The organism is Bradyrhizobium sp. WSM2254 (genome assembly GCF_000472645.1).
In the GTDB taxonomy this organism is placed as follows: Bacteria; Pseudomonadota; Alphaproteobacteria; order Rhizobiales; family Xanthobacteraceae; genus Bradyrhizobium; species Bradyrhizobium niftali.
The window spans coordinates 1-56,834 of the sequence record NZ_AXAB01000052.1 but is presented as its reverse complement, the minus strand read 5'-3'; the positions used below and the strand labels follow the sequence as shown (position 1 = coordinate 56,834).

Sequence of the window (56,834 nt, the reverse complement as noted above, 5' to 3'; positions counted from 1 at the left end):
CGGATCGCCTGCGCGCCCGCCAAAATACCGCGCTGAAGTGCGCGCGGCCGGCGAGAGATCGCACCCGATGCTGACGAGCAGTTCCATGGCGTGAAGACGATTCATCGATCTTTTCATATTCTGCAAAAGAGATGCTCGGACTGCGCCAATGGTTGGAGAAGACTCAAAGCTGTAACTTTCGGTCAACATGGCCGTAAACGGCCACACTGCAGCGAGGGAGGACTTCATCCATGGGATTTGGCGCGCGCAGGGGCCTGAGCGGTCGCCCCGTCGGGACGGTGAGGAGGGCGCTCCTGTGTCTCGTCGCAGCGACGACGCTGGCGCTCCCGGCGGGTGCCGCGGGGGCCCAGACGGCCGCGGAATCCTGGCCGAACCGCGCCATCACCTGGGTGGTGCCGTTCGGGGCCGGCGGCGTCACCGACCTCGTCTCGCGCAAGATCGCGGAGTTGCTGCGGACGCGGCTTGGGCAGCCGGTGGTGGTGGAGAACCGACCCGGCGCTGGCGGGACCATCGGGACAGAGTTCGTTGCCCGGACCCAGCCTGACGGCTACACCGTGCTCTACGCCTCCGGCGGGCCTATGACGATCCAGCCGAACCTGGGGCTGGCGAAGCTCAACTACGACCCGCTCAAGAGCTACATCCACGTCCGCGGCGTGAGCTCGGCAAACCAGATCCTCGTCGCGACCGCGGCAGCGCCCTACAGCACGCTGGCTGAGTTCGTCGCCTACGCGAAGGCCAACCCGGGCAAGATCAACTTCGGCTCCCCCGGCCCCGGCACCGCCCAGCACCTCGCCGGCGAGATGTTCCAGGCGGCCGCCGGCATCAAGCTGACCCATGTGCCCTACAAGTCGGGCTCGAGCCAGATGACCGACATGATGTCGGGCATCCTGGACGTCTCCTTCGACTACCTCACCGTGCTCAGGCCGCTGATCGACACCGGCAAGGTCAAGGTGCTCGGCACCACCGGCACGGCGCGGCTGCCCGCGTTGCCCGACGCGCCGACGGTGCTTGAGGCCGGCTACCCGGACGCCGTCAGTGTCGGCTCGACCTGGGTCTCGGTCCCGGCCGGGACCGACCCGAGAATCGTGGGCAAGCTCTCTGAGGCGCTGGCCGCGGTGCTCGCCGACCCCGGCATCGTCGCGGACCTCGCCACCAACGGCCAGGTGTCGATTGCCAACAAGGGGCCGGCCGAGATGGGACCGTTCATCGTCGAGGAGACCGCACGCTACAAGCGGGTGATCGAGAGCGCGGGCATCGCCGCGCATTAGCTCAGGCGCACGGTTGTGGGCATCGCACACGCGAGGGAGCGGCCGTCGGCGTGGCGCCGACCGATCGTGATGCCAGTTCTAGTTCGCCTTGATGCCGGCTTCGCTGATGAGCTTGCCCCATTTCGCGCTTTCGCTCTGGATGAAGCGGCCGAACTGCTCCGGCGACATCGGCGCGGGCTCTGCGCCGAGGGTCCTGATCTTCTCGGCCACCGACGGGTCCTTCAGGGCTTTCGTGAAAGCCTCGTTCAGCCTGGCGACGATGTCGGCGGGCGTGCCGGCCGGCGCAACCAGCCCGAACCAGCCGACGGATTCGAAACCCGCAATGCCGCTCTCGGCCAGCGTCGGCACATCCGGCAGGGATGAAAGGCGGCGCGCCGAGGAGACGCCGATCGCGTTGAGCTTGCCTTCGAGGATCAGTTGCCTCGATGCGGGAATATCCAGCACCGCAAAGGGGACGTGTCCGGCGAGGACGTCGACCGTCGCGGGCGCGGTCCCGCGATACGGGACCAGCTCCATGGCGATGCCGGTCCTCTGCGTGAACAGCGCCGCCGTCAGATGCATGGCCGTCGAATTGCCGCCATGTCCGATCGACAGCGCACCCGGCTTTGCCTTGGCGAGCGCGACCGTCTCCGCCGTCGTGTGCGCCGGTATGTTCGCGGAGGCGACGAGCACAAAGGGAATTTCCGCAAGCAGTGTGATCGGCGCGAGATCCTTCAGCTCGAACGGCATCGACGAATTGAGATGCGGGTTCACCGTCAAGCTGCCCGCCGGCGCGACGCCGAGCGTGTAGCCGTCCGGCCTTGCCTGCGCGACCGCGGCCATGCCGATATTGCCTCCAGCGCCTGCGCGGTTCTCGATCACCAGGCTCTGCTTGAGCTCGGCGGTGACCAGCGGCTCGAGCGCACGGATCACGGTATCGGCGCTGCCGCCGGGCGGAAAGGTCACGACGATCTTGATCAATTGCTCCGGATAGGCGGCTTTGCCCGCCGTCAGCGGCAGCACGGCGAAAGTCGCGGCCGTCAGCACGGCCAGAATGCGGCGCCTTGCAACGTGAAACACGTTCCCCTCCTCGGTACGTTCTTGTTTGTGAACCACGACCGGGCGGCCTGCGCCGCCGGGCCGTCCGCTTCAAGCCGCCTTACGCTGCGGCGCCGGTGATGCGCGCCAGCAAGCCTTGTGGGTCCGCCGGCGCGACCTGCCCGCGCCAGGCGATGTGCTGGTCGGGCCGCGCCAGCACCAGCTTCTCGGCATAGGCGCCGTTCGCCTCGTCTGGCGCGATGTCGACCAGCGCGAGTGGGATGCCGCGCTCCTTTGCGGCGGATTGCAGCCGCGCCACATCGATCGCCGGGTCGAACCGCAACAATGTGTAGCCGGCTCCGAATGCGTCGTAGAGCGATCGTCCGTCGCGCAGGAACAGATGCGGCGCGCGCGCGCCGGGCACGGTGGAGGGCGTGAAGCTGCCCATCGCGTAAGCCGGCGGCGTTTCGCCGTCATAGGCAATGATCGGCGAGACATCGTAGTAGTAGCCGAAATTGAGACCCGCGCAGCAATATTGCTGCACGTTGAGATCGTAGGCCGCCCTGGCCAGCGCTGCGCGCGCCGCCTGGCCGCGCGGCGTGTCGTCCTCGATCTCCGCCGACACGCCGCCGCGCTGCGCCATCATCTTCATCGCATGGTCCATCGCGAAGCGCGACACCTGCTCGGTGATGGGCTGACGCTCCGCTTCGTAAGCGTCGAGGATCGCAGCCGGCGCCCATCCGTTCAGATGCGCCGCCAATTGCCAGCAGAGATCGACCGCGTCCGCAATGCCGGCATTCATGCCGTAGCCGGCATAGGGCATCCACAGATGCGCGGCGTCGCCGCAGATGAAGACCCTGCGGTCGCGGAAACGATCGGCCACCAGCCGGCGCCCGACCCAGTCCTCCTTGCTGAGGACCCGGTATTCGAAGCGCTCGTCGACGCCGAGAATGGCGCGGATCGCCCAATCCCGATCGACCGAATCGAACTCGGGCTCGTCGGGCTTGAGGTGGTTGTGGATCAGCCAGCGGTCGTGACCGTCGATCGCAACCGTGGTGCCCGAGCGTCGCGGGTTGAGCGAGAGCACCATCCAGGCCGGCTTGTGCGCGCCCATCAACTCCTTGAGCTGCGGCGCTTCGATGAAAGTCGACTGCACGCGCTGGATCACCGGCGTGCCGGACAGGCTGGCACCGATCGATTTGCGAACCAGGGAACGGCTGCCGTCGCAGCCGATCACGAAGGACGCTTCGATACGAAGCGAGCTGCCGCTGTCGAGGTCGCGCGCCAGTGCGACCACATGGCCGTCGCCCTGTTCGATGTCGGTGATTTCCGTGCGCGCCAGAATGGTGATGCGTGCTTGAGCGGCGGCATGGCTGAACAGGATCGGCTCGAGATAGACCTGGTTGATCCGGTGCGGCGGCTCCGGCGTCGGCCACCAGGTGTCCGGGCCGCCGGTTGCGCTGTAACGGCGCGCCCGCGAGGGAATGTCGATGCGGCACAGCTCGATGCCGGTCGCCGTGGTCCGGTAGGAGCAATCGTTCGGGAAGTCCGCGGGAAGGCCTGCGTCGCGCAGCTTTGCAGCGACGCCGAGCCGGCGGAAGATTTCCATCGAGCGCGCCGAGACGTGATTGCACTTGACGCTGGGCGGATCGCCGGCATGGCGGATCTCCGCGACGACGACGTCGATCCCGCGCGAGGCCAGATCCATGGCCGCGGTCAATCCCACGGGCCCGGCGCCCACGACCAGCACCTGTGTCCTCATGCTCGTCTCCACTGCTCGTCCACTGCTCGCCTCGCCGCGGATTCTCCGTCCGCGCAGCATGCATTTTATTGCAGGCTCGCTTATGAGATAAGCCAGAAAGAACTCATCAATTCATGAGTATTGCCTATGAATATCACCTTGCGCCAATTGCGAGCCTTCACCGGCGTCTATCGCACCCGCAGCATCACGCGGGCCGCGCGCGAGCTCGGGATCACGCAGTCGGCAGCGAGCCTGTTGATCCAGCAGCTCGAAGCCCAGCTCGGCGTCAAACTGTTCGATCGCTCCACGCGCTCGGTGCAGCCGACCTTGGCCGCCAATGAGGCTTTCCTCGCGGCCGAACGGATGCTCGGCGATGCGCTGGGCCTGTCGCGGCGCATGCGCGACCTCGCGCAAGCGCGAGCCGGCCGCGTCGCGTTTCTCGCCTCGGCCGGCGCCGCCTCGGCGCTGCTGCCTCTGGTGCTGGCAAAATTCCGTGCGGCCCATCCCGACATCGAGATCGACATGCGGGATGTTGCCGCCGACGATCTCGTTCCGCGCCTGGTCGCAACCGACGCGGAGTTCGCGATCGGCAGCGTGGAAGGTGAATTCGCGGACATGACGATCGAGACGCTGACCCGCGGGCGCCTGAGCGCGATCGGCCGGCGCACAGCCGACTTCGCCGCGCGGCGCGCGCTGACATGGGACGAGCTGACGCAATTCCCGACGATCGCGATGCGGCGCGAGACGCGGATCCGCATGCAGATCGATCAGGCACTCGGCGCACAGGGCAAGCACCTGACGCCAACTTATGAAGTGACGCTGATCAACACGGCGCTCGCCATGACCGCGCAGGGCCTCGGCCTCGCCATCCTCCCCGCGACGATGCTGCCGGCCGATCAGTTTCCGACGCTGGTCGCAAAGCCGCTGATCCGCCCGGCCATCACCCGACCGGTGTCGTTGCTGCAGCGCCAGGGACGGACATTGTCGCCGGCGGCGCAGGCGTTTGTGGTGACGGCGCGGACGGTGCTGGCGCAGCAATCCGCGCGGACGTCGACGACATCAGGCTGATTTTGCGGGGCTTTCTCGAAGCCGTTTTATTATGGCTTATTATGGCGGAGAGGGAGGGATTCGAACCCCCGATAGGCTTGCACCTATGCCGCATTTCGAGTGCGGTGCATTCAACCACTCTGCCACCTCTCCTGAAGGCGCCAAGTAAGGAGCAGGGCCCCTGTGGTTGGGGGCGTTAATAGGCGAGGATGGCGGGCCAGACAAGGCGCGAAAGGGGAAAATCCGCTGCCTCTTTCACCCCCATCCTTCAGCCCGGGAGGAACCGCCGTGGAGCATCTGACGATCAAGGCCAATGGCGCCGATTTCCACCTGGTCCGCGCTGGAAAGGGCAAACCGCTGCTTTTGCTGCATGGTTGGCCGGAATTCTGGCTGACCTGGGAGCCGGTGATGGCCCGGCTGGCCGATCGCTTCACGCTGATCGCGCCCGATCTGCGCGGCTTCGGCGACAGCGACAAGCCTGACGGGCCTTACGGGCCGGACGGCCATGCCGCCGACATGCTGGCGCTGATGGACGGGCTCGGCCTCGAGCGATTCGGGGTCGTCGGCCACGATGTCGGCGGCGCCGTCATGCAGCCTTTGGCGCGGCAGGCACCGGGGCGGCTCGCGGGGCTGTTTTTCTTCGATTTCGTCTATCCCGGCATCGGGGCGCGCATGGCGGCGCCTGATCGGCTCAACCACATCTGGTACCAGTCCTTCCACCAGATGGAGATGGCGCCGGCGCTCGTCGGCGCGAGCCGCGAGAGCTGCCGGCTCTATATCGGTCACTTTCTGAAGGGCTGGGCGCATCGAAAAGACGCCTTCGACGACGTCCTCGACGCCTTCGCCGACAATTTCTTCCAGGACGGCAATCTCACCGGCGGCTTTGCGCATTATCGCGCCTCGCATGCCGGGCGCGTCGCGATGATGAAGGGCGAGGCTCCACAGCTTCCTCAGATCGATGTGCCGACCTGCGTGCGCTGGGCCGAGCACGATCCGCTGTTTCCCTATGCATGGACCGACCGGCTCGGCGAGACGTTCAGCGCGCTCGATCTCGCGATGTTTCCCGGCGCCGGTCACTTCCCGCATCGGGAAGATCCGGATCGCGCGGCCGCGGAGATCGCAGCGTTCTTTCAGCGCGTCGGCTGGGGCTGAAGCTCGATGACTCGAATAAAGGGGGTCGGGACCGCCAGACGCGGTAAACACTGGCGGTCCCGGTGCCGCTCATTGAAATGCTGGCCAGGAAGGGCGGCTTCGCCGGCCAGGTGAGGCGACGATTCGACCGTAGCGGGTGCCCCATGCACCGCAACGCAATCCGTCCCTTAACCTAACCAGTCAAGGTTACTCCTTGTCAGACTTGGCCTTTTTCTTCCCGTTCTCGGTAGAATCACGGTCTTTTCCATTGTCCTTGCGGCGGTTGGTGAAGCGCGCATTGCCGAGGCCGGTGCCGATGGTGAGCACGCCCCAGCGCTCGACGTCCTGCATGAACGGCACCTCCGACAGGCCCTGAACCACGCCGTCATTGTGCATCAGGATCGCGGTGTCGTGCTCGCCGATCTCGGGGATGCCCTCGCTCAGGCTCGCCGGCAGGTTGAACTTGCTGCTCTCCCAATTGCCCGGCAGGTTCTGCGCGCCCTTCTCGATCGAGCCATCTGCGTTGATCACGCCGGGACAGGCGATGCCGATGAAGGGCGCGAGCTTGAAGCCTTCGGTCTCGGCCTCGGTGATCAGCCCCTTCAGCATCTTGGTGAGCCGCTTGACCGCGCCTTCGCGCGTCGGCTCGTCATCGGCATGACGCCACAGCTCGGATGTCACGACCTTGGCCTTCGACAGGTCTTTTGCCTTTTTCCAGCTCGTTTCCACGAGGCCACAGCGGATATTCGTGCCGCCGATATCGACGGCGAGGATGCTGTCATGAGCCTCGAAGATCCATGACGGCGCCAGATGCAGCGCGCCGATCAGGCCGGCTTCATCGGGATGATGGCGGATCGGCTGCATGTCGATCTTGAAGTCCTCGGATTTGAGGATGATCTCGGTGCGCGCGATCGCGAGCTCGCCAAGCCTGGAATCACGAAATCCGCCGCCGACGATGATGCGCTCGGTCTTGGCCCAGGCCTTGGTCTTGAGGAAGCGGCGCGTGACATAAGCGAGCTCCTGGGCGAAATCCTCGATCGCGCTGTGGACCAGCGCCGAGGCTTCGGTGTCGTCGCCGATCAGGATCGCATCCAGTGTCTTCTTGCTGATCTGGTCCGAGGGCTCCTTGCCGAACGGATCCTCGCCGGTCTTGCGCAGCGGCTTGCGCCAGCGGTCGAGGATGTCGCGGAACGCGCCCTTGCTGGCGCGGTCGCCGAGAAAACCGTCCTCGTCCTTGATCTCGAGGTTGAAACTGTCGACATCCACCGACGGCAGGCGGCTCGCGCCGTGCTGCGCAATGCCCGTCGTCGCGACCAGTTCGTCCGTTGCCATGGGTGCCCTTGCCCGCTTGCGAAATCTTGGGACAACGGCGCGGGAACCCGTTGGTTGCAAAGCCGGCGGAGAATCGGCTGACGGGCGGGCGGGTGGCCAAATCCTTCAAAACCGGGCCTTTTTCGGCGGTTTTCCTTGACTTGCGGCGTCCGGCGGCTATAAGTCCCACACCCGGCGCGGGGCGTTTCTCGCGCCGCTTGTTTTTGCGTGGGTTTTCAAAGAGATAACTCCCGCCCGCACAAAACTCGCATAAACCCATAGCGACTGACAAAAAGCCGGCCCCGACAGACTGTCGCGAGGCCGGGATTGAACACGAAGGAAAACAACGATGTTCGCAGTCATCAAAACCGGCGGCCGGCAGTACCGCGTCGCTCCGGATGATGTTCTGGAAGTAGGCAAGATCGAAGGCGAAGTCGGCACGATCGTGCAGCTGAATGAAGTTCTGGTGGTCGGCGGCGACACGCCGATCCTGGGCCTGCCGACGGTGGCCGGTGCGTCCGTGGCGGTCGAGGTGCTCGACCACAAGCGCGGCCCCAAGGTCATCGCGTTCAAGAAGCGCCGCCGCAAGAATTCGCGCCGCAAGCGTGGCTACCGCGACGAGATCACGGTGCTGCGCGTCAGCGAGATCCTGACGGACAACGCCAAGCCCACCAAGGGGCCGCGTCCGAAGCGGGAGAAGGTCGCCAAGGAAGCGACCAAGGAAGACGCCGCCGCATAAATTGATCACGCCAATTCACGAATTGATGCGTGAGAAATTGTGAAATGATTCCGTCAAGGAATTGATCTAGAACTACTCAGGATTTCGGAGACGAGCCATGGCTCACAAAAAAGCAGGCGGTTCATCGCGCAACGGTCGCGATTCCAAGGGCAAGCGCCTCGGTATCAAGGCGTTCGGCGGGGAAGTTGTGATTCCCGGCAACATCATTGCGCGTCAGCGCGGCACCACCTGGCACCCCGGCCTTAATGTCGGCATGGGCACGGACCACACTTTGTTCGCCAAGATCGAGGGTCGCGTCACGTTCCAAGCCAAAGCCAACGGCCGCACATTCGTATCGGTGCTCCCGATCGCAGAGGCAGCTGAATAGACGGTGGATCAAATTTGGAGTCCGCCGGGTCCTGACCAAACCGGCGGAGTCCACAAGTAGGCTCCAGGGGAGGCGGGAAACCGGCCTCCCCTTTCGTTTTGTCTTAGTGACTTCGACGGAGCCGGACATGTTGCAGGATTTTTCGAGCACCACCTTGCGGGAGGCGAGACCGAGCGTCGTCGCCACCGAACGGCTGACCTTGCGGCGCCCGACACTTGCCGATGTCAGGACCATCGCCCACCTCGCCAACGACCGCCGTGTCGCGGAAAATACCCGCCGCCTGCCGCATCCCTATTCGCAGGACGACGCCGTCGAATTCGTCCGCGCCACCGCCGAGATCGGCAGCGAGACCGTGTTCCTGATCGAGCACGACAGCGGACCGGTCGGCATGGTCGGGATCGACTGTTCGAAGCCCGACAATGCCGAGCTCGGCTACTGGCTCGGCGTCGAGCATTGGGGCCAGGGCTTCGCCACCGAGGCCGCGCGCGGCGCGATCGACTTCTTCTTCGAGGAGTTCGAGGACGACCACCTCTATGCCGGCGCGCGCGTCACCAACCCCGCCTCGCGCAAGGTGCTGGAAAAGTGCGGCTTCCAGTGGAGCGGCGTCCAGCTGCATCGCTTCCTGGCGCTGGGCTCCTCCACGCCCGTCGACTGCTTCCGCCTGTCGCGCGGCGTGTGGGCGTCGCTGAAGAGCTGGAGCAGCGCGAGGCGGATGAGGTAGGCAGAAGCGCCGCTACATTCTCCACTGTCGTCCCGGGGCGCGACGAAGTCGCGAGCCCGGGACCCATAATCCCTGGGAGAAGTGTGAGGCAAAGCGCCCACTCCGAGTCTTCGCAAAACGACCTCTTGTGGGTATGGATCCCGGGCTCGCGCTTTGCGCGCCCCGGGATGACGTTGTGGGTGTGGCTACGCCGGCGGATTAACGTCCACATTGCCGCGCCCCAGATCGCGCTCTCGCAGATAAATATAGAACCCGGCGCCGATGATGATGGCGGCGCCGACGATGGTTGCGATCGACGGCACGTCGCCGAACACGACGAAGCCGAAGATCACGGCCCAGACGATCATCGAATATTGATAGGGCACGACGACGCTGGCCGGCGCGAGTTTGAGCGACCGGTTGACGCAGAACAGCGCCGTCACCGAGATGCATCCGGCCAGCGCGAAGATGACGAGGCTGCCTGATGTCGGCGGCACCCAGTGGAATGCCGACAGCACCGCGCCCAGCGAAAACGTGCCGACGAATTGCGAGGACGCCATCACGATGTCGGGCGTCTTGCGCAGGCTGCGCGTGATCAGCATCAGCGTCGCAAACGACAGGCTGCCGCCGAGCGCGATCAGCGCCGGCAGGCTGACGGTCTGCGCCGACGGCCGCAGCGCGATCACGACGCCGCAGAAACCGATCAGAATCGCCGTCCAGCGCCGCCAGCCGACCTTCTCTCCCAGGAAGATCGCCGACATCGCAGTGACGAAGATGGGGCCGGCGAGATAGTACGTGATGACGTCGGCGAGCGGCAGATAGACCGTCGCAAGGAAGAAGGCCGCTACTTCCAGCGTCGACAGCACGACGCGAAACAGCTGCAGGCGCGGCCGCTCCAGATGCAGGAACTGGTGACGCTGCCGCCAGATCAGCGGCGACAGCAGCAACAGCGCCGCGCAGGCGCGCAGGAACAGCAGCTGCCCCACCGAATAAGTCCCGACCAGGAACTTGCCCATGGCATCGCCGAACGAGAACATGAAGATCGACAGCACCATGAGTGCAATGCCGGCGAGGCGCGCGGATCGGTCGTCATAGGCGGAGAGGTTCTTGAAGAAGGACATTGAACGAGTCGGAGTGTGAGAGGTCGTCATTGCGAGCGAAGCAATCCAGACTGTCTCCACCGCGGCAGTCTGGATTGCTTCGTCGCTTCGCTCCTCGCAATGACGGGCGGAGAGAGCACGGAAAGCCGGCGATTAGCGTCGCTTGCGGTCGTTTTAATGGCGTGGGCGATCAGGACAAGCCCACCACCGCCGAATTGAACGGATTGTCGCACTCTTCGCATCGCGGTAGCGATAGGCGCCTCATCGACAAAGAGAGCTTTGACATGACCGACTTCGATCCAGCCCGGCACCGCATGATCCCCACGCAACGCTGGTTTGAGGATTTCGTCGTCGGCGAACGCTTCGTGGTGCCCAGCCGGACCCAGACGTCGGCGGTGTTCGCGGCGTTTCAGACCGCGAGCGGCGACACCCACCCCGTGCATTACGACGTGGAATATTGCCGCAGCCGCGGCATGCCGCATCTGCTCGCCCACGGCTTCCAGACCCTGATCCACACCGCGCCGGGCGCCGGCCTGTTTCCGTTCATGGTCGAGGACTCCCTGGTCGGCTTCCTCGAGCAATCGAGCCGGTTCCTCAAACCCGTGTTCGCCGACGACACCATCTATCCCGCGCTCGAGGTCACCGAGCTCGCGCCGGGACGCTCGACTGGCGTGGTGACGCTCACGAGCACCGTGTTCAACCAGCGCAAGGAGCTGGTGCTGGAGGGCACGCAGAAATTCCTGATCCGGCGCCGCCCCTGAAGTCGTGTTGGAAGTCGCTTGGGGTTAAGCAAGGGGCGAAATTCGCGGAATTTCGGCCGATTTGCGGGTAAGTCCGGGTTGCCGCGGGGGACCGGCTGGCCTACCTATGGCCCATGAAATTCCTCGACGAAGCAAAGGTCTATATCCGCTCCGGTGACGGTGGGAACGGCTGCGTGGCGTTCCGCCGCGAGAAGTTCATCGAATTCGGCGGCCCCTCCGGCGGCAATGGCGGTCGCGGCGGCAATGTCATCATCGAGGTCGCGGACGGGCTGAACACGCTGATCGACTACCGCTACCAGCAGCACTTCAAGGCCCAGAAGGGCGAGAATGGCGCGGGCTCTGACCGCCACGGCGCCAACGGCAAGCACATCGTGCTGAAGGTGCCGATGGGCACGCAGATCTTCGATGAGGACCGCGAGACGCTGATCCACGACTTCACCAATGTCGGCGAAAAATTCGTGCTCGCCGAGGGCGGCAATGGCGGCTTCGGCAACGCGCATTTCAAATCCTCGACCAACCGCGCGCCGCGCAACGCCAATCCCGGCCAGCCCGGCGAGGAGCGCTGGATCTGGCTGCGGCTGAAACTCATTGCCGACGCTGGCCTCGTCGGCCTGCCCAATGCCGGCAAGTCGACCTTCCTCTCCAAGGTCAGCGCGGCCAAGCCGAAGATCGCCGACTATCCCTTCACCACGCTGCACCCGCAGCTCGGCGTCGTGAATGCCGACGGCCGCGAATTCGTGCTGGCCGACATTCCAGGTCTCATCGAGGGCGCGCATGAAGGCGCGGGCCTCGGCGACCGCTTCCTCGGCCATGTCGAACGCTGCCGCGTGCTCTTGCATCTCGTCGATGCAACCTGCGAACACGCCGGCAAGGCCTACAAGACCGTGCGCACGGAGCTCAACGCCTATGGCGGGCTGCTCACCGACAAGATCGAGATCGTGGCGCTGAACAAGATCGACGCGGTCGAGCCGGACGAGCTCAAGAAGCAGAAGGACCGGCTCAAGCGCGCCGCCAAGAAGACACCGCTGCTGCTCTCCGGCATCACCGGCGACGGCGTCAAGGAAGCGCTGCGCGCGCTTGTCGACGTGATCGGCGAGGCCCCGGTGTCGGCCAAGGCGAAGAGCGCGGCCGAAGCCGAGCCCTGGTCGGCCTAAAACTATCTCCCCAGCGTCGTCCCGGCGAAAGCCGGGACCCATTACCACCGAATGCGATTTGGCGAAGATTGGTCATTGCCATCTCGCGCCATAACATCTTCTGGGGAGTATGGGTCCCGGCCCCCCGTGCGCAATTGCGCACTAGGCCGGGACGACACCGAATGTGCGGCACTGGGCTCGCGCATCACTATGGGAGAGGTTGTCACCGGCGCTCTGATAGCGCAGCATCAAACAATCAAGAAACGGCAGGGATGACGCATGGCGCGCGCGAAGAACGTTCTCTGGATCATGTGCGACCAGCTTCGCTATGACTATCTCGGCTGCACCGGCCATCCCACGCTGAAGACTCCCAACATCGACGCCATGGCGAAGCGCGGCGTGCTCTTCAGCAAGGCGTACGTGCAGTCACCGATCTGCGGGCCCTCGCGAATGTCGTTCTACACCGGGCGCTACATGCGCTCGCACGGCTCGCACTGGAACGGCTGGCCGCTCCGCGTCGGCGAGCCCACGCTCGGCGATCACCTCAGGAAGATCGGCGTGCGCAACGTGCTGGTCGGCAAGACCCACATGGCTCCTGACCTCGAAGGCATGAAGGCGCTCGGCATCCCGCCGGAGTCGATGATCGGCGTGCATGTCGCCGAATGCGGCTTCGAGCCCTATGAGCGCGACGACGGCCTGCACCCGACGGGACGGCCGCGCCCGAAATACGATGAGTATCTCCGCAAGCAGGGCTTCGAAGCGACCAATCCCTGGGAGCATTGGGCCAATTCCGGCGCAGCGGAGGACGGCTCGTTGCAGAACGGCTGGCTGCTGGTGCATGCCGACAAGGCCGCGCGCGTGCCGGAGGAGCATTCCGAAACGCCCTACATGACGCGGCGCGCGATGGATTTCATCACCGAGGCCGAGACCGATGGCAAGCCGTGGTGCCTGCATCTGTCCTACATCAAGCCGCACTGGCCCTACATCGCGCCCGAACCCTATGCCAGCATGTACTCGACAGCGGACATGATCCCGGTGATCCGCTCCGAGCGCGAGCGCTCGAGCCCGCATCCGGTGTTCGGCGCCTATATGGACATGCGCTACTCCCGCAACATGGCGCGCGACGATGCCCGCGAGAAGGTGATCCCGACCTATATGGGCCTGATCACCCAGATCGACGACCAGATGGGCGTGCTGATGAAGTTCCTGGAGGAACGCGGCCTGCTGGACACCACGATGATCGTGTTCACGTCAGATCATGGCGACTATCTCGGCGATCACTGGATGGGCGAGAAGGACCTGTTCCACGAGCAATCGGCCAAGATTCCGCTGATCATCATCGACCCCTCGAAGGAGGCCGACGCCACGCGCGGCACGCGCAGCGATGCGCTGGTGGAAGGCATCGATCTCGCGCCGACCTTCGTCGATTATTTCGGCGGCAAGGTGCCGGGCCACATCCTCGAAGGGCGTTCGCTGCTGCCGCTGCTGCGCGGGCCAACGCCGTCCGACTGGCGCAAGGTCGCGTTCTCCGAATACGACTACGCCATGCAGGACGTGCGGCTGAAGCTGAACCAGCCGATCGAACGCTGTCGCCTGTTCATGGTGTTCGACGGCCGCTGGAAATACATCCACGCCTCCGGCTTCCGCCCGATGCTGTATGATCTCGAAACCGATCCGCAAGAATTTTTGGATCGCGGCGACGATCCCGAATGCGCCGGCATCATCGCGCGCCTTCAGGCCGAGCTGTTCGACTGGGCGCTGCACCCGAACGACCACATCACCACGCCGCGCGAGAAGATCGCGGCCTATGCCGACAACCAGCTCCAGGTGAAGGGCGGCGTCTTGATCGGCATCTGGGATGAGGCCGAGCTTGCTGCGATCAAGGACGGCATCGCGCAGCGCGCGAAGATGTAAGTTGCTCTTTGCCTCTCCCCGCCTGCGGGGAGAGGCCGACGCGCGAAGCGCGGCGGGTGAGGGGGAGTCTCCGCGAGTCCAACTGCCGGCGTCCCCGCGGAGACTCCCCCTCACCCCGACCCTCTCCCCGCAAGCGGGGAGAGGGAGAAGACTTCAATTCTCGATCTTGTATCCTGTCGCCTTCACGATCGGCTGCCAGAACGCTGTGTTGGCGGCGAGCTCCTTCGTCAACCCATCCGCGCTGCTGCCGACCGGGATCAGGCCGATCGCGGTGAGCTTCTCCTTCACCTCCGGCTTGGCGAGTGCAGCGCTCGCGGCGGCGCCGAGCTTGCTGGCGAATTCCGGCGGACTGCCGGCGGGAAGCCACATGCCGTACCAGGCGTCCGCAACGAGATCGATGCCACTCTCCTTCAGCGTCGGGACCTCTGATGCGAAGGGCGACCGTTCCGCGCTCGAGACCGCAATGATCTTCACGCCCTTGGCGCGGTGCTGCGGCAGCGCATCGGCCAATGTCACGATGCCGAACGATAGATGTCCGCCGATGAGATCATTGAGGATCGGCGCGCTGCCGCGATAGGGCACGCGGGTCAAGGGAATGCCGAGATCCTTCTCGAGCTTGGAGCCCATGAAATGCGGAATGGTGCCGTTGCTCGGCACCCCGAACGACGTCTTGTCCGGATGCGCCTTCAGCCAGGCCACGAATGACTTGAAATCGGCAGCGTCGATCGCCGGGCCGATCACAACGGCGAATTCGAACCGCGCCAGCAGCGACACCGGCATGAAATCCTTGGCCGTGTCGAAGCTCGGCGTCGTCTCCACCATCGGCAGCAGATACATGGTGGGGCCCGTCGTCACCAGCACCATGTTGCCATCGGGGCTCGCGCCCTTCACCGCCTTGATGCCGATCAGGCCGTCGCCGCCGGTTCGGTTCTCGACCACGATGGTCCGTTGCAGCGCCGGAGCCATCTCCTGCGCGATCAGCCGGCACAGCGTGTCGCCGCCGGCGCCCGCCGCAAACGGAAAGATGATTTTTGAAAGCCCCGCCTGCGCTTGCGCCCCGCCCGCTTGTGCGAGGAGCGGCAGCCCCAGACATCCGGCCATGAATTTGCGGCGATCCATACGTTTCCTCGTCCAGCCCATTTTGGTTGCCGGCATTAGAACCGGACCGGCGCGCAAGACAAGGCCGAAGACAAAGCCAACTTGCGCCGTTTACCATCCCCGCCGCCTTGCGCCGGCCATCGTCCTGCTGCAAAAGCAGGCCTTACCGGCGCCGCTTGTTTGCTCCGCCGTTCCACACCGAGCAATTCGTCACACGCGCCAACACATACACACATGGCCAGCCCCGAACTCAGTCAATTCCGCCGCATCGTCGTCAAGGTCGGCTCCGCGCTGCTGGTCGATTCCGACAAGGGCGAGGTGCGAACGTCCTGGCTCGCCGCGCTCGCCGATGACATGGCCAAGCTGCACAAGGGAGGACGCGACGTCCTCGTCGTCTCCTCGGGCTCGATCGCGCTCGGCCGCAGCCGGCTCAAGCTGCCGCGCGGGCCGCTGAAGCTGGAGGAGAGCCAGGCCGCCGCGGCCGTCGGCCAGATCGCGCTGGCGCGGATCTGGTCGGAGGTGTTAGGGGCCCACGGCATCGACTCCGGCCAGATCCTGGTCACGCTTCAGGACACCGAAGAGCGCCGCCGCTATCTCAATGCGCGCTCCACCATCGGCAAGCTCCTGGAGTGGCGCGCCATCCCGGTGATCAACGAGAACGACACGGTCGCCACCACCGAGATCCGCTACGGCGACAACGACCGCCTCGCCGCGCGCGTCGCCACCATGGCGAGCGCCGACCTCCTGGTGCTGCTGTCGGACATCGACGGGCTCTACGACGCCCCGCCGAAGAACAACCCGAACGCAAAGCTCATTCCCGTCGTCGACAGCATCTCCTCGGAGATCGAGGCGGTGGCTGGAGACGCCGAGTCCGAGTTGTCGCGCGGCGGCATGCGTACCAAGGTCGAGGCGGCCAAGATCGCCACCACCGGCGGCACGCATATGCTGATTGCCTCCGGCAAGATCGAGCACCCGCTCCAGGCGATCGCCGACGGCGGCCGCTGCACCTGGTTCCTGACGCCGGCCAATCCTATCACCTCGCGCAAGCGCTGGATCGCGGGCACGCTGGAGCCGAAGGGGACGCTCACGATCGACGCCGGCGCGGTGACGGCGCTGCGCGCCGGCGCCAGCCTGCTCCCGGCCGGCGTGACCAAGGTCGAGGGCCAGTTCGCCCGCGGCGATGCCGTGATCGTGCGCGGCCCCGACATGAGCGAGATCGGCCGCGGCCTGATCGCCTATGACGCCGACGACGCCGAGCGGATCAAGGGCCGCTCCTCCCCTGATGTGATGACCATCCTCGGCATCAGCGGCCGCGCCGAGATGATCCACCGCGACGATCTGGTGGTGGGCGGGTAGGGCGATAGCTCCGTCATTCCGGGATGGTCCGAAGGACCAGACCCGGAATCTCGAGATTCCGGGTTCGATGCTCCGCATCGCCCCGGAATGACGCCCAAGGGAAACATGGACAAGCCCGGCCATGACGTCGGCGCTAGGCCAGTGGCCCAGGCGGCACGGCATCGGGAGACCTGCCATACCCTCCCCGCCCTTCGCAAAAGCGGGATTTCCGTGCTAGGACACCGCCTTAGCAGAAGGTTGAAAACCCCATGGCCGCCCCCCTCAAAGCCGTTGACGGCAATGCCGATCTCCAGGCGCTGATGTCCGATCTCGCCACCCGTGCCCGCGCTGCCGCGCGCGTGCTGGCGCTGGCGCCGCCGGAGCAGAAGAACCGGGCGCTCGAGGCCATGGAGCGGGCGATCCGCGCGAACGCGGCGACGATCCTCGCCGCCAATGCCGAGGACGTTGCGGAGGCGCGCGCCTCCGGCAATGCGACCTCCTCCTTCATCGACCGCCTGACGCTGACGCCGGCGCGGATCGAATCCATGGCCGAGGGTATCGGCATAGTGCGCGGCATCGCCGATCCGGTCGGCATCGTCACCGAGAGCTGGCAGCGGCCGAACGGCATGACCATCGAGCGCGTGCGCGTGCCGCTCGGCGTCGTCGGCGTGATCTTCGAGAGCCGGCCGAACGTTGCAGCCGATGCCGGCGTGCTGTGCCTGAAGTCCGGCAATGCCGTGATCCTGCGCGGCGGCTCCGACAGTTTTCGCTCCTGCCGCGCCATCCACGAATGCCTGGTGCAGGGCCTGCGCGAAGCGGGCCTCCCCGAGGCTGCGATCACACTGGTGCCGACGCGCGACCGTGCGGCTGTCGGCATGATGCTGTCGGGGTTGAACGGCGCGATCGACGTCATCGTGCCGCGTGGAGGCAAGAGCCTCGTCGCGCGCGTCGAGCAGGAGGCGCGCGTGCCGGTGTTCGCGCATCTCGAAGGCGTCAACCACGTCTATGTCGATGCCAGCGCCGACCTCGCCATGGCGAAATCGATCGTGCTCAACGCCAAGATGCGCCGCACCGGCGTCTGCGGTGCAGCCGAGACGCTGCTGGTCGATCGCGCGGCTGCCGCAACGAGCCTGAAGCCGCTGGTCGAGATGCTGATCGAGGCCGGCTGCGAAGTACGTGGCGACGATGCCGTGCAGAAGACCGATGCGCGGGTCAAGCCTGCCAGCGAGGACGATTGGGACACCGAATATCTCGACGCGATCATCGCGGCGAAGGTCGTGGACGGTGTCGATGGCGCGATCGCGCATATCCAGAACCATGGCTCGCATCACACCGACGCGATCGTGAGCGCGGATGAGGCTGCCGCGAAGAAATTCCTGAGCGAAGTCGATTCCGCCATCGTGCTGCACAACGCGTCGACGCAATTTGCCGATGGCGGCGAGTTCGGCTTCGGTGCCGAGATCGGCATCGCCACCGGCCGCTTCCACGCCCGTGGTCCTGTCGGCGCCGAGCAGTTGACGAGCTTCAAATATCGCGTCCACGGCACAGGTCAGACGCGGCCGTAAGTCATGTCGCGAGGCGTGGGGCATTGAGTAACAATTTCGTCGCGCCACGTTTCTTCGCGCAGGCCATTCCGCCCTACACCGAAGGCATGCGCGTCGGCCTGCTCGGCGGCTCGTTCAATCCGCCGCATCAGGCGCATCGCGCGATCAGTCAGTTCGCGCTGAAGCGATTGCAACTCGATCGCGTCTGGTGGCTGGTGACGCCGGGCAATCCGCTGAAGGAGAACGGCAATCTGCATGAGCTCGGCGCGCGCATGCAGGCCGCGCGCGACGTCGCCAGCGATTCCAGGATCGAGGTGAGCTGTCTCGAATCCGTCATTCGCACGCGCTACACTATCGACACGATCAACACCTTGCGCCGCCGCCTCTCGGGCTTGCGCTTTGTCTGGATTATGGGCGCCGATAACCTCGCTCAATTCCACCGTTGGCAGCACTGGCGGCGCATCGCCGACCAGGTGCCGATTGCGGTCATCGATCGCCCGCCGCAGAGTTTTCGTGCCCTCGCCTCGCCCGCCGCTCAGGCGCTTGCGCGCTATCGCCTGCCCGAGAGTGAGGCGGCATTGCTTGCGGATCGGCCGGCGCCGGCCTGGGTCTTCCTGACGGGATTGAAGCTGAACCTGTCCTCGACGGGCTTACGGAACCCGGACGGGAGCTGGAAAGGTCCGAAGTGAGACGGAGTGTGTGGATGGAGTGTGGGCTTGGGGCTCTCTGGCATATTGAAACCCTTAACCCCACATGATGTAGTGTAACCAGTGAGGGTCGGATTCGGCTCTCGCGATACAGTGAAAGGAATGGTCCCTGGCCACATCTGTATTGTCCAAGTCTGTTTTACCCAAGGTTGCTAAGCCTACGCGTAAAACATCGACCAAAGCTGCGGCCTTGAAGGCGCAACCCGACGCCGACAAGACGCTGAGCCTGATCCTCTCCCGCCTCGAGGACATGAAGGCGGAAGAGACGGTCACCATCGACCTTCGCGGCAAATCGGCGTATTCCGACTACATGATCGTCACCACGGGCCGGGCCAACCGGCACGTCGGCGCGATCGCGGAAAACGTCACGAAAAGCCTCAAGGAAAACGGCATCAAGAGCATCCACGTCGAGGGCTTGCCCAATTGCGACTGGGTGCTGATCGATTCCGGCGATGTGATCGTGCACGTGTTCAGACCCGAGGTCCGCGAGTTCTACAATCTCGAGAGATTGTACACGCAGGGCCCAGGGGCGGCGAAGGCGATCTAGGCTCACTGAGCCGATTTCGAATCGGCTGACGCGCATGCTAGCGTCGTGCGCGCGCATATTGCGCGCGGTCTTGAAAACGCGACCCTGAAGATATCATGCGTGTTGCTGTCATTGCGGTGGGCCGGCTGAAGCAGGGCCCCGAACGGGAGCTTGCCGACCGCTATTTCGAGCGGTTCGACGAGGCCGGCCGCAAGCTCGGATTCCGCGAGCTGTCGATCCACGAAATCCCCGAGAGCCGCGCGCGCGACACCGCGACGCGGATGGCCGAAGAGGCTGCGGCGATCTCCGCACATATCCCGGACAAGTCGATCCTGGTGGCGCTGGACGAACGCGGCCAGAATCTCGATTCAACCGTATTCGCACGGCATCTCGGGCGCTGGCGCGACGAGGGTGCCGGTCATACTATCTTCGTGATCGGAGGGGCGGACGGACTTTCGCCCGAATTGCGCCGTAAGGCCAAGCTCGCGATCGCGTTCGGCTCTGCGACCTGGCCGCACCAAATGGTCCGCGTCATGCTTCTGGAACAGCTTTATCGGGCCGCCACCATCCTGGCCGGCCACCCCTATCACCGCGCGTGATCCGCGCCACAACGAGCACCTTTGCCTAGAGCGATGCGAGCGCCTGTCCTCAACCTGCTGCTGATCGCTGGCCTCACGGGCGCAAGTGTCTTGAGCGCAAGTGTCTTGGACGCAAGCCTCGCGCAAGCTCAGACGCCGCCGGCACCACAGACCGCAGCCGTCTCGCCCGATGCGATCAAGCAGCGCGAGCAGGAACTGGAGGCCGCGCGCGCCAGGCAGAAGAGCGCGGAAGAGGCGCAGGCCAAGCTCAAGGCCGAGATCACCTCGCTCGGCCAGGACCGCACCCAGCTCAACCAGCAGCTGATCGACACCGCCGCCAATGTGCGCTCCGTCGAGACTAAGATCGACGAAGCCGAAGCGCGGCTGAAGACGCTGAACGGCCGTGAGCAGCAGATGCGCACGTCACTTGATTCGCGCCGCGCCGACATCGTCGAGGTGCTGGCGGCCTTGCAGCGCGCCGGGCGGCGCACGCCGCCGGCGCTGCTGGTGCGGCCCGAAGATGCGCTGCAATCGCTGCGCACGGCAATGCTGCTCGGCGCCGTCGTGCCGGAATTGCGCGGCCGCGCCGAAAAGATCGCGAGCGAGCTCGGCGAGCTCGTGGCTCTGCGCAAGGATATCGCCACCGAACGCGATCAGCTCGCCTCCGACCGCGACAGGGTCCGCAACGACCAGAGCCGGCTCGCCGCGCTGGTCGACGAGCGGCAGCGCCAGCAGGCCGCGCGCGAAAAGGACCTGGATGCCGAGAACTCGCGCGCCATCATGCTTTCAAGGCAGGTCGGCGATCTCCAGGGGCTGATCACCAAGATGGAGCAGGACCTGCAAAGCGCCGCCAAGGCGGCCGAGAAGGCGGCTGAGGCCGCCAGGCAGGCCGAGGCAAAGGCGGCCGCCAGCGCCAAGTCCGGCCCGGCCGCTTTCAAGGACCGCTCCCGGACCACCCCCGCAATCGCCTTCGCGTCCGCCAAGGGCCTGCTGCCTCTTCCGGTTAACGGTAACAAGATCAGGGACTTTGGCGGTTCCGATGGGGTCGGCGGGGTCCAGAAGGGCATTTCGCTCGCGACCAAGCCCGGCTCCCAGGTCACGACGCCGTGTGACGGCTGGGTGGTCTATGCCGGCCCGTTCCGCAGCTATGGACAACTCTTGATCCTCAATGCCGGGGGCGGGTATCATGTCCTGATCGCCGGGATGGAGCGCATTTCGGTCAACATCGGACAGTTTGTGCTCACGGGGGAGCCGGTCGCGACCATGGGGTCGACCTCTCAAGTCGCCTCCATTCTCGCCACGAACGCGAGTCAACCTGTGCTGTATGTCGAGTTCCGCAAAGACGGGACTCCAATCGATCCAGGCCCATGGTGGGCCGCAAATGAAGGCGAGAAGGTTCGCGGATGATGCGCAAGACTTCAGTTATCCTCCTCAGCGCCGCCACCGGTGCGGCGCTGACGCTGTTCGTGACCCAGCCGCGCGCGGTCTTCATGGGCTCCAGCGCGCGAGCCGCCACCGCGGACACCTATCGCCAGCTCAATCTGTTCGGCGACGTCTTCGAGCGCGTGCGCTCCGACTATGTCGAGAAGCCCGACGACACCAAGCTGATCGAATCCGCGATCAGCGGCATGCTCACCGGCCTCGATCCGCATTCGAGCTACATGGACGCCAAGAGCTTCCGCGACATGCAGGTGCAGACCCGCGGTGAGTTCGGCGGCCTCGGCATCGAGGTCACGATGGAAGACGGCCTGATCAAGGTTGTCTCGCCGATCGACGACACGCCGGCCTCGCGCGCCGGCATCATGGCCAACGACATCATCACCAATCTCGACGACGAAGCGGTGCAGGGCCTGACCCTGAACCAGGCGGTCGAGAAGATGCGCGGTCCGGTCAACACGAAGATCAAGCTCAAGATCATCCGCAAGGGCCAGGACAATCCGCTCGACGTCACCTTGGTGCGCGACAACATCCGCGTCCGCTCGGTGCGCGCCCGCATCGAGGCCGACGACATCGGCTATATCCGCATCACCACCTTCAACGAGCAGACCACCGAAGGCCTGAAGCGCGAGGTCGCCAACCTCTCGAATCAGATCGGCGACAAGCTGAAGGGCTACATCATCGACCTCCGCAACAATCCGGGCGGCCTGCTCGAGGAAGCGGTCACCGTCTCCGACTCGTTCCTGGAGAAGGGCGAGATCGTGTCGACCCGCGGCCGCAATGCCGAGGAAACCCAGCGCCGCACCGCGCATGCCGGCGACCTCACCAAGGGCAAGCCGGTCATCGTGCTGGTCAATGGCGGCTCCGCCTCGGCGTCCGAAATCGTCGCCGGCGCGCTCCAGGACCACAAGCGCGCGACCATCGTCGGCACGCGCTCGTTCGGCAAGGGCTCGGTGCAGACCATCATCCCGCTCGGCTCGGGCAACGGCGCGCTGCGGCTGACCACGGCGCGCTACTACACGCCGTCGGGCAAGTCGATCCAGGCCAAGGGCATCGTGCCCGACATCGAAGTGCTCCAGGACGTGCCGGACGAGCTGAAGTCGCGCACCGACACCAAGGGCGAGGCTTCGCTGCGCGGCCATCTCAAGAACGACGGCGACGAGAAGACCGGCTCGCAGTCCTACGTCCCGCCGGACGCCAAGGACGACAAGGCGCTCAAGCTCGCCGACGACCTGCTCCACGGCATCAAGAACAGCGCCTCCGCGGCGCCCACGCCGGGTGCCGACAAGGCCGCGACCGACAAGCCCAAGGCCGCGAACTGAGGCGGCGAACCAAGTCGGCGTACCGCGCGATCCAACGCAAAGGGCGGCTCCTCGAGCCGCCCTTTTTGCTTGGAACGCCTGGCATCCCCGGCCTATCCCGGCCTGCCGTCGCTTGACCTCGGCGTGGTATCGTCATCGGTGAGTGATTCGGGATCGCGCATGACTGAAACGGCCGATGATCTGAGCGCCCCGCTCGGACAGGACAAGCCGCGCCGGAAACGCCGGCTGCGGCTGCCGTTCACGGCCATGCAGGCGCTCGCCGTGCTGCTCGGCCTGTTGCTGGTCACCTTTGCCGGCTTCGCCATCTTCAACAAGGATCCGCTCGGCGGCGAGCCGATGGCCCGGATCGCGATCCGCGAGCCCAAAGCCACGGACGAGAAGCCGGCCGCCTCCGGCCACGGCCACGGCCAGGACAGCAAGCAAGAGGGCAAGCACGAGACCAGGGAAGCGCCGAAGCAGGCCGCCCCCGGCGAGCAGAAGACCGTCACCATGATCGACGGCTCCACCGGCGCGCGCCACGACGTGGTGATCGGTGCCGGCGAGGCCACCGACAAGGGCGATGCGGCAGCCTCCGCACCACCGCCCGTCATGGCGGGGATCGACCCCAAGCTGCTGGAGAAATCGCGCTACGGCATGATCCCGGTGGCCACCGAGGGATTGAAGCCGTTCAGCGTCTACGCGGCCGACGCCGACCGCGCCAAGGCCGCCAAGATGCCGGTGGTCGCGATCGTGATCGGCGGGCTCGGCGTCGGCGCCGCCAAGACGACCGATGCGATCATGAAGCTGCCGGCCGCGGTGACGCTGGCCTTCACGCCCTATGGTTCCGATCCCGGCAAGCTCGCCGAGCGGGCCCGCACGCAGCGCCACGAGATCTTCCTCCAGATCCCGATGGAGCCCTACGACTTCCCTGACAACGATCCGGGCCCGCAGACGCTGCTGACCTCGCTCAGCGCCGACCAGAACATGGACCGCCTGTACTGGCACCTGAGCCGGATGCAGGGCTACGCCGGCATCACCAATTTCATGGGCGCCCGCTTCGTGGCGACCGACGCGGCGATGCAGCCGATCATCCGCGAGGCGGCCAAGCGCGGCCTCGGCTTCTTCGACGACGGCTCCTCGCCCCGCAGCATCGCGCCGCTGGCCGCAGCGAGCCAGGCGATGCCGTTCGGCAAGGGCGACATCGCGATCGACGTGGTGCCGACCCCGGCCGAGATCGACCGTGCGCTGAACAAGCTCGAATCGGCGGCGCGCGAGCGCGGCGCGGCCATCGGCACCGCCTCCGCCCTCCCCGTCTCGATCGAGCGCATCGGCGCCTGGACCAGGACATTGGGCGACCGGGGTATCCTATTGGTGCCATTGACAACCGCGATGCTGAAATCAAAATCCAGCTAAATCAACGAATTGGTACGGCACAGCTCCAGGCGGGGCCGGTCAAGCCCTACCGAGAGCACGCAAGAGGTCTGGCGGAATGGCGCGTTACGAGGATCTGCCCTACCGGACCTGCGTCGGAGTGATGCTGATCAACACGAAGGGGCTGGTGTTCATCGGCCGCCGCGCCGGCGGCATCGAGCATGTCGACGACGCCCATGTCTGGCAGATGCCGCAGGGCGGCGTCGATCCCGGCGAAGACACCTGGGAGGCCGCCAAGCGCGAGCTCTATGAGGAAACCAGCGTGCGCTCGGTCGAGCGGCTCGGCGAGGTTCCGGACTGGCTGATCTACGACATCCCGCGCACGGTTGCGGGGCGCGCCTGGAAGGGCCGCTACCGCGGCCAGCGCCAGAAATGGTACGCGGTGCGCTTCACCGGCAAGGACAGCGAGATCAACGTCGAAAACCCCGGCGGTGGCGGCCACAAGGCCGAATTCGTCAGCTGGCGCTGGGAGCCGATGAAGAATCTGACCGGGTTGATCATCCCGTTCAAACGCCCGGTCTATGAGCGCGTGGTGAAGGAGTTTTCCGCGCTGGCGGAGGAATAGTTTGCACCGTCACTCCGGGGCGTGCGAAGCACGAACCCGGGATCTCGGAATTCCAGGGCTGGTCTTTCGGACCATCCGGGAATGACGATCAGAGAAGTGACCGCATGTCGAACGACAACAAGCCCTACCGTCCCAATGTCGGGATCGCGCTGTTCAATGCCGATGGCCGCGTGCTGATCGGCCACCGCTTCAAGGGCGACGGCCCCGAGATCATCCTGCCGGGCCTCGACTGGCAGATGCCGCAGGGCGGCGTCGATGAGGGCGAGAATTTGCGCGACGCCGCGATGCGCGAGCTGTGGGAGGAGACCAGCGTGACCAGCGCCGACTATCTCGGCGAGACCGACTGGCTTACCTATGAATTCCCGCCCTATGACGGCCCGCAGACTCATCGGCTGGCGAAGTTTCGCGGGCAGCGGCAAAAATGGTTCGCGCTGCGCTTCACTGGCAAGGATGACGAGATCGATCCGCTGACGCCGCGCAACGACCAGCCCGCGGAGTTCGACGCGTGGCGCTGGGAACGTCTCGATCGCGTCGCCGATCTCGTTGTGCCGTTCCGCCGCGAGGTCTACCAGGCCGTGGCGAAGCAGTTCGCGCCCTTCGCGAACTAAAACGTCGAAAACAACCCCATGCACAGTAGCCGGCCACCGCCGGCGCGATGCGCGGTGGTTGTTGCGAAGTTTCTGAAACGCCAGACGAAATTGGCGGCAAGACGCAATCGTCGCCGGTAACGCGCTCGCCGAGCCTTTTCAGCGCTAATTGATCGGTCCCACCGTGAACGGGCCGATCGCGATGACGTGGCAGTCGCTGTCGCGCCGGGCGCAATCGGCCAGCGCGGAGTTGACGGCGGTCTGCTCGTCGGCGGCCTTCAGGCCGAGGCCGGGCCGCCCCGCGGTGCCGACGGCGACGGCATTCCAGCCCATGGCGTCGCCGAGCTTGCGCACGACCTCGTCGCGGGCGTCGGCCACGATCGAGGCATTGCTCGCGGCATGGAAGAAGCCGGTGATCCTGAGCAGGGTCGGGATCGGCACGACGAAATTATCATCCACCGCGACGATCATGCAGGCGACGCCCGCGATCGCGCCGCAGGATTCCAGCGAACGCCGCGCCGATTCCTCAGGGGATGATGAGCCCAGCACCATGAAATATTGTCCGCCCGGGCCGAGCGCGACCGAGCGGGATTTCGCCGCCGGCACGAACATGTTCTCGAGCCGGACCTTTTGCGGATCGCGCACCATCGGAAAGTCCTTCGACGCGAAGGCCCGCTCGGTCATGGCGTCATGCCGGAAATAGGGCGACGACGGCATCGGCGGCTTGCCATGGGCGTAGACCACGGTGTTGCCGACCGCGTAGAGCTCGCAGCGCCGCGGCGATTGCGCGGCGTCGGCGCGCTTCTGGCACTGCTCGAGCGCGGCGTTGCGCGCGGCCTCCTCGTTCGGCTGGTTCAGCGCCGAGCCGGTGAACCCGCCGATATTGAGCGCGAAGGCCTTGTAGTCGGCCGCAGTGGAATAGTCGCCGGCCAGGTAGTTGCGGACGCGCTCGTTGATGAAGGGCACGCTGTCGGCCGCAAACTTTCCCGTGATCGACGAGGCGGATGGCGACGGTGCGGGCATCGGAGCCATCGCAGCGCCGGCATTCGGCGGCGCCATCGGTGTCACCGGCGCCTTTGCGATCTGGGTCGGCGTCGGGCTCGGCGCGGCGCTTGGCGTTGCAGGACTTGGTGTCGCGGCCGGCGTCACTGCGGCGGTCGCCGTCTGCTTGAGCTTGGTGTTGTAGAGGAAGCCGGTGACGCCGATGGCGACGATCGAGACGATCGCGACCACCAGCGGCCACATCCACACGGGTGCGGCCGCCAGCTTGGAGGCGGGCTTCTTCAGCTGCGGCTTCGAATAGGTGCCGTCCTCGCGCCGCATCGCCACCATGTAGGCGTGCACCGGCGTCGGGATGTTCTTCACCTCCTGCGCACCGATATCGGCGAACTGCACCGAAAGCTTGTTGGCAACCTGCTCGTGCACGGCACGGGAGACGCAGATGCCGCCGACCTCGGCGAGGCCTTCCAGCCGCGCGGCGATGTTGACGCCGTCGCCGAGCAGGTCGCCGTTGCGTTCGACCACGTCGCCGATGGTGATGCCGATGCGGAACGACATCTGCCGGCTCGGCGGATAGGCCATGTTGCGGGTCCGCAAGGACTCCTGGATGTCGATCGCGCAGCGCACCGCGTCCACCGCGCTCGGAAATTCCGCGAGCACGGCATCGCCGGCGGTGTTGAAGATGCGGCCGTTCGCCTTTGCGATGAAATCGTCGATGACTTCGCGGTAGGAGGCGAGGCGCCGCAGCGTCTCCTCCTCGTCTTCCGCCACCAGCCTCGAATACCCGGCAATATCGGCTGCGAAAATCGCTGCGATCTTGCGTTTCATCTGTGACCCGCCCCGGAACAAATCCGCGGGCGAAGAATGCCGCTATCGGCGGCGCGGTGCAACAAAGTTTCAGCGCCCGCCACGGTCGGTGACGGGCGCTGAATTTATTCAGGAATTACTTGCAGGAATTTCGCGTTCGAGCCCCGAAGCGATGCCCCGGGGCTTAATGCATAGCCGTCGAGCTGAGCTGCTGCTGGATGCTCTTGAAGTGGTCGAGCCGCGCGATGGCCTGATCGAGCTCGTCGCCTTCGTGCTCCTTCAGGCCCTCTTCCATCTCCGCGATCGTCTCGGCGAACTGGGCGCGATCGAGCTCATCCAGCGAGGTCGCGACGTCGGCGAGCACGGTGAGGCCGTTCTCGGAGACTTCGGCGAGGCCGCCGAGCACGATGACCTTCTCGTGGCGGCCGCCGGCGGTGATGGTGAGGATGCCGGGCCGGATCGCAGCCACGACCGGCGCATGGCCCGCCAGCACGCCGAAGTCGCCCTCGACGCCGGGGATGTCGACCTGGTCGACCTCACCCGAGAATGCGAGCTTTTCCGGAGAGACGAGATCGAAGTGGAAGGTGGCCATGGGGAACCTTGCGAATAGCGAATGGCGAATAGCGAGTGGCGAAAAGGAGCAGCGAAACTATTCGCGACTCCCCATTCGCCATTCGCTTCTTAAGCCGCTTCCGCGGCGAGCTTCTTGCCCTTCTCGACCGCCTCTTCGATGGTGCCGACCATGTAGAAGGCGGCTTCCGGCAGGTGGTCGTACTTGCCTTCCACCAGGCCCTTGAAGCCCTTGATGGTGTCGGCGAGGTCGACGAACTTGCCCGGCGATCCCGTGAAGATTTCGGCGACGTGGAACGGCTGCGACATGAAGCGCTCGACCTTGCGGGCGCGGGCCACCGTCAGCTTGTCCTCTTCCGAAAGCTCGTCCATGCCGAGAATGGCGATGATGTCCTGGAGCGCCTTGTAGCGCTGGAGCACCTGCTGGACCTGACGGGCGACCGCGTAGTGCTCCTCGCCGACGACCAGCGGGGAGAGCATGCGCGAGGTCGAGTCGAGCGGGTCCACCGCCGGGTAGATGCCCTTTTCGGCGATCGAGCGCGACAGCGTGGTGGTCGCATCCAGATGCGCGAACGAGGTCGCGGGCGCCGGGTCGGTCAAGTCGTCGGCCGGAACGTAGATGGCCTGCACCGAGGTGATCGAGCCCTTCTGCGTGGTAGTGATGCGCTCCTGCAGCGCGCCCATGTCGGTCGCGAGCGTCGGCTGATAACCCACCGCCGAAGGAATACGGCCGAGCAGCGCCGACACTTCCGAGCCGGCCTGGGTGAAGCGGAAGATGTTGTCGACGAAGAACAGCACGTCCTGGCCCTTGTCGCGGAAGTCTTCCGCGATGGTCAGACCGGTGAGCGCGACGCGGGCGCGGGCGCCGGGCGGCTCGTTCATCTGGCCGAACACCAGCGCGCACTTCGACTTCACGCTCGGATCCGGATTGTGCGGATCGGCGTTGACCTTGGACTCGATGAACTCGTGATAGAGGTCGTTGCCCTCGCGGGTACGCTCGCCGACGCCGGCGAACACGGAGTAACCGCCGTGCGCCTTGGCGACGTTGTTGATCAGCTCCTGAATCAGCACGGTCTTGCCGACGCCGGCGCCGCCGAACAGGCCGATCTTGCCGCCCTTCGCGTAGGGAGCCAGGAGATCGACGACCTTGATGCCGGTGACGAGAATTTCAGCTTCCGTGGACTGATCGGTGTAGAGCGGCGCTTCCTGGTGGATCGCGCGCAGGCCGTCCGACTTGACCGGGCCGGCTTCGTCGATCGGCTCGCCGATGACGTTGATGATGCGGCCGAGCGTGCCTTCACCGACGGGAACGCGGATCGGCGAACCGGTGTCGGTCACTTCCTGGCCGCGGACGAGACCTTCGGTGGTGTCCATCGAGATGGTGCGGACGGTGGACTCACCGAGATGCTGGGCGACTTCGAGCACCAGGCGGTTGCCGCCATTCTTGGTCTCGAGCGCGTTGAGAATGGCCGGGAGGTGGCCTTCGAACTGCACGTCGACGACGGCGCCGATGACCTGGGTGACGCGACCGGACTGGGCTGCCATTGAATGTCTCCTTCGATCCGAACTTCTAGACCACGGTCAATCGACCGGGATGTTGCGTTTGACGGGTACCGATGCGTCCTTGCTAGACGGCTTCGGCGCCCGAGATGATTTCGATCAGTTCCTTGGTGATCTGCGCCTGACGCGTGCGGTTGTAGACCAGCGTCTGCTTGCGGATCATCTCACCGGCGTTGCGCGTCGCGTTGTCCATCGCGCTCATCTGCGCGCCGTAGAACGAGGCGTTGTTCTCGAGCAGCGCGCGGAAGACCTGGACCGCGAGGTTGCGCGGCAGAAGGCGCGTGAGGATCTCGTCCTCTTCCGGCTCGTATTCGTAAGACGTCGTGCTGGCGGCAGCGCCCTCCTCGACGACCAGCGGGATGATCTGCTGGGCGGTCGGGATCTGCGCGATCACCGAGCGAAAGCGCGAATAGAACAGCGTGCAGACGTCGAATTCACCGGCATCGAAGCGGGCCAGCACCTTCTTGGCGATGTCCTCGGCGTTGACGAAGCCGAGCTGGCGAACGCTGCGCAGGTCGAGATGCTCGACGATCTGCTTGTCGAACTGGCGGCGCAGCTGCTCGTAACCTTTGCGGCCGACGCAGAAGAATTTCACTTCCTTGCCCTGCGCCATCAGCGCCAAGGCGCGCTCGCGGGCGAGACGCACGATCGAGGAGTTGAAGGCGCCGGACAGGCCGCGCTCGCCGGTGCAGACCAGCAGCAGGTGGACCTGGTCCTTGCCGGTGCCGGCCAGCAGCGTCGGCGCGCCGGGCGAGCCCGCCGCAGCGCTGGCGATGTTGGAGATCACCGCGCTCATCTTGTCGGCATAGGGACGTGCAGCTTCCGCAGCGGTCTGCGCGCGGCGCAGCTTCGAGGCCGCGACCATCTGCATGGCCTTGGTGATCTTTTGCGTCGCCTTGGTGGAGGCGATGCGGACGCGCATGTCTTTAAGTGACGCCATTCTTCGTCCCCGACGGTTCGATCCCTTGCGGTCAAACCGCTAGCCTGTCTCTGTCGTCATGCCCGGGCCTGTCCCGGGCATCCACGTCTTCGTCTTTCCACGCGGCAAGGCGTGGATGGCCGGGACATCAAATGCGAAGACGCGCTTCGCGCTTTTGGCCCGGCCGTGACGGTTCTTACGCGAAGCTCTTCGCAAAACCCTCGACCACCGACTTCAGCTTGGCAGCGGTGTCGTCGGAGAGATCGCGGCTGTCGCGGATCGTATTGAGGATGTCGGCGTTCTTGCCCCGCAGCAGCGAGAGCAGGCCGTCCTCGAACGCGCGCACCTTGTTGACCGGAAGCGGATCGAGATAGCCGTTGGTGCCGGCCCAGATCACGCAGACCTGCTCTTCCATCTTCAGCGGCGAGAACTGCGGCTGCTTCAGGAGCTCGGTGAGGCGCGAACCGCGGTTGAGCAGGCGCTGGGTCGAGGCGTCGAGGTCGGAGCCGAACTGCGCGAACGCCGCCATTTCGCGGTACTGCGCGAGCTCGCCCTTGATCTTGCCGGCGACCTTCTTGGTGGCCTTGGTCTGTGCGGACGAACCGACGCGCGACACCGACAGACCGACGTTCACCGCGGGACGGATGCCCTGGAAGAACAGGTCGGTTTCCAGGAAGATCTGGCCGTCGGTGATCGAGATGACGTTGGTCGGGATGTAGGCCGACACGTCGTTGGCCTGGGTTTCGATGACAGGCAGCGCGGTCAGCGAGCCCGAGCCATGGTCCTTGCTGAGCTTCGCCGCGCGCTCGAGCAGGCGGGAGTGCAGATAGAACACGTCGCCCGGATAGGCTTCGCGGCCCGGCGGACGGCGAAGCAGCAGCGACATCTGGCGGTAAGCGACGGCCTGCTTGGACAGATCGTCATAGATGATGACCGCGTGCATGCCGTTGTCGCGGAAGAATTCGCCCATGGTGCAGGCAGTAAAGGGGGCAATGTACTGCATCGGCGCCGGATCCGACGCGGTGGCGGCGACGATGATCGAGTATTCAAGCGCGCCCTGCTCTTCCAGCACCTTCACGAACTGGGCAACGGTCGAACGCTTCTGGCCGACCGCGACGTAGACGCAATACAGCTTGATGTTCTCGTCGGGCTGCGCGTTGAGCGGCTTCTGGTTCAGGATGGTGTCGAGCGCGATCGCGGTCTTGCCGGTCTGACGGTCGCCGATGATCAGCTCGCGCTGGCCGCGGCCGATCGGGATCAGGGCGTCGATGGCCTTGAGGCCGGTCGCCATCGGCTCGCTCACCGACTTGCGCGGAATGATGCCGGGCGCCTTGACGTCCACGCGCATGCGCTTGTCGGCCTGGATCGGACCCTTGCCGTCGATCGGATTGCCGAGCGCGTCGACGACGCGGCCGAGCAGGCCCTTGCCGACCGGCGCGTCCACGATGGCGCGGGTGCGCTTGACGGTCTGGCCTTCCTTGATCTCGCGGTCGGCACCGAAAATAACGACACCGACGTTGTCGGTTTCGAGGTTCAGCGCCATGCCGCGGGTGCCGTTCTCGAACTCGACCATCTCACCGGCCTGGACGTTGTCCAGACCGTAGACGCGGGCGATGCCGTCGCCGACGGACAGCACCTGTCCGACTTCGGAGACTTCAGCTTCCTGGCCGAAATTCTTGATCTGGTCCTTGAGGATCGCGGAAATTTCCGCGGCGCGGATGTCCATCAGCCTGCCTCTTTCATCGCGTGCTTGATCGAATTGAGTTTGGTGCGAAGCGAACCATCCACCATGCGGCTGCCCAGCTTGACGACGAGGCCACCGATGATCGAGGGATCGACTTTCACGTTCAGCGCGACGTCCTTGCCGGTCACCGACTTCAGGGCAACCTTGAGAGCGTCGAGATTCTTGTCCGAGAGCGCCTCTGCCACGGTGACGTCAGCGGTCGCCTCGCCCTTGAACTTGGCGACGAGGGCGCGGTAGGCGCGGATGACGTCAGCCACCACGAACAGGCGGCGGTTGGCGGTCAGCACTTTCAGGAAATTGGCGGAGATGCCGGCAATGCCGGCCTTGTCCAGCACGGCCGTGAGGGCCCTGGACTGGGCATCGGCCGCGAACACCGGGCTGCGGACGAGGCGCTTCAGATCGGCGCTCTCGCCGAGCATGGCCTCGAACCTGTCGAGGTCGGCCTTGACCTCGTCGACCACTTTCTGGTCGCGGGCCAGTTCAAACAAGGCCGTTGCATAACGGCCGGACACACCGGAAACGGAGGTATCTTCTGCAGCCACAGACGCGCTCTTTTAGCTGTCAAATTCGCAAGGGAAAAACCGTCGCCACGAAGCGGCGCCTAGCGATCCAAGCCCTTGGAATTCAAGCGGGACTTCGATTTTCGACCAGCACGGGAAGTGCCGGGCTCGTTAAAATCGCGGCTTTGCTAACATAGCAGGCGCGCACGTGCAACATGACGCCAAATTAAAGGCATGAGGTTCTGTCGCCAGTTCGTCGCAGTCGGCGACACGCAAACGGCGACCTGAGCACCGACTTGCGCGACGACCTGCCGCGCCACGGAATTGCCGCGAGCCCTACGTCGCCGTCGCCCCCGATTGTTCCTGCCCTCAGCGCATAGCGGCCATGAACACGGATCGCTGAGGCGTGATTTCCGCCTCGTCAGTTCCACCCGGCGAATACTTACCCAACTCTAAACGCGGGGAGCTATGACTTCGTTTTACAGTATTTGTAAGTAATAAGATAGTTAACGAATCGTTAAATCCAAATATTACGGAATATCGCCTGAATATCGAAACAGGTCACAAGATATTTCATGACGACATAGAACAGATTTACTGCCCAATTCATGCCGCATTGCGAAAGGAAACGCCAATCCGCTCACAACCTGATGGGGGCTCCACTGGCCACATATGTGGCAATACTAGATTAGGGACCACTAAATGCTGTCTTTCAAGACGCTGGGCACTGTGACCCGGCCGCGCACGGCGATCGCCTTCATTGCCGCAACTCTTCTCATTGGAGGAACTGCCACCGAAGCGTCCGCCAAATCCAGGCATCACCGGCACCATCATCGCCACCACGTCCAGAACGACTCCAATGCCGGCTCTGATTGGCGCAACGCCAACGCGGCGATGACGCCGTCCTCGGGCACCGGGCACAGCTTCTCCGGCATGGCCTCCTATTACGGCAACGAGTCCGGCAGCAGGACCGCCTCGGGCCAGCGCTTCAACCAGAACGCCATGACCGCGGCACACCGTTCGCTGCCGTTCGGCACCAAGCTGCGCGTCACCCATGGCGGCTCGAGCGTCATCGTCACCATCAATGACCGTGGCCCGTTCATTCGCGGCCGTGTCCTCGATCTCTCCACGGGTGCTGCCCGCGCCATCGGCCTCACCGGCGCCGGCGTCGGCCGCGTCACCGCGGAAGTCGTCTCCTAGGGCGCATCACGCGTGAAAAAAGCCCGCCGTCTTGGGGGACGGCGGGCTTTTTTGTTGCTGGCATTCCGGGGCACGCGAAGCGTGAACCCGGAATCCATCGGGCGACAGAATCTGCGGTGAAATGGATTCCGGGCTCGCGCTGCCGCGCGCCGCGGAATGACAGCGGGAACTACAAAAAGCTCTGCGGATCGACGTCCACCTCTAACTTCAGATTGCCCTTCGGCTTCGGGCAAACGGCGAGCCAGTTGCGCAGATAGTCCGACAGATCGAAACCGCGCGCCGACTTCACCAGGATGCGGAAGCGGTAGCGACCCTTGATCACGGCGAGCGGCGCTTCCGCCGGGCCCAGCACCACCACGCGCTCGTCGCGCGGCGCGAGTGCGACGAGGCGGCGGCCAAAGCCTTCCGCGCTCGGACGGTCGCCGGCCGAGATGATCAGGCTCGCGAGCCGGCCGAACGGTGGATAGAGCGTGCGCTCGCGCAGATCGATCTCGCTGTCGTAGAAGGCCTCGCGGTCGCAGGCGATCAGCGCCTTCATCACGGGATGATCGGGCTGGTGGGTCTGGAGATAGCCGACGCCGCGGCCCTGCTCGCGGCCAGCGCGGCCGATCACCTGGTTGAGCAGCTGCCAGGTGCGTTCCGACGCGCGCGGATCGCCATTGGACAGGCCGAGATCCGCATCGACGACGCCGACCAGATTGAGCCGCGGGAAATTGTGCCCCTTGGCGACGAGCTGCGTGCCGATGATGATGTCGACGCGGCCCTCGGCGATCTCGGCAAGCTCGGAGCGCATGGTCTCGATCGAGGTGATGAGATCGCTCGACAGCACCATGGTGCGCGCCTCCGGAAACAGCGCCGCCGCTTCTTCCTGCAGGCGCTCGACGCCGGGGCCGACCGCGACCAGCGATTCCTCCGCCGAACAGTTCGGACAGATATGCGGGCGCGGCATCGAGAAGCCGCAATGGTGACAGACCAGGCGCTGGCGGAAGCGATGATCGACCAGCCAGGCATCGCAGATGGTGCAGGCGAAGCGGTGGCCGCAGGCACGGCACAAGGTCAGCGGCGCATAGCCGCGGCGATTGAGGAACAAGAGCGCCTGCTCGCGCTTCTCGATCGCGGTCCTGATCTCGGAGGCCAAGCGCGGCGAGATGAAACGGCCGCGCGCCGGCGGCTCGCGGCGCATGTCGATCGCCTCGATATGCGGCATGTGCTGGCCGCCGAAGCGCGAGGGCAGCGCGATGCGCTGATAGCGGTTCTTGCGCGCATTGACCTCGGATTCGACCGACGGCGTCGCGGAGGCCAGCACGATGGGAATTTTTGCGATATGCGCGCGCACCACCGCCATGTCGCGGGCGTGGTAATGCACGCCCTCGTCCTGCTTGTAGGCCTGGTCGTGCTCTTCATCGACGACGATGAGGCCGAGATTGGCGTAAGGCAGAAACAGCGCCGAGCGCGCGCCGACCACGACCGGCGCTGAGCCTTCGGAGATCGCCGCCCAGTTGCGCGCGCGGGTGCGCGGGGTGAGCTCGGAGTGCCATTCGATCGGCCGCACGCCAAAACGCTGCGCGAAGCGGTCGAGGAACTGGCCGGTGAGCGCGATCTCCGGCATCAGGATCAGCGACTGCCTGCCGCGGCGGATCGCCTCCGCCACGGCCTCGAAATAGACCTCGGTCTTGCCCGACCCGGTGACGCCGTCGAGCAGCGCGACGTGGAAGGTGCCGTTGGCCGCGAGCGCCCGCATCGTATCGACGGCGGTGCGCTGGAGCGGTGTGAAATCCGGCCGACCGAAATCCGGATCGGGGGCCGGTGGCGGCGGAGGCGGCGGCATCGGCTCGACCGTGAGTGTGCCTTCGTCGACGAGGCCGTCGATCACGCCGGCCGAGACGCCCGCCTCCTTGGCCGCCTCCGACTTGCCGTGCAGCAGCCGGTCCGACAACACCTCGATTACGCGTTGCCGCGCCGGCGTCAGCCGCCTGGGGGGATCGCCGACCAGGCGCACGCCGGGGCGCACCCGCTCGGGGCCGAGATTCTCGCCCATCCGCAGGCACATGCGCAGCACCATGCCGCGCGGGCTCAGCGTGTAATTGGCAACCCAGTCGACGACCGAACGCAGCTCGGGCTTCAGTGGCGGGAGGTCGAGCTTCTCGTTGACCTCCTTGAGGCGGTTGTGCAGTCGCGGATCGGGATTGGCGTTCTCGGCCCAGACCACGGCGAGCACCTCGCGGGGCCCCAGCGGCACGCCGACGAGATCGCCGGCCTTCAGCTCCATCCCGCGCGGCACCTTGTAGGAATAGGTCTGGTCGAGCGCGACCGGCACCAGCACGTCGACCATGCGGGTCGCGTTGGCGGAGGCGGTGCTGCTGCGGGAGGTGTGGTCCATGAACTGAGAATCGGAACCCGGGGGCCTCAAGGCTAGCGCCGTGAGGCGGCCTTAGCGAACGATAAACGAGTGTGATGCGATATACTGTGCGGAATCACCACGTCCAGAGCGCATGAGCAAAGCGGCCGCCCCACCCATCGAGCTCGCCAGCGCCGATCCCTCGATCGCGCAGGAGATGACGCGCTGGCTGTCGCATCTCGGCGCCGAGCGGCGGCTGTCGCCGAAGACGCTGGAGGCCTATGGCCGCGACTTGCGGCAGTGCCTGGATTTCCTCAGCAATCATTGGGGCGAGCGCGTCACGCTCAAGCGCTTCGCGGCGCTGGAAGCCACCGACGTACGCGCCTTCATGGCGATGCGCCGGGCGGACGATATTGCCGGCCGCTCGCTGATGCGCGCGCTGGCGGGCCTGCGCTCGTTCGGCCGCTTCCTCGAACGCGAGGGCAAGGGCAAGGTCGGCGCATTGTCGGCGATCCGCGCGCCGAAGGTCGCCAAGAGCCTGCCAAAACCGCTGCCGATGGCGTCGGCCAAGCGTCTTGCGGACGCCGACGAGCGCGCCGGTGAGGACCGCGAGACCTGGATTCTGGCGCGCGATGCCGCGGTGATGGCGCTGCTGTATGGCTCCGGCCTGCGCATCTCCGAAGCGCTCGGCCTCAAGCGCCGCGAGGTGCCGAAGCCGGGCGAAGGCGACGTGCTCATCGTGACAGGCAAAGGCAACAAGACCCGCATGGTGCCGGTGCTCCAGAACGTGCTCGCGCTGGTGCAGGAATATGTTGCGATGTGCCCGTATCCGCTGCCGGCGGAAGGACCGATCTTCGTCGGCGCGCGCGGCGGTCCCTTGAGCCCACGCATCATCCAGCTCGCGATGGAGCGGCTGCGCGGCGCGCTCGGCCTGCCCGACAGCGCCACGCCGCATGCGCTGCGCCATTCCTTCGCCACGCATCTATTGTCGCGCGGCGGCGATTTGCGCGCGATCCAGGAATTGCTCGGCCATTCCTCGCTCTCGACCACGCAGGTCTACACCGGCATCGATTCCGAGCGGCTGCTGGAAGTCTATGCCAGCGCGCATCCGCGGCGCTGACACACTGACGTCATAACTTCCTTGCCTCTTGCGCGGCGCCCGCGGTTCGGTCAATCGTGGGGAACCAAGGCAGGAGGAATTTTATGAGCGCACATGAAAGCATGGAGCATGCCGAGCACGCCGAACACGCGTCCGGCTCGAACAAGAAGATCGCACTTCTGATCGCCGTGCTGGCGCTGTTCCTGGCGATCTCGGAGACGCTCGGCAAGGGCGCCCAGACCGAAGCGATCAGCAAGAACGTCGAGGCCGCCAATCTCTGGGCGTTCTTCCAGGCCAAGAGCATCCGCCGCACCGTGGTGCTGACCGCGGCCGACCAGGGCAAGCTCGCGCTCGCCGGCACCACCGACGACGCCATGAAGGCGACGGTGCAGAAGCAGGTCGACGACTGGACCAAGACCGCGCAGCGCTACCGCTCCGAGCCCGAGACCGGCGAAGGCACCGAGCAGCTCGCCGAGAAGGCCAAGCACGCCGAGCACGAGCGCGACGAGGCGACCGCGAAATACCATCACTTCGAGCTGGCGTCCGCCGCCTTCCAGATCGGCATCGTGCTGGCCTCGGCCACCATCATCACCGGCATGATCGCGCTGGCCTATGTCGGCGGCATCCTGACGCTGGCCGGCCTCATCATGACAGCACTCGGCCTGTGGTGGCCGCATCTGCTGCATTTGCATTAGGGGCGATGGGACGGCTTACTCCGCCGTCGTCCCGGCGAAGGCCGGGACCCATACCGCGTGATTTATCGATTGCGGATGGTCGGAGTACCGAACGACGAATCTTCGCCAAACTACTCCCTGGGGTTATGGGTCCCGGCCTTCGCCGGGACGACACCTGAGAATTGGCGCGAGCTCTGGCTCGACAGCTGAATGCGCGCTCAGCGCGCCTGGTGCACGCTCTTGCGGAAGCGCTGGATCAGGCGGAGGGTGCGGGAGGACCAGCCTTCGCCGTTGCCGCCGATGATCTCCTTGATGCGCTGCTTGACGGGGTCGACGAGCTCATGCGCCTTGGCGCGCAGCTTCATGACGAGATCGTAGAGCCGCTCGAACCAGTGCATCTCCATGAGCTTGTCGCGCGTCACGTCGAATACGAAGGCGGTGACGCCGACGCCGAGCAACTTTGCGAACAGAAACGTGGATACGCCGGTCAGCCAGTATTCATGCGTGAGCAGGTACAGGCCGACCAGCTTGAGCGGAAACAGCGGAATGATCGGAACCGCGAACACGATCAGCGTCAAGGCCGGTGGCAGCGCATCGACACGCTCCGTCAGCCATTGCTTGAAGCGCGCGAGCGGAATCGCTGCGACAACCCGCGCGACGATCGGTTCGAGGTGGTCCCACAGCCAGGCTTCGATCAGAAAGATGATCGCCAGCAGGACCCAGACCGGTTGAAGAAGGCGGCGCAGCATGTGTTGTCCCGCCCGAACAGACTCGGGGCGTGGCCTACATATGGATGGCCCGCTTGCCGACTGCAAGCGCGGCTTCCTTGATGGCCTCCGAGCGGGTCGGATGCGCGTGGCAGGTGCGTGCGAGATCCTCCGCACTGCCGCCAAACTCCATGAGAACGCACGCTTCATGGATCATTTCCCCGGCTTCGCGGCCGATAATGTGCACGCCGAGCACGCGATCGGTCTTCGCATCTGCGAGAATCTTCACAAAGCCATCGGTGGTCTGGTTGACCTTGGAGCGGCCGTTGGCGGTAAAGGGAAACTTCCCGACAGTATAAGTCACGCCCGCCTGCTTCAGTTCCTCCTCGGTCTTGCCGACGGCGGAGACTTCCGGCGTGGTATACACGACGCCTGGGATAACGTCGTAGTTCACGTGGCCGGCCTGCCCTGCGATGATCTCCGCAACCGCAACGCCTTCGTCCTCGGCCTTGTGCGCGAGCATCGGACCGGCGACGACGTCGCCGATGGCGTAGACGCCATTGAGGCTGGTGGCGAAATGCGGATCGATCTGCACGCGGCCGCGATTGTCGAGCGCAACGCCGGCCTCCTTCAGGCCGAGCCCATCGGTGTAGGGCACGCGGCCGATGCAGACGAGCACGACGTCGGCTTCCAGCGTCTCCGCAGCACCGCCGGCCGCGGGCTCGATCGTCGCCTTCAGCGTCTTGCCTGAGGTGTCGACTGCGGTGACCTTGGCACCGAGCTTGAATGCAAAGCCCTGCTTTTCCAGCATGCGCTGGAATTGCTTGGCGATCTCGCCGTCCATGCCGGGCAGGATGCGATCCAGGAATTCGACGACGACGACCTCGGCGCCGAGCCGCTTCCACACCGAGCCGAGCTCGAGGCCGATCACGCCGGCACCGACGATCAGCAGCTTGCCGGGGACCTTGTCCAGCGACAGCGCGCCGGTCGAGGACACGATGCGCTTCTCGTCGATCTCGATGCCCTTGAGACGCGCGATGTCCGAGCCGGTGGCGATCACGATGTTCTTGGTCTCGATCACCTGCGACTTGCCGTCGGCGGAGACTTCGACCTTGCCGGTGCCCAGGATCTTGCCGGTGCCCTTGAGCACATCGACCTTGTTCTTCTTCATCAAGAACTCGACGCCCTTGACGTTGCCGTCGATGCCCTGCTGCTTGAAGTTCATCATCGCAGGCAATTCGAGCTTCGGCGTGGAGACGGACACGCCCATCTTGGCGAAGGAATGCACGGCCTCCTCGAACATTTCGGAGGCGTGCAGCAGCGCCTTCGAGGGCATGCAGCCGACATTGAGGCAGGTGCCGCCGAGCGTTGCGTTCTTTTCGACCACGGCGACTTTCATGCCGAGCTGGCTGGCGCGCACCGCGCAGACATAACCGCCCGGTCCGGTGCCGATGACGACGAGATCGTAGGTAGCCATGAGAGAAAGTCCCGTGAGTTTAGCGTGGAAAGATGTGTCAGCGTCCGCCGGACACATCGAGAATGGCCGAGGTGACGTAGGAGGCATCGTCCGACATCAGCCAGACGATGGCATTGGCGATTTCCTCGGCGGTGCCGACGCGCTTCATCGGCACCATATGGGCCAGGCGATGGGCGCGGTCGGGCTCGCCGCCGGCAGCGTGGATTTCGGTGTCGATCAGGCCGGGCCGGATCGCGGCAACGCGAATGCCTTCGCCCGCAACCTCATAGCCGAGGCCGACGGTGAAGGAATCGATCGCGCCCTTGGACGCGGCATAATCGACATAGGTGTTGGGTGCGCCGAGGCGGGCTGCGACCGACGACAGATTGACGATGACGCCGCCCTTGCCGCCATGCTTGGTCGACATCCGCTTCACCGCCTCGCGCGCGCAGAGGATGGAGCCGGTGACGTTGACCGCCATCACGCGCTGGATGCGCTCGGCCGTCATCTCGTCGACGCGGACGCCGCTCTTGCCGACGATGCCGCCATTGTTGACGAGGGCACCGAGCGCGCCGAACTTGTCCGCTTGCTTGAACAGTTCGATGATGTCGCTTTCCTCGGCGACATCGCATTTCACCGCGATGGCCTTGCCGTTGCTGGCAGCGATCTGCGCGACGACTTCGTCCGCAGCCTGCTTGTTGCTGGCGTAGCCGACGACGACACGGAAGCCGCGTGCGGCCGCCGCAAGTGCGGTCGCCCGCCCGATGCCGCGGCTGCCGCCGGTGATGACAACGACTTTATCCGTCACGCGCCCCTCCATGGTTCGACACGCGCCGTCGCGCGAGAGGGCGACGGCGCTCGCAGAGCATCAGCGATCAGAGATCGAGCACCAGCCGCGCCGGATCCTCCAGGCTCTCCTTGACGCGAACCAGGAAGGTGACGGCTTCCTTGCCGTCGATGACGCGGTGATCGTAGGACAGCGCCAGATACATCATCGGGCGGACCTCGATCTTGCCGCCGACGACCATCGGCCGCTCCTGGATCTTGTGCATGCCGAGGATGCCGGACTGCGGCGCGTTCAGGATCGGGGTCGACATCAGCGAGCCGTAGATGCCGCCATTGGTGATGGTGAAGGTGCCGCCCTGCATCTCGTCGATCTTGAGCTGGCCATCACGGGCGCGGCGGCCGAAATCGGCGATGCCCTTCTCGATGTCGGCGATCGACTTGTGGTCGCAGTCGCGCACGACGGGCACGACGAGGCCCTTGTCGGTGCCGACGGCGACGCCGATGTGATAGTAGTTCTTGTAGATCAGGTCGGTGCCGTCGATCTCGGCGTTGACCGCCGGGATGTCCTTCAGGGCCTGCACGACCGCCTTGGTGAAGAAGCCCATGAAGCCGAGCTTCGAGCCATGCTTCTTCTCGAACGCGTCCTTGTAGTGCGCGCGCAGCGCCATGACGTTGGTCATGTCGACCTCGTTGAAGGTCGTGAGCATGGCCGCGGTGTTCTGCACGTCCTTCAGACGACGCGCGATGGTCTGGCGCAGCCGGGTCATCTTGAAGCGCTCTTCGCGGGCGGCGTCATCGGCCGGCGACGGCGCGCGCACCTGAACGGCGGCAGCGGGCTGGTTGACCGGGGTCGGCGCGGAGGCGGCGCGCTCGATCGCGGCGAGCATGTCGCCCTTGGTGACGCGGCCGTCCTTGCCGGAGCCCGGAACGGTCGAAGCGTCGATGCCGGTCTCGGCCGAGAGCTTGCGCACCGACGGGGCGAGCGGCGCGTCGGCCGGCGGGGCCTTCGCGGACGGAGCCGATGCGGCAGCAGCCGCGGCGGCGGGAGCGGCAGCGGGCTTGGCGGGAGCAGCGGCCGGCTTGGCCGCGCCAGCGGCGCCTTCGGTGATCTGGCCGAGCAGCGCGCCGACAGCGACGGTCGCGCCGTCAGCGGCGATGATCTCGCTCAGCGTGCCGGCGGAGGGCGCCGGGACTTCGATGGTGACCTTGTCGGTCTCGAGCTCCACCAAGGGCTCATCGACGGCGACGGGGTCGCCGGCCTTCTTGAACCAGCGGCCGATGGTGGCCTCGGTGACGGATTCGCCGAGCGTCGGCACACGAATTTCAGTCATGGTCTTTTCCTTAATCGTTTTTGGCCGTCATCGTCCGCGCAGGCGGACGATCCAGTACACCGTGACGATCATGGATCAAACGGACGCCGCGGCGTACTGGATGCCCCGCCTTCGCGGGGCATGACAATTGGAATTTCGGTTAGCTCAGTGCTTCGTCCAGGAACGCCTTCAGCTGAGCCTGATGCTTGGACATCAGACCCGTGGCGGTCGCGGCGGAAGCGGCGCGGCCGACATAACGCGGACGCCGGCTCACGCCGTTCACCTGGTTCAGCACCCATTCCAGATAGGGCTCGATGAAGTGCCAGGCACCCATGTTGCGGGGCTCTTCCTGGCACCACACCATCTCGGCCTTCTTGAAGCGCGACAGCTCGGCCACCAGCGCCTTCAGCGGCACCGGATAGAGCTGCTCGACGCGCATCAGGTAGATGTCGTCGATGCCGCGCTTCTCGCGCTCCTCGTAGAGGTCGTAATAGACCTTGCCGGAGCAGAGCACGATGCGGCGGACCTTCTCGTCGGGGACGAGCTTGATCGCCTCGTTCGGCAGCATCTGGGCGTCATCGTACAGGATGCGGTGGAAGGTCGTTCCCTTCGCGAGCTCCTCGAGACGCGACACCGCCCGCTTGTGGCGCAGCAGCGACTTCGGCGTCATCACGATCAGCGGCTTGCGGATCTCGCGATGCAGCTGGCGGCGCAGCACGTGGAAGTAGTTCGCCGGCGTGGTCGGATAGACCACCTGCATGTTGTCTTCGGCGGACATCTGGAGATAACGCTCGAGACGCGCCGAGGAGTGCTCCGGTCCCTGGCCCTCATAGCCGTGCGGCAGCAGGCAGACGAGGCCGGACATGCGCAGCCATTTGCGCTCGCCCGAGGAGATGAACTGGTCGAACACGACCTGCGCGCCGTTGGCGAAGTCGCCGAACTGCGCTTCCCACAGGGTCAGCGTGTTCGGCTCGGCGAGCGAGTAGCCGTATTCGAAGCCGAGCACCGCTTCTTCCGACAGCAGCGAGTTGATGACCTCGTAATGGCCCTGCTCGTGGCCGAGATGGTTGAACGGCGTGTAGCGGCTCTCGTCCTCCTGGTCGATCAGCACCGAGTGGCGCTGCGAGAAGGTGCCGCGCTCCGAATCCTGTCCGGACAGGCGGACATGGTGGTTCTCGTTGAGCAGCGAGCAGAACGCCAGCGCCTCGCCGGTCGCCCAGTCGATGCCCGCGCCGGTGTCGATCGCCTTGGCGCGGTTGTCGAGGAAACGCTGGATGGTGCGGTGGACGCGGAAGCCGTCCGGCACCTTGGTGATCTTTCGGCCGATATCCTTCAGCGCGGTGATGTCGACGCCGGTGACGCCGCGCCGCGCATCCTCTTCCTGGTCGGCGATCTTGAAGCCGGCCCACTTGCCGTCGAGCCAGTCGGCCTTGTTCGGCTTGTAGGAGGTGCCGGCCTCGAACTCGGCATCGAGCCGCGAGCGCCAGTCGGCCTTCAGCTTGTCGACCTCGCCCTCGGTGACCACGCCCTCGGCGATCAGGCGCTTGGCATAGAGCGACAGCGTCGACGGATGGGCCGCGATCCGCTTGTACATGACCGGCTGGGTGAACGCCGGCTCATCGCCCTCGTTGTGGCCGTAGCGGCGATAGCACCACATGTCGATGACGACCGGCTTGTGGAACTTCTGCCGGAATTCGGTCGCGACCTTGGCCGCGAACACCACGGCTTCCGGATCGTCGCCGTTCACGTGGAAGATCGGCGCGTCGATCATCTTCGCCACATCCGACGGATAGGGCGAGGAGCGCGAGTAACGCGGATAGGTGGTGAAGCCGATCTGGTTGTTGACGATGAAGTGGACGGAGCCGCCGGTGCGGTAGCCCTTCAGGTCGGAAAGACCGAAGCATTCCGCGACCACGCCCTGGCCGGCGAATGCGGCGTCGCCGTGCATCAAAAGCGGCATCACCGAGATGCGCTGGTCCGGCGGGTCACCATGCTGGTCCTGCTTGGCGCGGACCTTGCCGAGCACGACGGGATCGACGATCTCGAGATGCGAGGGGTTGGCGGTCAGCGACAGATGGATGCGGTTGCCGTCGAACTCGCGGTCCGAGGACGCGCCGAGATGATACTTGACGTCGCCCGAGCCTTCGACCGCATCCGGATTGGCCGAACCGCCCTTGAATTCGTGGAACAGAGCGCGGTGGGCCTTGCCCATCACCTGCGTCAGCACGTTGAGGCGGCCGCGATGCGGCATGCCGAGCACGACTTCCTTCACGCCGAGATTGCCGCCGCGCTTGATGATCTGCTCCAGCGCGGGGATCAGCGACTCGCCGCCGTCGAGGCCGAAACGCTTGGTGCCGGTGAACTTGGTGTCGCAGAATTTTTCAAAGCCTTCGGCTTCGACCAGCTTCATCAGGATGGCGCGGCGACCTTCGCGGGTGAAGGAGATCTCCTTGTCCGGCCCCTCGATGCGCTCCTGGATCCAGGCCTTCTGCGCAGCATTGCTGATGTGCATGAACTCGACGCCGAGCGTCTGGCAGTAGGTGCGCTCGCAGATCGCGGTGATCTCGCGCAAGTTGGCGTATTCGAGGCCCAGCACGTGATCGAGGAAGATCTTGCGGTCGAAATCGGCTTCACTGAAGCCGTAGGTGCGCGGATCGAGCTCTTCGCGGTTGCGCTGAGCTTCGATGCCGAGCGGATCGAGCTTGGCGTGGAAGTGGCCGCGCATGCGGTAGGAGCGGATCAGCATCAGCGCGCGGACCGAGTCGCGCGTCGCCTGAAGCACGTCGGCGGAGGAGATCTCGACACCCTTGGCCTGCGCCTTGGCGGCGATCTTGGTGCCGACCGCCTTCTCGACCTCGGCCCAATTGCCGTCGAGGGCGGAGGTCAGGTCGTCCTGCGGCGTCAGCGGCCAGTTGGCACGCTCCCAGGACGGGCCTTCGGCATTCTTGCGGACGTCGTCCGGCTGGTCCTTCAGGCTCTTGAAGAACTCCTGCCATTCGGCGTCGACCGAGGATGGGTCCTTTTCGTAGCGGGCGTAGATTTCGTCGATGTAGGTGGCGTTGGTGCCCTGCAAAAAGGAGGAGAGGGCAAAGGCTGCGTTCGCGTCTTGGCGAGACATACTTGAGTTCCTGGCGATTTCGGTTCGCGCATAACAAACGGCGCTGGCGCTGGGCTCCCCGGCAGAGGCCCAGCGCGATTGGCACCATTTACCCTATTTGCTGCGAAACTTCGCCCGGAAAAGTACGAAGAAGTGAATTAGCCTTTCAACTTTTCGGCAAGCGTGTGCCCGAGGCGCGCGGGAGACGGCGACACTGTAATCCCTGCCGATTTCATCGCGTCGGTCTTGGAACCGGCGTCGCCCTTGCCGCCCGAAATGATCGCGCCGGCGTGGCCCATGCGGCGGCCGGGAGGGGCGGTGACACCGGCGATGAAGCCGACCATCGGCTTCTTGCGGCCGCGCTTGGCCTCGTCCTTGAGGAACTGGGCGGCGTCCTCCTCGGCGGAACCGCCGATCTCGCCGATCATGATGATCGATTCCGTCTTGGGGTCGGCGAGCAGCATTTCCAGCACGTCGATGAACTCGGTTCCCTTGACCGGGTCGCCGCCGATGCCGACCGCGGTGGTCTGGCCGAGGCCTTCCTGCGAGGTCTGGAACACGGCTTCATAGGTCAGCGTGCCGGAGCGGGAGACGATGCCGACGCTGCCGGTCTTGAAGATGTTGGCCGGCATGATGCCGATCTTGCATTCGCCGGCGGTCATGACGCCCGGGCAGTTCGGCCCGATCAGGCGCGACTTGGAACCGGCCAGCGAGCGCTTCACGCGGACCATGTCGATCACAGGAATGCCTTCGGTGATGCAGACGATCAGCGGGATCTCGGCGTCGATGGCTTCGCAGATCGCATCGGCCGCACCCGGCGGCGGCACGTAGATCACCGACGCATCCGCACCGGTCTTCTCACGCGCCTCGCGCACGGTGTCGAACACCGGCAGACCCAGATGCGTCGAGCCGCCTTTGCCCGGCGAAGTGCCGCCGACCATCTTGGTGCCGTAGGCAAGCGCGGCCTCCGAGTGGAAGGTGCCGTTCTTGCCGGTGAAGCCCTGGCAGATGACCTTGGTGTTCTTGTCGATCAGGATGGACATGAGGTCTGCTTTCGCGAAACTAACGAGTGAGAGGTCAGTGGATGCGGCGGTAGACGCCGGTGAGCACGTCGGCCCAGCCTTCCGCATCCGGCGAGAACTGAATCTTCAACGAGTAGGAATTGTCGTCGATGATCTCGTAGACGTGGCGCGCGTTGCCGCGGAGCGAGCCGCGCACCAGCGTCAGGGTCTTGCCGACCCACCCGCCGGAGGCGGGCGAGGGCGGCGTGTAGCCGAGCGAGTCGTACCAGAACAATTTGTAGGTCCGGTCGTCGCGGTCGTAGGTGAAGAGGCCGTGGGTGGCGAAGATCTGCTTGCCGTCGCGCATCTGGATTGCGTCCTGGATCAGGTAGAACCCGTTCAGGTCCATGCGCGCGACGACATGCGAGGTGGCCGGCCCGCCCGCATTCCAGCGCGACGGGAAGACCACCTCTTCGCCATCCCATTCGCCGGCGAACGCGGCGAGGCGCGTGTGCTCTGCAAGCGGAGATGATGCGGCGAGATGGTCTTGGGCCATGGCCTTAGCCTCCCTTGACGGCCTTCACGATCTTCTGCGCGGCGTCGTCGAGATTGTCGGCCGGCACCACGTTCAGACCGGATTCACGGATGATCTTCTTGCCCAGCTCGACATTGGTGCCTTCGAGGCGAACCACCAGCGGCACGCTGAGGCCGACCTCGCGCACGGCAGCCGTGACGCCCTCGGCGATCACGTCGCACTTCATGATGCCGCCGAAGATGTTGACCAGGATGCCCTTCACGTTGGGATCGGCGGTGATGATCTTGAAGGCGGCCGCGACCTTCTCCTTGCTGGCGCTGCCGCCGACGTCGAGGAAGTTCGCCGGCGCCATGCCGTAGAGCTTGATGATGTCCATCGTCGCCATGGCGAGACCGGCGCCGTTGACCATGCAGCCGATGTTGCCGTCGAGGGTGACGTAGTTGAGGTCGTACTTGGACGCCTCGATTTCCTTGGCGTCTTCTTCGGTCTCGTCGCGCAGCGCGAGCACCTCGGGATGACGGAACAGCGCATTGTCGTCGAACGACACCTTGGCGTCGAGCACGCGGAGCTGACCCTGCTTGGTCACGACCAGCGGGTTGATCTCCAGCATCGACATGTCCTTGGCGACGAACGCCGCGTAGAGCTGCGCGGTGAGCTTCTCGGCCTGCTTGGCAAGATCGCCGGAGAGTTTGAGCGCGTTGGCGACGGTGCGGCCGTGATGGCCCATGATGCCGGTCGCGGGATCGACCGAGAAGGTGACGATCTTCTCGGGCGTGTTGTGCGCGACGTCCTCGATGTTGACGCCGCCTTCGGTCGAGACAACGAAGGAGACGCGCGAGGTCTCGCGGTCGACCAGGAGCGAAAGGTAGAACTCCTTGTCGATGTCGGAGCCGTCCTCGATGTAGAGGCGGTTGACCTGCTTGCCGGCCGGGCCGGTCTGGATCGTCACCAGCGTGGCACCGAGCATCTGCTTGGCGAATTCAGTGACCTCGGCGGCCGACTTGGCGATGCGGACGCCGCCCTTGTCGCCGGCGGAGGCTTCCTTGAACTTGCCCTTGCCGCGGCCACCGGCGTGGATCTGGCTCTTCACCACATAGACCGGGCCCGGCAGCGCCTTGGCGGCGGCTTCCGCGTCTGCGGCCTTGAGGACCGGGACGCCCTTTGAGATCGGCACGCCGAACTCACCCAGCAGCGCTTTGGCCTGATATTCATGGATATTCATATGGTCGCTCCCTGAACCCGCGGGCGGTGACCTCGTAGGCCCACCTCAGTCTTGTGGCTGGCATACCATATACCACAGGAACTGCAACCCGGATTCTTTGACATCGATCTCTGGACTGCTGAGCCGGAACCCGCCAAGCCTTCAACAAGGGTTGCAGTCGGGGTCCGGAAGTGAAACCGCCGAAGACCGGGTTTCGATCTTCGGCGGGAATTGTCTTGCCTTAGCGGCCGAGAAGATCGGGGGCGATCTTCTTGCAGGCGTCGACCAGGCCCTGCACCGCGCCGACCGACTTGTCGAAGGCTTCGCGGTCCTTGCCGGCGAGCTCGATCTCGACGACGCGCTCGACGCCCTTGGAGCCGATCACGACGGGCACGCCGACATACATGTCCTTCACGCCATATTCGCCGTTCAGGTACGCGGCCGAGGGCAGCACGCGCTTCTTGTCGCGCAGATAGCTCTCGGCCATCGCGATCGCGGATGCAGCCGGGGCATAGAAGGCCGAACCGGTCTTGAGCAGGTTGACGATCTCGGCGCCGCCGTTGCGGGTGCGGTCGACGATCTCGTCGAGGCGCGCCTGCGAGGTCCAGCCCATCTTGACGAGGTCGGGCAGCGGGATGCCGGCGACGGTGGAGTACTTCACCAGCGGCACCATGGTGTCGCCATGACCGCCGAGCACGAAGGCGGTGACATCTTCAACGGACACGTTGAACTCGTCGGCCAGGAAGTAGCGGAAGCGCGCCGAATCCAGCACGCCGGCCATGCCGACGACCTTCTTGTGCGGCAGGCCCGAGGCCTTCTGCAGCGCCCAGACCATCGCGTCGAGCGGGTTGGTGATGCAGATGACGAAAGCGTCGGGAGCGTACTTCTTGATGCCGGCGCCGACCTGCTCCATGACCTTGAGGTTGATGGAGAGGAGATCGTCGCGGCTCATGCCGGGCTTGCGCGGCACGCCGGCGGTGACGATGCAGACCTTGGCGTTGTCGAGTGCCTCGTAGGAGTTCGCGCCGGTGTAGTGCGCGTCAAAGCCGTCGACCGGCGAGGACTGCGCAATGTCGAGCGCCTTGCCCTGCGGCACGCCCTCGGCGATGTCGAACATCACGACGTCGCCCAGTTCTTTCAGGCCGATGAGGTGAGCCAGCGTTCCGCCGATCTGACCGGAGCCAATCAAAGCAATCTTGTCGCGCGCCATGTGAACCTGTCCTTTAGACACGTAAGGAGGGAAAACTGAGAGGGTGGTTATCCCTTTCGCCTCGCCCGTTCAAGTCGGTGGATGCCCAATTGTCGGGCTTGCCGATGCCTCGGGCACGCGGCCCCGTCATTCCGGGGCGCGACGAAAGTCGCGAGCCGGGAATCCATCGGGCGGCAGAACACGCTGATGAATAGATTCCGGGCTCGTCGCTTCGCGACGCCCCGGAATGACGGCCGCATAGGACTTAAGTCTCCACCAGGCCCTTGGTGGAGCCGCTGGCGGTGGAATCCTTGCGGCCGTGAGCCAGCGCCAGATAGGATTCCGAGCTCATTTCGATCAGGCGCGAGGCGGTCCGCTTGAACTCGTTGGCCTCGTTGCCCTCGTCGGCGAGGTACAGCGAGATCGGGTTGGCGTCGGCCGAGGCCATCAGCTTCACGGCATTGTCATAGAGCGTATCGATCAGCGTGATGAAGCGCTTGGCGGCGTTGCGCTGGGAGAGGTCCATCACTGGAATATGGTCGACCAGGATGGTGTGATAGTCGTGCGCGAGCCTGAGGTAATCCGATGCGCCGAGCGGCTTCTCGCAGAGATCGGCGAACGAGAACCGCGCCACGCCATGGGCCGAGCACGGCACGTGCAGGATGCGGCCCTTGATCGAAATATCCCGCGACTTGCATTTGGCGCCGCCGCTCATCCGCGACCAGGCGCGGTCGAGCGCGGCATCCGCATCGCCGTCCGCCGGCGTCAGCCACATCGGCACGCCCTGAAGCTTCTCCAGCCGGAAATCTGTGCGCGCATCGAGCCGCGCGACGTCCATGTGATCGGTGATCTGCTTGATGAAGGGCAGGAACAGCGAACGGTTGAGGCCGCCCTTGTAGAGATCGTCGGGCGCGACGTTGGAGGTTGCGACCACCACGGTGCCGAGCTCGAACAATTTGGCGAACAGGCGCCCCAGGATCATCGCGTCCGCGATGTCGGTGACGTGGAATTCGTCGAAGCAGAGCAGCCAGCTCTCCTCGAAGATCGCGTTCGCGGTCAGCGCGATGACGTCGCCGTCGGCGATCTCGCCGCGCGCGATGCTCTGGCGATAGTCGTAGATGCGCTCGTGCACATCGGCCATGAATTCGTGGAAATGCGCGCGCCGCTTGTGTTCGACCGAGGCGTGCTGGAAGAACAGATCCATCAGCATGGTCTTGCCGCGGCCGACCTCGCCGTGGATGTAGAGCCCGCGCGGCGCCTCGTCCTTGTCGCTGCTGAACAGACGGCTGAGCAGGCCCTGCTTGCGCTGCGGCTTGTAAGCCGCGAGCCGCTGGTCGAGCGCCGCATAGGCTTCGGCGACTTCGGCCTGCGCGGCATCGGGCTCGATCGCGCCGTCGGCGATCTGGGCCTGGTAGGCCTCGCGGAATGAGGAACTGGGGGTCGAGAGCATGGCCCTTTACCGCCAGAGACGGACGGAAATTGCAAGCCGTGAATTGGTGCCCGAGGTATGCGCTTTCGTGTCCCGGACGCGCTACGCTACGGCGCGGAGCCGGGACCCACTATTTCGTTCATCGCCAAATATCGGCCGTTGCGGAACGCTGGGCCCCGGCTCTGCGGCCGGGGCACGAGAGTTGTGTCACGCACACAGCTCGTAGGCGTCCTCGACCACATACGGCCCGCCGCCGGTGGAGGCGCGCGACGAGAACAGCACGAAGCGTTCGGCCGTGAACGCCTTGCTCGGGAAGTAGCCGCGCAGCGACAGATAGTCGGCGACGTCGCGGTCGGATGCGTCGTGCAGCCGGGCCAGCGTGACATGCGGGATGAACTTGCGTCCCTCCGGATTAAGGCCGATCCGCTGCATCATGCGTTCGAGCTCGGCCTGCAATTCCATCAGCGGCCTGCTCGGCGCGATGGTGGCGACCACCGCGCGCGGCTTGCGGCCACCGAAGCTCGTCAGCCCCTGCACCTTCACCTCGAACGGCTTGCGGTCGACGCGAAACAGCATCGAGGCGATCTCGTTGGCGGAGACGCCGTCGATATCGCCGATGAAGCGCAAGGTGACGTGATAATTTTCGGGATCGATCCAGCGGGCGCCGGGAAGGCCGCCCCTCAAGTTGGAAAGCGTCTGGCCGATCTCGGCCGGAATTTCCAGACCAGTGAACAAACGCGGCATCGTTTCGCACTCCCGATGCTTGGGTACGGTCCCTTGAAGCAGACCTTATCCAAATTTTAGAGCCGGCGACGAATCACCGGTACCCTGATTCCTATCGCAGTTGTGTGACTCTGCGAAGCATCGCGCGGGCCACCCCGGGAAAACCCTGGGAATTACGGTTGGCGTTGCCTGCTTTTCAACGGCGTTGCTCGCTTATGTTGCGCAAGAATGCCTCCACCGTGGGCAGCATGTTGCCGACGATGATGTCGACGCCGGCCGAGGTCGGATGGATGCCGTCGGCCTGGTTGAGCTTGGCGTCGGCCGCAACGCCGTCGAGAAAGAACGGATAGAGCGGCACGTCGAATTGTTTCGCCAGATCCGGATAAATCGAATTGAAGCGCGCGGCATAATCGGCGCCGTAATTCGGCGGCGCCAGCATGCCGCACAGCATCACCGCGATCTTGCGCGCCTTCAGCCGCTGGACGATGTCGGTCAGCGCGGTGCGCGCCAGGTCAGGATCGATGCCGCGCAGCGCGTCGTTGGCGCCGAGCTCGACGATCACGCCCTCGGTTCCCTCAGGCACCGACCAGTCGAGCCGGTCGCGGCCGCCGGAGGCGGTGTCGCCGGACACCCCGGCATTGGTCATGTCAATCGCTATGCCTTTGGCCTGCAAGGCTTTTTGAAGTTTTGCGGGGAACGCCTCCTGGGCCGGAAGGCCAAGGCCCGCGCTCAAGGAATCGCCGAGGACCACCAGCTTGATCGGTTTGGCGGCCGGCTGTGCCTGTGCCGACGCCGCTGTCGCAATTGTCATCAAGGCGAGCATCAACACGGCTATGTGCATGAACATTCCGTAACGCCTCTCGACCGCGCTATCGGACTTGCCATATGACCGGACCATGGACACTCGCATCGAATCCTCTTCGCTCGCCGGCACCGCGCCGGACACCATCGCCATCTCCAACGTCAATCTCTCATTGGGTACGGGCGCGGCACGCGTTCACATCCTCAAGGATATCAGCCTGCGGGTCGCCTCGGGCGAGACGATTGGCCTGATCGGCCCGTCAGGCTCGGGCAAATCCACGCTGCTGATGGTGATGGCGGGGCTGGAGCGTCCTGATAGCGGAGAGGTGGTGGTGAACGGCACGCCTTTCAATGCCCTCGACGAGGACGCGCTCGCCCGCTTCCGCGGCCGCCAGGTCGGCATCGTCTTCCAGTCCTTCCATCTGATCCCGACCATGACGGCGCTGGAGAACGTCGCCGTGCCGCTCGAGCTTGCCGGCAATCCCGACGCCGCAATACGCGCGGCGCAGGAGCTGCAATCGGTCGGGCTCGGCGACCGCCTGCATCATTATCCGACGCAGCTTTCCGGCGGCGAGCAGCAGCGCGTCGCGCTCGCCCGCGCGCTGGCGCCCGATCCCGCCATCCTCGTCGCCGACGAGCCGACCGGCAATCTCGACGAGGCGACCGGAAAACAGATCGTCGACCTGCTCTTCACCAAGCATGCCGAGCGCGGCATGACCCTGGTGCTGGTCACGCACGATTCCTCGCTAGCGCATCGCTGCGATCGCGTGATCCGCCTGCGCTCCGGGCGCATCGACACGCAGTCTGCGCCGGCATGAGCACCGCGGCCGAACCATTCGTACGGCCCAACGCCGCCGCATTGTCGCTCCGCTACGCGCTGCGCGAATTGCGCGGGGGCCTGCGCGGCTTCTACGTCTTCATTGCCTGCATCGCGCTCGGCGTGATGGCGATCGCCGGTGTCGGCTCGGTGTCGGCGAGTCTCTCCGACGGTCTCGCCCGCGAAGGCCGCACGCTGCTCGGCGGCGACGTCTCCTTCGTGCTGTTCCAGCGCGAGGCCAAGCCTGAAGAAGTCGCCTTCCTGCGTTCGCGCGGCACCGTCTCGACCGCCGCAACCCTGCGCGGCATGGCGCGCTCGGCCGAGGGCAAGCTCGCGCTGGTCGAGATGAAGGCAGTCGACGACACCTATCCGATGCTCGGCCAATTGACGCTGGTGCCGCCGCTTGCGATGTCCGACATCCTTGCAGAACGTGACGGTGCGTTCGGCGCGGCGGCCGATCCGACGCTGCTGGCGCGGCTCTCGCTCAAGACCGGCGACCGCGTCACCATCGGCGCGGCGACCTTCCAGATCCGCAGCACCGTCGAAGCCGAGCCCGACAAGCTCGCCGGCGGCATCGGCTTCGGCCCGCGCTTCCTGATCAGCGAGGCAGCCCTGCGGGCGACAGGCCTGATCCAGCCCGGCAGCCTGGTGCGCTGGGTCTACCGGGTGAAGCTGCCTGACGCCGCCAACAACGAGCGCGCTACCGACGCCTTCATCGCCGATGCGCGCAACGCCGCGCCGCAGGCCGGCTGGGAAGTCCGCAGCCGCTCCAACGCCTCGCCGCAGCTCGAGCGCAACATCAGCCGCTTCACGCAGTTCCTGACCCTGGTCGGCCTCGCCGCACTGCTGGTCGGCGGCGTCGGCGTCGCCAACGCGGTGAAGAGCCATATCGACCGGAAGCTCGAGGTGATCGCGGCGTTCAAGGCCGTCGGCGCCACGGGCCGCGACGTGTTCGGCATCTATCTCGCCCAGGTCGTCCTGCTGGCAGCGATCGGGTCCGTGATCGGGCTTGCGCTCGGCGCCGCCATGCCCTTCGCCATCGTCGGGCTGTTCGGCAAGCTGTTGCCGTTGCCGGTGGTGCCGGCGGTGCACGCCGACGAGCTCGCGCTGTCCTTCGTCTACGGCCTGTTGACCGCGCTCGCCTTCGGCCTGTGGCCGCTCGGACGGGTGCACGACGTGCCGGTCGCCGCATTGTTCCGCGACACCATCAGCTCCGAATGGCACCGGCCGCGCTGGAGCTATCTCGCGTTCATGGGCGTCGTGATCGCCCTGCTCGTCGCGGTCGTGATCGGCCTGTCCTTCGACAAGCGTATCGCTGCGGTATTCGTGGCGTCCTCGGTCGTCGTGTTCGCGCTGCTGCGCGGCATCGCCGCCCTGCTGATGACGATCGCGCGGCGGCTGCCGCGGACGCGCCTGCCGATGCTGCGGCTCGCGATCGCCAACATCCACCGGCCGGGCGCGCTGACGCCTTCGGTCGTGCTCTCGCTCGGCCTCGGGCTCGCCGTGCTCGTCACCATCACCCAGATCGACGGCAATCTGCGCCGGCAGTTCCTCGCGGCCCTGCCCGATCAGGCGCCGTCGTTCTTCTTCATCGACATTCCGAGCACGCAGGCGGTGCAGTTCGACGGCTATCTGCGCCAGATCGCGCCCGGCGCCAAGGTCGAGGACGTGCCGATGCTGCGCGGGCGCATCGTCGCCGCACGCGGCGTCCGCGCCGAAGAGCTCAAGCCGACGACCGATTCCGAATGGGTGCTGCAAAGCGACCGCGGCCTCACCTATACCGCCGAGCTGCCGAAGGGCTCCAAGGTGGTCGAGGGCGAGTGGTGGAGCGCGGACTATTCCGGCCCGCCGCTGGTCTCGATGGAGAAGAAGATCGCAGACGGGCTCGGCCTCAAGCTCGGCGACGAGGTCGTGGTCAACGTGCTCGGCCGCGACATCCCGGCGAAGATCAGCAATCTGCGCAACATCGACTGGCAGGGCCTCGGCATCAATTTCGTCCTGGTGTTCTCGCCGAACGCCTTCAAGGGCGCGCCGCACACCCACATCGCGACGCTGACCGTAGCCGGCGGCAGCGCCGAAGGCGACGGCAGGATCATCAAGCAGGTCGCCGACACCTATCCGATGGTGACGAGCGTGCGCGTGCGCGAGGTGATGGAGACGGTCGGCTCGGTCGTGACCAATCTTGCGCTGGCGATCCGCGGCGCCAGCGCCGTGACCCTGATCTCGGCGATCCTGGTGCTCGGCGGGGCGCTCGCCGCCGGCCATCGCCACCGGGTCTACGATGCGGTGATCCTGAAGACGCTGGGCGCGACGCGGCTGCGGCTGCTCGGCGCCTATGCGCTCGAATACCTCCTGATCGGGCTCGCCACCGCGGTCTTCGGCGTGATCGCCGGCAGCATCGCCGCCTGGATGATCGTGACGCGGCTGATGACGCTCAGCTTCGTCTGGCAGGCCGGCAGCGCAGCCGGCGTGGTCGTGGCCGCCCTGGTCGTCACCGTCGGGCTCGGGCTCGCCGGCACGCTCCTGGCGTTGAACAAAAAGCCCGCCACGGTGTTGCGGAATTTGTGACAAAAGGTAGCGGGACGCCGCGCGGGTGCGAAATCGCACGATTCCCGCGGTTAACCACGACTGCTCGTCAGGTTCGCGTCAGGATTGCCGCCAAGGGCGACATTCAGCCGCGCGTGGAAGGTTGCAGCGTATGTGTTAGTTTCCCACATATCGAATGGGTTCGGAGCCCCGATTGTTAGCCAAAATTTAGTCGGCAGACATCGGTATCCGAGATAGAATTTGACGAACCGGCGGCATGGCGACCCTCATGCCGGACCGGCCAACCAACGGGAATCGACCATGTCGGACCTAGACCGTAACTACGCTTCTCCATTCGGCAGGGCCGCCGGGCGTGTTGACGCCGCGACGGTCGACGCCGGTCTGCGCGCCTACATGCTGCGCATCTACAACTACATGAGCATTGGCCTCGCCATCACGGGCCTTGCCGCACTCGGCGTCTACATGGCCGCCGTGACTGACGTTCCGACCCCGGAAGCCGTCCGCGTCGGCAAGCTGTTCCTGACGCCGTTCGGCTATGCGATGTTCGTCAGCCCCCTGAAGTGGCTGTTCATGCTCGCGCCGCTCGCCATGGTGTTCGTGATCTCGGCAGGCATCAACCGTCTGGCTCCCTCGACCGCCCAGATCCTGTTCTGGGTGTTCTCGGCGCTGATGGGCATCTCGCTGTCATCGATCTTCCTAGTGTTCACGCACACCTCGATCGTGCGGGTGTTCTTCATCACCGCGGCGACCTTCGGTGCGCTCAGCCTCTACGGCTACACCACCAAGCGTGACCTGACCGGGATGGGCTCGTTCCTGTTCATGGGCCTGATCGGCATCATCATCGCCAGCCTGGTGAACCTGTTCCTGGCGAGCTCGATGCTGCAGTTCATCGTGTCCGTGGTCGGCGTGCTGGTGTTCGCGGGCCTCACCGCCTGGGATACCCAGCGGCTGAAGAACGACTACATCTACGGCTACGCCTCGGCCGGCGGTGACATCGCAGAGCGTGCGGCCATCACCGGCGCGCTGTCGCTGTACCTGAACTTCATCAACCTGTTCACGCTGCTTCTGCAGCTCCTCGGCCAGCGCGACTAAGCACTGCGACGAGAGAACGGATACCAACCCCGGCCGCGAGGCCGGGGTTTTTGTTTGGGCCCCACTGCCTCCCCGCGTCATTGCGAGGAGCTCTTGCGACGAAGCAATCCAGAGTCCCTCCGCAGATGCATTTCTGGATTGCTTCGCTGCGCTCGCAATTGTGCATGTTCACTAATTCGCTGATTGGATCGCTCCGCTGGAGGACGGATCCGATGCGCGACAATAGCTACGACCGGACGATTGAGCGCAACTATCTGCAGAAGTGGCGTTTTCTGATTCCGGAGTATGAGGCGGTGAAGGCTGGGCGATCGCCGCTGTTCAAGCGGGTTGGCGACTTCTACCGGCACCACGGGACCTGCTCGCAGACGTTCCGCAAGTATTACAATCGGTATCTG

General features: G+C 65.2%; 50 protein-coding genes and 1 tRNA gene. 26 read left to right on the top strand and 25 right to left on the bottom strand.

The window, feature by feature from the left end:
- The first annotated feature begins 230 nt into the window (after positions 1-230).
- Positions 231-1,268, top strand: coding sequence for a tripartite tricarboxylate transporter substrate binding protein (locus A3M7_RS0131865; protein WP_049823783.1), 1,038 nt, complete (start codon positions 231-233; stop codon positions 1,266-1,268).
- A gap of 78 nt (positions 1,269-1,346) precedes the next feature.
- On the opposite strand, the gene A3M7_RS0131860 is transcribed toward A3M7_RS0131865, so the two are convergent.
- Positions 1,347-2,327 (bottom strand): tripartite tricarboxylate transporter substrate binding protein, encoded by a 981-nt coding sequence (locus A3M7_RS0131860; protein ID WP_027547573.1) that lies wholly within the window; start codon positions 2,325-2,327, stop codon positions 1,347-1,349.
- A gap of 79 nt (positions 2,328-2,406) precedes the next feature.
- Entirely contained in the window at positions 2,407-4,047 is a 1,641-nt protein-coding gene (locus A3M7_RS0131855; RefSeq protein ID WP_027547572.1) for an FAD-dependent oxidoreductase, read from the bottom strand.
- 126 nt (positions 4,048-4,173) lie between these two features.
- Between A3M7_RS0131855 and A3M7_RS0131850 the strand changes: the two genes are divergently transcribed.
- Complete coding sequence (locus tag A3M7_RS0131850) at positions 4,174-5,094, top strand: LysR family transcriptional regulator (RefSeq protein WP_027547571.1); 921 nt, start codon at positions 4,174-4,176, stop codon at positions 5,092-5,094.
- 42 nt (positions 5,095-5,136) lie between these two features.
- On the opposite strand, the gene A3M7_RS0131845 is transcribed toward A3M7_RS0131850, so the two are convergent.
- Positions 5,137-5,226 (bottom strand) — tRNA-Ser (locus tag A3M7_RS0131845).
- A gap of 135 nt (positions 5,227-5,361) precedes the next feature.
- Between A3M7_RS0131845 and A3M7_RS0131840 the strand changes: the two genes are divergently transcribed.
- Complete coding sequence (locus tag A3M7_RS0131840) at positions 5,362-6,225, top strand: alpha/beta fold hydrolase (RefSeq protein WP_027547570.1); 864 nt, start codon at positions 5,362-5,364, stop codon at positions 6,223-6,225.
- A 186-nt stretch (positions 6,226-6,411) separates the two neighbouring features.
- Here the strand turns inward: A3M7_RS0131840 and A3M7_RS0131835 are convergent, their stop codons facing one another.
- A complete protein-coding gene (locus tag A3M7_RS0131835) occupies positions 6,412-7,536 on the bottom strand; it encodes an ROK family protein (protein WP_027547569.1) in 1,125 nt (374 codons plus the stop codon).
- A gap of 328 nt (positions 7,537-7,864) precedes the next feature.
- Between A3M7_RS0131835 and rplU the strand changes: the two genes are divergently transcribed.
- The 3 genes from rplU (at position 7,865) to A3M7_RS0131820 (ending at position 9,342) form a co-directional block, all read left to right on the top strand.
- On the top strand, positions 7,865-8,254 hold the full coding sequence (rplU, locus tag A3M7_RS0131830; protein ID WP_027547568.1) for a 50S ribosomal protein L21: 390 nt from the start codon (positions 7,865-7,867) through the stop codon (positions 8,252-8,254).
- Between the two features lie 97 nt (positions 8,255-8,351).
- Positions 8,352-8,621, top strand: coding sequence for a 50S ribosomal protein L27 (rpmA, locus tag A3M7_RS0131825; RefSeq protein ID WP_011083253.1), 270 nt, complete (start codon positions 8,352-8,354; stop codon positions 8,619-8,621).
- A 127-nt stretch (positions 8,622-8,748) separates the two neighbouring features.
- Positions 8,749-9,342, top strand: coding sequence for a GNAT family N-acetyltransferase (locus A3M7_RS0131820; protein ID WP_027547567.1), 594 nt, complete (start codon positions 8,749-8,751; stop codon positions 9,340-9,342).
- A gap of 185 nt (positions 9,343-9,527) precedes the next feature.
- Here the strand turns inward: A3M7_RS0131820 and A3M7_RS0131815 are convergent, their stop codons facing one another.
- Entirely contained in the window at positions 9,528-10,442 is a 915-nt protein-coding gene (locus tag A3M7_RS0131815) for a DMT family transporter (RefSeq protein WP_027547566.1), read from the bottom strand.
- A gap of 263 nt (positions 10,443-10,705) precedes the next feature.
- Between A3M7_RS0131815 and A3M7_RS0131810 the strand changes: the two genes are divergently transcribed.
- The 3 genes from A3M7_RS0131810 to A3M7_RS0131800 all read left to right on the top strand — a co-directional run bounded on the left by A3M7_RS0131810 (position 10,706) and on the right by A3M7_RS0131800 (position 14,229).
- A complete protein-coding gene (locus tag A3M7_RS0131810; RefSeq protein ID WP_027547565.1) occupies positions 10,706-11,182 on the top strand; it encodes a MaoC family dehydratase in 477 nt (158 codons plus the stop codon).
- 113 nt (positions 11,183-11,295) lie between these two features.
- A complete protein-coding gene (obgE, locus tag A3M7_RS0131805) occupies positions 11,296-12,336 on the top strand; it encodes a GTPase ObgE (protein ID WP_027547564.1) in 1,041 nt (346 codons plus the stop codon).
- A 258-nt stretch (positions 12,337-12,594) separates the two neighbouring features.
- A complete protein-coding gene (locus tag A3M7_RS0131800; protein WP_027547563.1) occupies positions 12,595-14,229 on the top strand; it encodes an alkaline phosphatase family protein in 1,635 nt (544 codons plus the stop codon).
- 153 nt (positions 14,230-14,382) lie between these two features.
- On the opposite strand, the gene A3M7_RS0131795 is transcribed toward A3M7_RS0131800, so the two are convergent.
- Complete coding sequence (locus A3M7_RS0131795; RefSeq protein ID WP_027547562.1) at positions 14,383-15,348, bottom strand: Bug family tripartite tricarboxylate transporter substrate binding protein; 966 nt, start codon at positions 15,346-15,348, stop codon at positions 14,383-14,385.
- A 213-nt stretch (positions 15,349-15,561) separates the two neighbouring features.
- Between A3M7_RS0131795 and proB the strand changes: the two genes are divergently transcribed.
- The 10 genes from proB (at position 15,562) to A3M7_RS0131745 (ending at position 25,359) form a co-directional block, all read left to right on the top strand.
- Positions 15,562-16,683, top strand: a complete 1,122-nt coding sequence (gene proB, locus A3M7_RS0131790; RefSeq protein WP_027547561.1) for a glutamate 5-kinase — start codon at positions 15,562-15,564, stop codon at positions 16,681-16,683.
- 248 nt (positions 16,684-16,931) lie between these two features.
- The gene (locus tag A3M7_RS0131785) at positions 16,932-18,227 is read left to right on the top strand and encodes a glutamate-5-semialdehyde dehydrogenase (protein WP_027547560.1); all 1,296 of its coding nucleotides are present in this window, start codon (positions 16,932-16,934) and stop codon (positions 18,225-18,227) included.
- A gap of 23 nt (positions 18,228-18,250) precedes the next feature.
- Positions 18,251-18,895 carry a nicotinate-nucleotide adenylyltransferase gene (locus A3M7_RS0131780; protein ID WP_027547559.1) on the top strand — a complete coding sequence of 215 codons (645 nt, stop codon included), beginning with the start codon at positions 18,251-18,253 and terminating at the stop codon, positions 18,893-18,895.
- A gap of 208 nt (positions 18,896-19,103) precedes the next feature.
- A complete protein-coding gene (rsfS, locus tag A3M7_RS0131775; RefSeq protein WP_027547558.1) occupies positions 19,104-19,460 on the top strand; it encodes a ribosome silencing factor in 357 nt (118 codons plus the stop codon).
- A gap of 95 nt (positions 19,461-19,555) precedes the next feature.
- Complete coding sequence (gene rlmH, locus A3M7_RS0131770; RefSeq protein WP_027547557.1) at positions 19,556-20,038, top strand: 23S rRNA (pseudouridine(1915)-N(3))-methyltransferase RlmH; 483 nt, start codon at positions 19,556-19,558, stop codon at positions 20,036-20,038.
- A 33-nt stretch (positions 20,039-20,071) separates the two neighbouring features.
- Positions 20,072-21,424 (top strand): murein hydrolase activator EnvC, encoded by a 1,353-nt coding sequence (locus tag A3M7_RS0131765; RefSeq protein ID WP_027547556.1) that lies wholly within the window; start codon positions 20,072-20,074, stop codon positions 21,422-21,424.
- Positions 21,421-22,776, top strand: coding sequence for a S41 family peptidase (locus tag A3M7_RS0131760; RefSeq protein ID WP_027547555.1), 1,356 nt, complete (start codon positions 21,421-21,423; stop codon positions 22,774-22,776). Before A3M7_RS0131765 ends, A3M7_RS0131760 begins: the two co-directional genes overlap by 4 nt.
- A 159-nt stretch (positions 22,777-22,935) precedes the next feature.
- Positions 22,936-24,168: a divergent polysaccharide deacetylase family protein gene (locus A3M7_RS0131755; protein WP_027547554.1), complete on the top strand. Its 1,233-nt coding sequence runs from the start codon at positions 22,936-22,938 to the stop codon at positions 24,166-24,168.
- A 76-nt stretch (positions 24,169-24,244) separates the two neighbouring features.
- The gene (locus tag A3M7_RS0131750; protein WP_027547553.1) at positions 24,245-24,751 is read left to right on the top strand and encodes an RNA pyrophosphohydrolase; all 507 of its coding nucleotides are present in this window, start codon (positions 24,245-24,247) and stop codon (positions 24,749-24,751) included.
- A gap of 104 nt (positions 24,752-24,855) precedes the next feature.
- Positions 24,856-25,359, top strand: a complete 504-nt coding sequence (locus A3M7_RS0131745) for an RNA pyrophosphohydrolase (protein WP_027547552.1) — start codon at positions 24,856-24,858, stop codon at positions 25,357-25,359.
- 144 nt (positions 25,360-25,503) lie between these two features.
- Here the strand turns inward: A3M7_RS0131745 and A3M7_RS0131740 are convergent, their stop codons facing one another.
- The 6 genes from A3M7_RS0131740 to A3M7_RS0131715 all read right to left on the bottom strand — a co-directional run bounded on the left by A3M7_RS0131740 (position 25,504) and on the right by A3M7_RS0131715 (position 32,479).
- Positions 25,504-27,165, bottom strand: coding sequence for an adenylate/guanylate cyclase domain-containing protein (locus tag A3M7_RS0131740; RefSeq protein WP_027547551.1), 1,662 nt, complete (start codon positions 27,163-27,165; stop codon positions 25,504-25,506).
- Between the two features lie 163 nt (positions 27,166-27,328).
- The gene (locus A3M7_RS0131735) at positions 27,329-27,736 is read right to left on the bottom strand and encodes a F0F1 ATP synthase subunit epsilon (protein ID WP_027547550.1); all 408 of its coding nucleotides are present in this window, start codon (positions 27,734-27,736) and stop codon (positions 27,329-27,331) included.
- Between the two features lie 89 nt (positions 27,737-27,825).
- A complete protein-coding gene (gene atpD, locus A3M7_RS0131730; RefSeq protein WP_027547549.1) occupies positions 27,826-29,259 on the bottom strand; it encodes a F0F1 ATP synthase subunit beta in 1,434 nt (477 codons plus the stop codon).
- A gap of 82 nt (positions 29,260-29,341) precedes the next feature.
- Positions 29,342-30,214 (bottom strand): F0F1 ATP synthase subunit gamma, encoded by an 873-nt coding sequence (locus A3M7_RS0131725; RefSeq protein WP_027547548.1) that lies wholly within the window; start codon positions 30,212-30,214, stop codon positions 29,342-29,344.
- Positions 30,215-30,389: 175 nt separating this feature from the next.
- Entirely contained in the window at positions 30,390-31,919 is a 1,530-nt protein-coding gene (gene atpA / locus A3M7_RS0131720) for a F0F1 ATP synthase subunit alpha (RefSeq protein WP_027547547.1), read from the bottom strand.
- Positions 31,919-32,479: a F0F1 ATP synthase subunit delta gene (locus A3M7_RS0131715; RefSeq protein ID WP_027547546.1), complete on the bottom strand. Its 561-nt coding sequence runs from the start codon at positions 32,477-32,479 to the stop codon at positions 31,919-31,921. Before A3M7_RS0131715 ends, atpA begins: the two co-directional genes overlap by 1 nt.
- A gap of 660 nt (positions 32,480-33,139) precedes the next feature.
- Between A3M7_RS0131715 and A3M7_RS0131710 the strand changes: the two genes are divergently transcribed.
- On the top strand, positions 33,140-33,637 hold the full coding sequence (locus A3M7_RS0131710) for a septal ring lytic transglycosylase RlpA family protein (RefSeq protein ID WP_027547545.1): 498 nt from the start codon (positions 33,140-33,142) through the stop codon (positions 33,635-33,637).
- Positions 33,638-33,806: 169 nt separating this feature from the next.
- Here A3M7_RS0131710 and A3M7_RS0131705 read toward each other — a convergent pair whose 3' ends face one another.
- A complete protein-coding gene (locus A3M7_RS0131705; protein ID WP_027547544.1) occupies positions 33,807-36,017 on the bottom strand; it encodes a primosomal protein N' in 2,211 nt (736 codons plus the stop codon).
- Positions 36,018-36,129: 112 nt separating this feature from the next.
- Between A3M7_RS0131705 and A3M7_RS0131700 the strand changes: the two genes are divergently transcribed.
- Positions 36,130-37,095 carry a tyrosine recombinase XerC gene (locus A3M7_RS0131700; RefSeq protein ID WP_027547543.1) on the top strand — a complete coding sequence of 322 codons (966 nt, stop codon included), beginning with the start codon at positions 36,130-36,132 and terminating at the stop codon, positions 37,093-37,095.
- Positions 37,096-37,178: 83 nt separating this feature from the next.
- On the top strand, positions 37,179-37,769 hold the full coding sequence (locus A3M7_RS0131695) for a DUF4337 domain-containing protein (protein WP_027547542.1): 591 nt from the start codon (positions 37,179-37,181) through the stop codon (positions 37,767-37,769).
- 197 nt (positions 37,770-37,966) lie between these two features.
- Here the strand turns inward: A3M7_RS0131695 and A3M7_RS0131690 are convergent, their stop codons facing one another.
- The 12 genes from A3M7_RS0131690 to A3M7_RS0131630 all read right to left on the bottom strand — a co-directional run bounded on the left by A3M7_RS0131690 (position 37,967) and on the right by A3M7_RS0131630 (position 52,023).
- Positions 37,967-38,497, bottom strand: a complete 531-nt coding sequence (locus A3M7_RS0131690) for a hypothetical protein (protein WP_027547541.1) — start codon at positions 38,495-38,497, stop codon at positions 37,967-37,969.
- A 34-nt stretch (positions 38,498-38,531) separates the two neighbouring features.
- Positions 38,532-39,932 (bottom strand): dihydrolipoyl dehydrogenase, encoded by a 1,401-nt coding sequence (lpdA, locus tag A3M7_RS0131685; protein WP_027547540.1) that lies wholly within the window; start codon positions 39,930-39,932, stop codon positions 38,532-38,534.
- A 37-nt stretch (positions 39,933-39,969) separates the two neighbouring features.
- Complete coding sequence (locus tag A3M7_RS0131680; protein ID WP_084302695.1) at positions 39,970-40,731, bottom strand: SDR family oxidoreductase; 762 nt, start codon at positions 40,729-40,731, stop codon at positions 39,970-39,972.
- Between the two features lie 55 nt (positions 40,732-40,786).
- Positions 40,787-42,028, bottom strand: a complete 1,242-nt coding sequence (gene odhB / locus A3M7_RS0131675; RefSeq protein WP_027547538.1) for a 2-oxoglutarate dehydrogenase complex dihydrolipoyllysine-residue succinyltransferase — start codon at positions 42,026-42,028, stop codon at positions 40,787-40,789.
- A 139-nt stretch (positions 42,029-42,167) separates the two neighbouring features.
- Positions 42,168-45,125 carry a 2-oxoglutarate dehydrogenase E1 component gene (locus A3M7_RS0131665; protein ID WP_027547537.1) on the bottom strand — a complete coding sequence of 986 codons (2,958 nt, stop codon included), beginning with the start codon at positions 45,123-45,125 and terminating at the stop codon, positions 42,168-42,170.
- Positions 45,126-45,262: 137 nt separating this feature from the next.
- Complete coding sequence (gene sucD, locus A3M7_RS0131660; RefSeq protein ID WP_027547536.1) at positions 45,263-46,147, bottom strand: succinate--CoA ligase subunit alpha; 885 nt, start codon at positions 46,145-46,147, stop codon at positions 45,263-45,265.
- A gap of 34 nt (positions 46,148-46,181) precedes the next feature.
- Entirely contained in the window at positions 46,182-46,661 is a 480-nt protein-coding gene (locus tag A3M7_RS0131655; protein WP_027547535.1) for a DUF1579 family protein, read from the bottom strand.
- A gap of 4 nt (positions 46,662-46,665) precedes the next feature.
- On the bottom strand, positions 46,666-47,862 hold the full coding sequence (sucC, locus tag A3M7_RS0131650) for an ADP-forming succinate--CoA ligase subunit beta (protein WP_027547534.1): 1,197 nt from the start codon (positions 47,860-47,862) through the stop codon (positions 46,666-46,668).
- Positions 47,863-48,082: 220 nt separating this feature from the next.
- Positions 48,083-49,051 carry a malate dehydrogenase gene (gene mdh, locus A3M7_RS0131645; RefSeq protein ID WP_008145224.1) on the bottom strand — a complete coding sequence of 323 codons (969 nt, stop codon included), beginning with the start codon at positions 49,049-49,051 and terminating at the stop codon, positions 48,083-48,085.
- Positions 49,052-49,295: 244 nt separating this feature from the next.
- Positions 49,296-50,480 (bottom strand): cell division protein ZapE, encoded by a 1,185-nt coding sequence (zapE, locus tag A3M7_RS0131640; protein ID WP_027547533.1) that lies wholly within the window; start codon positions 50,478-50,480, stop codon positions 49,296-49,298.
- Positions 50,481-50,666: 186 nt separating this feature from the next.
- Entirely contained in the window at positions 50,667-51,203 is a 537-nt protein-coding gene (thpR, locus tag A3M7_RS0131635) for an RNA 2',3'-cyclic phosphodiesterase (RefSeq protein ID WP_027547532.1), read from the bottom strand.
- A gap of 175 nt (positions 51,204-51,378) precedes the next feature.
- Positions 51,379-52,023 carry an arylesterase gene (locus A3M7_RS0131630; RefSeq protein WP_027547531.1) on the bottom strand — a complete coding sequence of 215 codons (645 nt, stop codon included), beginning with the start codon at positions 52,021-52,023 and terminating at the stop codon, positions 51,379-51,381.
- A gap of 55 nt (positions 52,024-52,078) precedes the next feature.
- Between A3M7_RS0131630 and A3M7_RS0131625 the strand changes: the two genes are divergently transcribed.
- From A3M7_RS0131625 to A3M7_RS45155, 4 genes are all read left to right on the top strand, one after another.
- Positions 52,079-52,801, top strand: coding sequence for an ABC transporter ATP-binding protein (locus tag A3M7_RS0131625; protein ID WP_027547530.1), 723 nt, complete (start codon positions 52,079-52,081; stop codon positions 52,799-52,801).
- Positions 52,798-55,368 carry an ABC transporter permease gene (locus A3M7_RS0131620; protein ID WP_027547529.1) on the top strand — a complete coding sequence of 857 codons (2,571 nt, stop codon included), beginning with the start codon at positions 52,798-52,800 and terminating at the stop codon, positions 55,366-55,368. Before A3M7_RS0131625 ends, A3M7_RS0131620 begins: the two co-directional genes overlap by 4 nt.
- Before the next feature lie 279 nt (positions 55,369-55,647).
- On the top strand, positions 55,648-56,439 hold the full coding sequence (locus A3M7_RS0131615) for a Bax inhibitor-1/YccA family protein (protein ID WP_025575992.1): 792 nt from the start codon (positions 55,648-55,650) through the stop codon (positions 56,437-56,439).
- Positions 56,440-56,651: 212 nt separating this feature from the next.
- On the top strand, positions 56,652-56,834 hold a 183-nt coding region (locus A3M7_RS45155), incomplete at its 3' end, for a hypothetical protein (RefSeq protein ID WP_156937026.1).

What these genes read in the sequence shown, in the direction of transcription:
- A3M7_RS0131625 (WP_027547530.1), top strand. Translation starts at nt 52,079, where the DNA reads ATGGACACTCGCATCGAATCCTCTTCGCTCGCCGGCACCGCGCCGGAC.
- A3M7_RS0131835 (WP_027547569.1), bottom strand. Translation starts at nt 7,536, where the DNA reads ATGGCAACGGACGAACTGGTCGCGACGACGGGCATTGCGCAGCACGGC.
- lpdA (WP_027547540.1), bottom strand. Translation starts at nt 39,932, where the DNA reads ATGGCTACCTACGATCTCGTCGTCATCGGCACCGGACCGGGCGGTTAT.
- A3M7_RS0131690 (WP_027547541.1), bottom strand. Translation starts at nt 38,497, where the DNA reads ATGCTGCGCCGCCTTCTTCAACCGGTCTGGGTCCTGCTGGCGATCATC.
- A3M7_RS0131865 (WP_049823783.1), top strand. Translation starts at nt 231, where the DNA reads ATGGGATTTGGCGCGCGCAGGGGCCTGAGCGGTCGCCCCGTCGGGACG.
- A3M7_RS0131665 (WP_027547537.1), bottom strand. Translation starts at nt 45,125, where the DNA reads ATGTCTCGCCAAGACGCGAACGCAGCCTTTGCCCTCTCCTCCTTTTTG.
- sucC (WP_027547534.1), bottom strand. Translation starts at nt 47,862, where the DNA reads ATGAATATCCATGAATATCAGGCCAAAGCGCTGCTGGGTGAGTTCGGC.
- A3M7_RS0131850 (WP_027547571.1), top strand. Translation starts at nt 4,174, where the DNA reads ATGAATATCACCTTGCGCCAATTGCGAGCCTTCACCGGCGTCTATCGC.
- A3M7_RS0131820 (WP_027547567.1), top strand. Translation starts at nt 8,749, where the DNA reads ATGTTGCAGGATTTTTCGAGCACCACCTTGCGGGAGGCGAGACCGAGC.
- odhB (WP_027547538.1), bottom strand. Translation starts at nt 42,028, where the DNA reads ATGACTGAAATTCGTGTGCCGACGCTCGGCGAATCCGTCACCGAGGCC.
- A3M7_RS0131655 (WP_027547535.1), bottom strand. Translation starts at nt 46,661, where the DNA reads ATGGCCCAAGACCATCTCGCCGCATCATCTCCGCTTGCAGAGCACACG.
- atpA (WP_027547547.1), bottom strand. Translation starts at nt 31,919, where the DNA reads ATGGACATCCGCGCCGCGGAAATTTCCGCGATCCTCAAGGACCAGATC.
- sucD (WP_027547536.1), bottom strand. Translation starts at nt 46,147, where the DNA reads ATGTCCATCCTGATCGACAAGAACACCAAGGTCATCTGCCAGGGCTTC.
- A3M7_RS0131710 (WP_027547545.1), top strand. Translation starts at nt 33,140, where the DNA reads ATGCTGTCTTTCAAGACGCTGGGCACTGTGACCCGGCCGCGCACGGCG.
- A3M7_RS0131725 (WP_027547548.1), bottom strand. Translation starts at nt 30,214, where the DNA reads ATGGCGTCACTTAAAGACATGCGCGTCCGCATCGCCTCCACCAAGGCG.
- A3M7_RS0131785 (WP_027547560.1), top strand. Translation starts at nt 16,932, where the DNA reads ATGGCCGCCCCCCTCAAAGCCGTTGACGGCAATGCCGATCTCCAGGCG.
- A3M7_RS0131855 (WP_027547572.1), bottom strand. Translation starts at nt 4,047, where the DNA reads ATGAGGACACAGGTGCTGGTCGTGGGCGCCGGGCCCGTGGGATTGACC.
- A3M7_RS0131750 (WP_027547553.1), top strand. Translation starts at nt 24,245, where the DNA reads ATGGCGCGTTACGAGGATCTGCCCTACCGGACCTGCGTCGGAGTGATG.
- A3M7_RS0131755 (WP_027547554.1), top strand. Translation starts at nt 22,936, where the DNA reads ATGACTGAAACGGCCGATGATCTGAGCGCCCCGCTCGGACAGGACAAG.
- A3M7_RS0131705 (WP_027547544.1), bottom strand. Translation starts at nt 36,017, where the DNA reads ATGGACCACACCTCCCGCAGCAGCACCGCCTCCGCCAACGCGACCCGC.
- A3M7_RS0131795 (WP_027547562.1), bottom strand. Translation starts at nt 15,348, where the DNA reads ATGGATCGCCGCAAATTCATGGCCGGATGTCTGGGGCTGCCGCTCCTC.
- obgE (WP_027547564.1), top strand. Translation starts at nt 11,296, where the DNA reads ATGAAATTCCTCGACGAAGCAAAGGTCTATATCCGCTCCGGTGACGGT.
- A3M7_RS0131735 (WP_027547550.1), bottom strand. Translation starts at nt 27,736, where the DNA reads ATGGCCACCTTCCACTTCGATCTCGTCTCTCCGGAAAAGCTCGCATTC.
- A3M7_RS0131615 (WP_025575992.1), top strand. Translation starts at nt 55,648, where the DNA reads ATGTCGGACCTAGACCGTAACTACGCTTCTCCATTCGGCAGGGCCGCC.
- A3M7_RS0131745 (WP_027547552.1), top strand. Translation starts at nt 24,856, where the DNA reads ATGTCGAACGACAACAAGCCCTACCGTCCCAATGTCGGGATCGCGCTG.
- A3M7_RS0131620 (WP_027547529.1), top strand. Translation starts at nt 52,798, where the DNA reads ATGAGCACCGCGGCCGAACCATTCGTACGGCCCAACGCCGCCGCATTG.
- A3M7_RS0131740 (WP_027547551.1), bottom strand. Translation starts at nt 27,165, where the DNA reads ATGAAACGCAAGATCGCAGCGATTTTCGCAGCCGATATTGCCGGGTAT.
- A3M7_RS0131700 (WP_027547543.1), top strand. Translation starts at nt 36,130, where the DNA reads ATGAGCAAAGCGGCCGCCCCACCCATCGAGCTCGCCAGCGCCGATCCC.
- atpD (WP_027547549.1), bottom strand. Translation starts at nt 29,259, where the DNA reads ATGGCAGCCCAGTCCGGTCGCGTCACCCAGGTCATCGGCGCCGTCGTC.
- mdh (WP_008145224.1), bottom strand. Translation starts at nt 49,051, where the DNA reads ATGGCGCGCGACAAGATTGCTTTGATTGGCTCCGGTCAGATCGGCGGA.
- A3M7_RS0131760 (WP_027547555.1), top strand. Translation starts at nt 21,421, where the DNA reads ATGATGCGCAAGACTTCAGTTATCCTCCTCAGCGCCGCCACCGGTGCG.
- A3M7_RS0131815 (WP_027547566.1), bottom strand. Translation starts at nt 10,442, where the DNA reads ATGTCCTTCTTCAAGAACCTCTCCGCCTATGACGACCGATCCGCGCGC.
- A3M7_RS0131765 (WP_027547556.1), top strand. Translation starts at nt 20,072, where the DNA reads ATGCGAGCGCCTGTCCTCAACCTGCTGCTGATCGCTGGCCTCACGGGC.
- A3M7_RS0131680 (WP_084302695.1), bottom strand. Translation starts at nt 40,731, where the DNA reads ATGGAGGGGCGCGTGACGGATAAAGTCGTTGTCATCACCGGCGGCAGC.
- zapE (WP_027547533.1), bottom strand. Translation starts at nt 50,480, where the DNA reads ATGCTCTCGACCCCCAGTTCCTCATTCCGCGAGGCCTACCAGGCCCAG.
- rlmH (WP_027547557.1), top strand. Translation starts at nt 19,556, where the DNA reads ATGCGTGTTGCTGTCATTGCGGTGGGCCGGCTGAAGCAGGGCCCCGAA.
- A3M7_RS0131695 (WP_027547542.1), top strand. Translation starts at nt 37,179, where the DNA reads ATGAGCGCACATGAAAGCATGGAGCATGCCGAGCACGCCGAACACGCG.
- A3M7_RS0131800 (WP_027547563.1), top strand. Translation starts at nt 12,595, where the DNA reads ATGGCGCGCGCGAAGAACGTTCTCTGGATCATGTGCGACCAGCTTCGC.
- rplU (WP_027547568.1), top strand. Translation starts at nt 7,865, where the DNA reads ATGTTCGCAGTCATCAAAACCGGCGGCCGGCAGTACCGCGTCGCTCCG.
- A3M7_RS0131810 (WP_027547565.1), top strand. Translation starts at nt 10,706, where the DNA reads ATGACCGACTTCGATCCAGCCCGGCACCGCATGATCCCCACGCAACGC.
- thpR (WP_027547532.1), bottom strand. Translation starts at nt 51,203, where the DNA reads ATGCCGCGTTTGTTCACTGGTCTGGAAATTCCGGCCGAGATCGGCCAG.
- A3M7_RS0131630 (WP_027547531.1), bottom strand. Translation starts at nt 52,023, where the DNA reads ATGCACATAGCCGTGTTGATGCTCGCCTTGATGACAATTGCGACAGCG.
- rpmA (WP_011083253.1), top strand. Translation starts at nt 8,352, where the DNA reads ATGGCTCACAAAAAAGCAGGCGGTTCATCGCGCAACGGTCGCGATTCC.
- proB (WP_027547561.1), top strand. Translation starts at nt 15,562, where the DNA reads ATGGCCAGCCCCGAACTCAGTCAATTCCGCCGCATCGTCGTCAAGGTC.